This is a genomic window from Verrucomicrobiota bacterium (genome assembly GCA_039192515.1).
Lineage (GTDB): Bacteria > Verrucomicrobiota > Verrucomicrobiia > Methylacidiphilales > JBCCWR01 > JBCCWR01.
Genome location: JBCCXA010000010.1, coordinates 1 through 57,671, shown reverse-complemented (window position 1 = coordinate 57,671; position 57,671 = coordinate 1). Strand labels below are relative to the sequence as shown.

General features: G+C 42.0%; 49 protein-coding genes, 1 tRNA gene and 1 rRNA gene (1 of these 51 running past the window's edge). 21 read left to right on the top strand and 30 right to left on the bottom strand.

Going from position 1 to position 57,671, the window contains the following annotated elements; all coding sequences use genetic code 11:
- Positions 1 to 590, top strand: the 3' portion of a protein-coding gene (locus AAGA18_06215) for a LacI family DNA-binding transcriptional regulator (protein ID MEM9444931.1). Its footprint begins 502 nt before the window's first position; the window shows 590 of its 1,092 coding nt (coding positions 503–1,092); the start codon falls outside the window, past its left edge; it ends in the stop codon at positions 588 to 590.
- A gap of 65 nt (positions 591 to 655) precedes the next feature.
- Here AAGA18_06215 and AAGA18_06210 read toward each other — a convergent pair whose 3' ends face one another.
- Positions 656 to 1,000, bottom strand: a complete 345-nt coding sequence (locus AAGA18_06210; GenBank protein MEM9444930.1) for an RNA-binding protein — start codon at positions 998 to 1,000, stop codon at positions 656 to 658.
- Between the two features lie 384 nt (positions 1,001 to 1,384).
- On the opposite strand from AAGA18_06210, the gene AAGA18_06205 reads away from it, so the two are divergent.
- From AAGA18_06205 to AAGA18_06175, 7 genes are all read left to right on the top strand, one after another.
- Entirely contained in the window at positions 1,385 to 2,521 is a 1,137-nt protein-coding gene (locus AAGA18_06205) for a fatty acid desaturase (protein ID MEM9444929.1), read from the top strand.
- Positions 2,522 to 2,540: 19 nt separating this feature from the next.
- The gene (locus tag AAGA18_06200) at positions 2,541 to 3,047 is read left to right on the top strand and encodes a gluconokinase, GntK/IdnK-type (GenBank protein ID MEM9444928.1); all 507 of its coding nucleotides are present in this window, start codon (positions 2,541 to 2,543) and stop codon (positions 3,045 to 3,047) included.
- Between the two features lie 70 nt (positions 3,048 to 3,117).
- Complete coding sequence (locus AAGA18_06195) at positions 3,118 to 3,741, top strand: TetR/AcrR family transcriptional regulator (protein ID MEM9444927.1); 624 nt, start codon at positions 3,118 to 3,120, stop codon at positions 3,739 to 3,741.
- A 39-nt stretch (positions 3,742 to 3,780) separates the two neighbouring features.
- Positions 3,781 to 3,996, top strand: coding sequence for a hypothetical protein (locus AAGA18_06190; protein MEM9444926.1), 216 nt, complete (start codon positions 3,781 to 3,783; stop codon positions 3,994 to 3,996).
- 79 nt (positions 3,997 to 4,075) lie between these two features.
- The gene (locus AAGA18_06185) at positions 4,076 to 4,867 is read left to right on the top strand and encodes a hypothetical protein (GenBank protein MEM9444925.1); all 792 of its coding nucleotides are present in this window, start codon (positions 4,076 to 4,078) and stop codon (positions 4,865 to 4,867) included.
- Between the two features lie 94 nt (positions 4,868 to 4,961).
- Positions 4,962 to 5,681: a hypothetical protein gene (locus AAGA18_06180; protein ID MEM9444924.1), complete on the top strand. Its 720-nt coding sequence runs from the start codon at positions 4,962 to 4,964 to the stop codon at positions 5,679 to 5,681.
- A 48-nt stretch (positions 5,682 to 5,729) separates the two neighbouring features.
- Positions 5,730 to 6,266: an SET domain-containing protein-lysine N-methyltransferase gene (locus tag AAGA18_06175; protein MEM9444923.1), complete on the top strand. Its 537-nt coding sequence runs from the start codon at positions 5,730 to 5,732 to the stop codon at positions 6,264 to 6,266.
- On the opposite strand, the gene gyrA is transcribed toward AAGA18_06175, so the two are convergent.
- The 8 genes from gyrA to AAGA18_06135 all read right to left on the bottom strand — a co-directional run bounded on the left by gyrA (position 6,263) and on the right by AAGA18_06135 (position 17,813).
- Complete coding sequence (gene gyrA, locus AAGA18_06170) at positions 6,263 to 8,920, bottom strand: DNA gyrase subunit A (GenBank protein ID MEM9444922.1); 2,658 nt, start codon at positions 8,918 to 8,920, stop codon at positions 6,263 to 6,265. The two genes, AAGA18_06175 and gyrA, sit on opposite strands and share 4 nt — an antisense overlap.
- Before the next feature lie 31 nt (positions 8,921 to 8,951).
- Positions 8,952 to 11,567 carry a DNA topoisomerase (ATP-hydrolyzing) subunit B gene (gyrB, locus tag AAGA18_06165; protein MEM9444921.1) on the bottom strand — a complete coding sequence of 872 codons (2,616 nt, stop codon included), beginning with the start codon at positions 11,565 to 11,567 and terminating at the stop codon, positions 8,952 to 8,954.
- Between the two features lie 211 nt (positions 11,568 to 11,778).
- Entirely contained in the window at positions 11,779 to 13,173 is a 1,395-nt protein-coding gene (gene der, locus AAGA18_06160) for a ribosome biogenesis GTPase Der (protein MEM9444920.1), read from the bottom strand.
- A 51-nt stretch (positions 13,174 to 13,224) separates the two neighbouring features.
- Positions 13,225 to 13,794 (bottom strand): CDP-alcohol phosphatidyltransferase family protein, encoded by a 570-nt coding sequence (locus AAGA18_06155; GenBank protein ID MEM9444919.1) that lies wholly within the window; start codon positions 13,792 to 13,794, stop codon positions 13,225 to 13,227.
- A gap of 11 nt (positions 13,795 to 13,805) precedes the next feature.
- Positions 13,806 to 14,174, bottom strand: coding sequence for a hypothetical protein (locus tag AAGA18_06150; GenBank protein MEM9444918.1), 369 nt, complete (start codon positions 14,172 to 14,174; stop codon positions 13,806 to 13,808).
- Between the two features lies 1 nt (position 14,175).
- Positions 14,176 to 15,519, bottom strand: coding sequence for a glutamate--tRNA ligase family protein (locus AAGA18_06145; GenBank protein ID MEM9444917.1), 1,344 nt, complete (start codon positions 15,517 to 15,519; stop codon positions 14,176 to 14,178).
- A 48-nt stretch (positions 15,520 to 15,567) separates the two neighbouring features.
- On the bottom strand, positions 15,568 to 16,266 hold the full coding sequence (locus AAGA18_06140) for a DUF1080 domain-containing protein (protein ID MEM9444916.1): 699 nt from the start codon (positions 16,264 to 16,266) through the stop codon (positions 15,568 to 15,570).
- Positions 16,267 to 16,790: 524 nt separating this feature from the next.
- Positions 16,791 to 17,813, bottom strand: a complete 1,023-nt coding sequence (locus AAGA18_06135; GenBank protein ID MEM9444915.1) for a vWA domain-containing protein — start codon at positions 17,811 to 17,813, stop codon at positions 16,791 to 16,793.
- A gap of 325 nt (positions 17,814 to 18,138) precedes the next feature.
- Between AAGA18_06135 and AAGA18_06130 the strand changes: the two genes are divergently transcribed.
- Positions 18,139 to 18,522, top strand: coding sequence for a response regulator (locus AAGA18_06130; GenBank protein ID MEM9444914.1), 384 nt, complete (start codon positions 18,139 to 18,141; stop codon positions 18,520 to 18,522).
- A gap of 30 nt (positions 18,523 to 18,552) precedes the next feature.
- Here the strand turns inward: AAGA18_06130 and AAGA18_06125 are convergent, their stop codons facing one another.
- Positions 18,553 to 19,590 (bottom strand): DUF21 domain-containing protein, encoded by a 1,038-nt coding sequence (locus AAGA18_06125; protein ID MEM9444913.1) that lies wholly within the window; start codon positions 19,588 to 19,590, stop codon positions 18,553 to 18,555.
- Positions 19,591 to 19,812: 222 nt separating this feature from the next.
- Positions 19,813 to 19,897 (bottom strand) — tRNA-Ser (locus AAGA18_06120).
- A 141-nt stretch (positions 19,898 to 20,038) separates the two neighbouring features.
- On the opposite strand from AAGA18_06120, the gene AAGA18_06115 reads away from it, so the two are divergent.
- The 4 genes from AAGA18_06115 to AAGA18_06100 all read left to right on the top strand — a co-directional run bounded on the left by AAGA18_06115 (position 20,039) and on the right by AAGA18_06100 (position 23,699).
- Positions 20,039 to 20,374 carry a hypothetical protein gene (locus AAGA18_06115; GenBank protein ID MEM9444912.1) on the top strand — a complete coding sequence of 112 codons (336 nt, stop codon included), beginning with the start codon at positions 20,039 to 20,041 and terminating at the stop codon, positions 20,372 to 20,374.
- 768 nt (positions 20,375 to 21,142) lie between these two features.
- Positions 21,143 to 22,111 carry a hypothetical protein gene (locus AAGA18_06110; GenBank protein MEM9444911.1) on the top strand — a complete coding sequence of 323 codons (969 nt, stop codon included), beginning with the start codon at positions 21,143 to 21,145 and terminating at the stop codon, positions 22,109 to 22,111.
- 165 nt (positions 22,112 to 22,276) lie between these two features.
- Positions 22,277 to 23,245, top strand: a complete 969-nt coding sequence (locus AAGA18_06105; GenBank protein ID MEM9444910.1) for an FHA domain-containing protein — start codon at positions 22,277 to 22,279, stop codon at positions 23,243 to 23,245.
- Between the two features lie 67 nt (positions 23,246 to 23,312).
- Positions 23,313 to 23,699 carry a hypothetical protein gene (locus tag AAGA18_06100; GenBank protein MEM9444909.1) on the top strand — a complete coding sequence of 129 codons (387 nt, stop codon included), beginning with the start codon at positions 23,313 to 23,315 and terminating at the stop codon, positions 23,697 to 23,699.
- Positions 23,700 to 23,721: 22 nt separating this feature from the next.
- On the opposite strand, the gene atzF is transcribed toward AAGA18_06100, so the two are convergent.
- From atzF to AAGA18_06045, 11 genes are all read right to left on the bottom strand, one after another.
- Entirely contained in the window at positions 23,722 to 25,524 is a 1,803-nt protein-coding gene (atzF, locus tag AAGA18_06095; protein ID MEM9444908.1) for an allophanate hydrolase, read from the bottom strand.
- 5 nt (positions 25,525 to 25,529) lie between these two features.
- Positions 25,530 to 29,135, bottom strand: a complete 3,606-nt coding sequence (gene uca / locus AAGA18_06090; protein MEM9444907.1) for an urea carboxylase — start codon at positions 29,133 to 29,135, stop codon at positions 25,530 to 25,532.
- Between the two features lie 8 nt (positions 29,136 to 29,143).
- Entirely contained in the window at positions 29,144 to 29,785 is a 642-nt protein-coding gene (locus AAGA18_06085) for an urea amidolyase associated protein UAAP2 (GenBank protein MEM9444906.1), read from the bottom strand.
- Between the two features lie 19 nt (positions 29,786 to 29,804).
- Complete coding sequence (locus tag AAGA18_06080) at positions 29,805 to 30,527, bottom strand: urea amidolyase associated protein UAAP1 (protein ID MEM9444905.1); 723 nt, start codon at positions 30,525 to 30,527, stop codon at positions 29,805 to 29,807.
- Between the two features lie 11 nt (positions 30,528 to 30,538).
- The gene (gene nikR / locus AAGA18_06075) at positions 30,539 to 30,985 is read right to left on the bottom strand and encodes a nickel-responsive transcriptional regulator NikR (protein ID MEM9444904.1); all 447 of its coding nucleotides are present in this window, start codon (positions 30,983 to 30,985) and stop codon (positions 30,539 to 30,541) included.
- A gap of 69 nt (positions 30,986 to 31,054) precedes the next feature.
- Positions 31,055 to 31,963, bottom strand: a complete 909-nt coding sequence (locus tag AAGA18_06070) for an ABC transporter ATP-binding protein (protein MEM9444903.1) — start codon at positions 31,961 to 31,963, stop codon at positions 31,055 to 31,057.
- Positions 31,963 to 33,324: an ABC transporter permease gene (locus tag AAGA18_06065; GenBank protein ID MEM9444902.1), complete on the bottom strand. Its 1,362-nt coding sequence runs from the start codon at positions 33,322 to 33,324 to the stop codon at positions 31,963 to 31,965. The genes AAGA18_06070 and AAGA18_06065 overlap by 1 nt, the downstream gene beginning before the upstream one ends.
- 65 nt (positions 33,325 to 33,389) lie before the next feature.
- Positions 33,390 to 34,448 (bottom strand): ABC transporter substrate-binding protein, encoded by a 1,059-nt coding sequence (locus AAGA18_06060; protein ID MEM9444901.1) that lies wholly within the window; start codon positions 34,446 to 34,448, stop codon positions 33,390 to 33,392.
- Between the two features lie 40 nt (positions 34,449 to 34,488).
- Complete coding sequence (gene glnT / locus AAGA18_06055) at positions 34,489 to 35,847, bottom strand: type III glutamate--ammonia ligase (GenBank protein MEM9444900.1); 1,359 nt, start codon at positions 35,845 to 35,847, stop codon at positions 34,489 to 34,491.
- A 749-nt stretch (positions 35,848 to 36,596) separates the two neighbouring features.
- Positions 36,597 to 37,787 (bottom strand): outer membrane beta-barrel protein, encoded by a 1,191-nt coding sequence (locus AAGA18_06050; protein ID MEM9444899.1) that lies wholly within the window; start codon positions 37,785 to 37,787, stop codon positions 36,597 to 36,599.
- 395 nt (positions 37,788 to 38,182) lie between these two features.
- Positions 38,183 to 38,722: a ribonuclease H-like domain-containing protein gene (locus AAGA18_06045; GenBank protein ID MEM9444898.1), complete on the bottom strand. Its 540-nt coding sequence runs from the start codon at positions 38,720 to 38,722 to the stop codon at positions 38,183 to 38,185.
- A 246-nt stretch (positions 38,723 to 38,968) separates the two neighbouring features.
- On the opposite strand from AAGA18_06045, the gene AAGA18_06040 reads away from it, so the two are divergent.
- A complete protein-coding gene (locus tag AAGA18_06040) occupies positions 38,969 to 40,096 on the top strand; it encodes a carbohydrate kinase family protein (GenBank protein ID MEM9444897.1) in 1,128 nt (375 codons plus the stop codon).
- An 85-nt stretch (positions 40,097 to 40,181) separates the two neighbouring features.
- Here AAGA18_06040 and AAGA18_06035 read toward each other — a convergent pair whose 3' ends face one another.
- On the bottom strand, positions 40,182 to 40,469 hold the full coding sequence (locus tag AAGA18_06035) for a hypothetical protein (GenBank protein MEM9444896.1): 288 nt from the start codon (positions 40,467 to 40,469) through the stop codon (positions 40,182 to 40,184).
- A gap of 168 nt (positions 40,470 to 40,637) precedes the next feature.
- On the opposite strand from AAGA18_06035, the gene AAGA18_06030 reads away from it, so the two are divergent.
- Entirely contained in the window at positions 40,638 to 41,522 is an 885-nt protein-coding gene (locus tag AAGA18_06030) for a serine/threonine-protein kinase (GenBank protein MEM9444895.1), read from the top strand.
- 5 nt (positions 41,523 to 41,527) lie between these two features.
- Here the strand turns inward: AAGA18_06030 and AAGA18_06025 are convergent, their stop codons facing one another.
- Entirely contained in the window at positions 41,528 to 42,310 is a 783-nt protein-coding gene (locus AAGA18_06025) for a helix-turn-helix domain-containing protein (GenBank protein ID MEM9444894.1), read from the bottom strand.
- Positions 42,311 to 42,539: 229 nt separating this feature from the next.
- Here AAGA18_06025 and AAGA18_06020 point away from each other — a divergent pair, with 229 nt between their 5' ends.
- On the top strand, positions 42,540 to 43,973 hold the full coding sequence (locus AAGA18_06020) for an adenylate kinase (protein ID MEM9444893.1): 1,434 nt from the start codon (positions 42,540 to 42,542) through the stop codon (positions 43,971 to 43,973).
- A gap of 83 nt (positions 43,974 to 44,056) precedes the next feature.
- On the top strand, positions 44,057 to 44,647 hold the full coding sequence (locus tag AAGA18_06015) for a peroxiredoxin (protein MEM9444892.1): 591 nt from the start codon (positions 44,057 to 44,059) through the stop codon (positions 44,645 to 44,647).
- 64 nt (positions 44,648 to 44,711) lie between these two features.
- Here the strand turns inward: AAGA18_06015 and AAGA18_06010 are convergent, their stop codons facing one another.
- On the bottom strand, positions 44,712 to 45,317 hold the full coding sequence (locus AAGA18_06010; protein MEM9444891.1) for a nitroreductase family protein: 606 nt from the start codon (positions 45,315 to 45,317) through the stop codon (positions 44,712 to 44,714).
- Positions 45,318 to 45,494: 177 nt separating this feature from the next.
- Between AAGA18_06010 and AAGA18_06005 the strand changes: the two genes are divergently transcribed.
- Both AAGA18_06005 and AAGA18_06000 read left to right on the top strand, forming a co-directional pair.
- Positions 45,495 to 47,480: a glycosyltransferase family 2 protein gene (locus AAGA18_06005; GenBank protein ID MEM9444890.1), complete on the top strand. Its 1,986-nt coding sequence runs from the start codon at positions 45,495 to 45,497 to the stop codon at positions 47,478 to 47,480.
- Positions 47,481 to 47,484: 4 nt separating this feature from the next.
- Positions 47,485 to 48,081 carry a TIGR04282 family arsenosugar biosynthesis glycosyltransferase gene (locus tag AAGA18_06000; protein ID MEM9444889.1) on the top strand — a complete coding sequence of 199 codons (597 nt, stop codon included), beginning with the start codon at positions 47,485 to 47,487 and terminating at the stop codon, positions 48,079 to 48,081.
- A gap of 258 nt (positions 48,082 to 48,339) precedes the next feature.
- Here the strand turns inward: AAGA18_06000 and AAGA18_05995 are convergent, their stop codons facing one another.
- From AAGA18_05995 to dcd, 4 genes are all read right to left on the bottom strand, one after another.
- Entirely contained in the window at positions 48,340 to 49,758 is a 1,419-nt protein-coding gene (locus AAGA18_05995) for an alkaline phosphatase D family protein (protein ID MEM9444888.1), read from the bottom strand.
- A gap of 670 nt (positions 49,759 to 50,428) precedes the next feature.
- The gene (locus tag AAGA18_05990) at positions 50,429 to 50,878 is read right to left on the bottom strand and encodes a phage holin family protein (protein ID MEM9444887.1); all 450 of its coding nucleotides are present in this window, start codon (positions 50,876 to 50,878) and stop codon (positions 50,429 to 50,431) included.
- Between the two features lie 140 nt (positions 50,879 to 51,018).
- Positions 51,019 to 52,131, bottom strand: a complete 1,113-nt coding sequence (gene alr, locus AAGA18_05985) for an alanine racemase (GenBank protein ID MEM9444886.1) — start codon at positions 52,129 to 52,131, stop codon at positions 51,019 to 51,021.
- A 46-nt stretch (positions 52,132 to 52,177) separates the two neighbouring features.
- On the bottom strand, positions 52,178 to 52,759 hold the full coding sequence (dcd, locus tag AAGA18_05980; protein MEM9444885.1) for a dCTP deaminase: 582 nt from the start codon (positions 52,757 to 52,759) through the stop codon (positions 52,178 to 52,180).
- A gap of 78 nt (positions 52,760 to 52,837) precedes the next feature.
- On the opposite strand from dcd, the gene AAGA18_05975 reads away from it, so the two are divergent.
- The gene (locus tag AAGA18_05975; GenBank protein MEM9444884.1) at positions 52,838 to 54,511 is read left to right on the top strand and encodes a Na+/H+ antiporter NhaC family protein; all 1,674 of its coding nucleotides are present in this window, start codon (positions 52,838 to 52,840) and stop codon (positions 54,509 to 54,511) included.
- A gap of 30 nt (positions 54,512 to 54,541) precedes the next feature.
- On the opposite strand, the gene AAGA18_05970 is transcribed toward AAGA18_05975, so the two are convergent.
- Positions 54,542 to 55,483 carry a glucosaminidase domain-containing protein gene (locus tag AAGA18_05970; GenBank protein MEM9444883.1) on the bottom strand — a complete coding sequence of 314 codons (942 nt, stop codon included), beginning with the start codon at positions 55,481 to 55,483 and terminating at the stop codon, positions 54,542 to 54,544.
- A gap of 1,312 nt (positions 55,484 to 56,795) precedes the next feature.
- Here AAGA18_05970 and AAGA18_05965 point away from each other — a divergent pair.
- Positions 56,796 to 57,671 (top strand): 16S ribosomal RNA (locus AAGA18_05965); the annotation flags it as partial.

The following is a 57,671-nucleotide window of genomic DNA, read 5'->3' as shown; positions in this document are numbered from 1 at the left end:
TTTCAAGCGATAGAAGTGGTTTGATGCAAACGGTTTTCGAGCATCTCTATGAGCAAGGGCACAGAAGTTTTGTTACCTTTGGTATAGATGAACGGGTTGCTTATGGGGCTGTCCGCATCAAGGGTATAAGAGCATTCGCCAAGGATAGGCGATTGGAAATTGGTAAGGATATTCATATTTTCGAAACCCGCAAATCAGTTCACCTTGATCAACAATATGGTTATGATCAGGCTAATGAGTTTATGGCACTAAAACCCAGGCCTACCGCTATCGTGACAATGAATGATCAAATCGCACAGGGTGCAATCAAGCACTTATATGATGTAGGTATAAAAATACCGCGGGACGTTTCTATAGTTGGCTTTGATGATCTCAAGGAAGCTCGGTTTTGTATCCCAGCCCTGACTACATGCACACCTAAAGAAGAAGTGTTGATGCAGGCCGTGGTGGAGAGACTTGTTGATCAGATTGAGAAAAAATCATCCAGGCCGCTTTCCAAAAAATTACTTAACGAAAACTCCCGGACATTGATTCAGCCTGAGCTGGTTATTCGTCAATCAACTTCAGCCCCAAGATCTATCCAGTCATGAGTACAGGATATGTCATGACTGGATCATGCAAGTTAGCTAGTGTGAAATAGCTTGAAGGTGGAAAACTAGTAGCGCGGTTTGCGCCCGCCGCCGCCACCACGATGGTGTCCACCACCACCGCCACGGAATTGGCGCCCGCCGCCGCCACCACCACGATTCTCTTGCGGGCGTGCTTCATTAACAACGAGTTTTCGTCCTTGAAAGTCTTGGCCATCAAGTGCTTCGATAGCCGCCTTTGCGGCTGCAGGGTCGTTTAATTGAACGAATGCAAAGCCGCGGAATTTCCCGGTATCGCGATCATGCACCATTTTAATTTCTTCGACTGTGCCATATTGAGAAAAAGCTTCTTCAATATCATTTTCGGTTATGCTGTAAGCCATGTTTCCAACATAGAGTTTACTGTTAGACATTTAGATAGATTCCTTTGGGGTAGAGGTCTTCATATGAAGAAGGTTTAATTGTTATTTAGGCAACTTCTTTGATAATCCGAGGCGGCAAGCTTACCCAAGCTTGCACAATGAATAATGGCACCTAGTCAAATCGATTTAGACCTCTTTTTTATTTTCTGAACCTTATATTAAGACTTTTTATTGATGGTCGACAATAATAAAACGAGTTTGTTTAAAAAGGATTGTCGGGTAGTGAATTGAAAGATTTATCATTTTTAAATGGTAATGTGCTTCTTTTACTCCTATTAAATGTTCTTTGCTAGATATGATTAGGTAAATTTGATCTGTAATAGAAAACAGGTTAAGCTTCCCACTTCACTAAATTATTCGAGGTAAATTAAGTAAATGTTTAAATATATTCCGTTTGATAGGGTCATTTGGCCAACAACTATTTTTTTATTTGGCACTCTCATATTAGCCCTGACTGCTGTGCCGGTGTATGTATACTTTCAAGGTATAGATCTGTTTATGCTGGGCTTATTGCTGTTTTATATTACTGCGACAGCCATGAGCATTACTCTTGGATATCATAGGCTATTTTCACATTTGGCTTTTAAGGCCAAGTTCCCAGTAAAGCTATTTGTAACCTTATTTGGGGCTGCTGCTTGGGAGAACTCAGTAATTGACTGGACTTCTGATCATAGAAGACACCACAAGCACGTAGACCATGATGAGGACCCTTACAATATCAACAACGGCTTTTGGTATGCACACATGGGTTGGATGTTGTTTAAACTACGGCCTAAACCTCCAATGGATAATGTTTATGACCTTCGTAAGGACCCTTTACTTGTTTGGCAACATAAGTATGTGCATGTGATTGCCGTGCTAGTTGGGTTTGTGTTACCTGCAATAATCGCCGGATTGTATTACGGAACATGGATGGGTGCGCTCGGCGGTTTCCTGATAGCTGGAATTTTAAGGACGGTTATCGTGCAGCATTGCACTTTTTTTATTAATTCTGCTTGCCACTATTTCGGTTCACAGCCCTATTCTTCAAAGCATAGTGCAAGAGACAGTTGGATCATGGCACTACTAACCTTTGGTGAAGGCTACCACAATTTTCACCATGAGTTTCAACATGACTACAGAAATGGAGTTAAATCTTGGCAATGGGATCCCACCAAATGGGCTATCTGGCTTTTGGCTAAAGTTGGAATGGCGTCGGGGTTGCGTCGTGTTTCTGACGCTCGAATTTTAATGGCTGAGATCCAAGAAACTAAATTAAAAATTGATCATGGTCTGGAAGTGGCAATGGCTAAAGCGGATTGGGCACATACTGCCTCGGAACAACTAAAAAAATCCGTTGATTATTTATCCAAAGCCTCTGATGAGTTTTCCATTCATTATACTGAGCTTGAGAGAGCTGTTTCTGATAAAGTAAAATTATCTCGTAAGAAGGTGGATGAGTGGCGCCACGATATTCAAAAAGCGCTTGATCACTTAGAGGTGCTTTATTCGTGCCGTCTTTCAGCCGCTTAAGACTACTGCTGCTAAGCTCGTGACCTATCCTATTTTTCTTGTTATGGGGGTTTCAGGTAGTGGCAAAACCACATTTGGAAGAGCTTTAGCGAGTAAGCTCCAAGTTTCGTTCTATGATGCTGATGATTACCATCTTGATACTAGTATAGCCAAGATGTCTCAAGGCATTGCTTTGGGGGATCAAGATCGTCAACCGTGGCTTCACAAACTAAATCTTCTTTTAAGACAAAAGGCGATGCAGGGGTCAGCCGTTCTCGCCTGTTCAGCCCTAAGAGAGAAGCACCGGGGCACTTTATTGGAAGGTTTAATAGGTAAATGTTGGATCATCTTTCTTAAAGGGGACAAAGAATTAGTTCGCGATAGAATAAATACTCGACCTAATCACTTCATGCCGGTGGCACTTCTAGAAAGCCAGTTTAAGGAGCTAGAGGAGCCATGCAATGCACTGGTATTGGATATTACCCAGAATACGGAGCGTTTGCTGACCGAAGTGCTCGCTCAAGTTGCTTCTGATAAGAACAGATAAGATTGCAAATAATACAAGAAGAGCGTTAAAAAAAGTTTGTTTAGACTAATTAGTCAACTATAATATAGGTATGGGTAGAACTAGTGATGCTAAGCTAAGATTGTTAACGGCAGTCATGGATCTGATTTTAGAGCAGAACTATGGGAGCGCTACAGTTGATGCTATTTGCGAGCGGGCAAAGGTGAAAAAAGGTAGCTTCTATTACTTCTTCAAATCAAAAGGCGAACTAGCTGCTGCAGCTTTAGAGCATAACTGGGAATGCAAGCGTGAGGCAATGGATGCCCTATTTTCACCCACAGTGCCACCTTTGGAACGCTTAGAGAATTTTTTTATCAAGACTTATCAAACACAAGTAGAATGCAAGAAAGAAAAGGGCAATGTCCTAGGTTGTCCTATGTTTACTTTAGGCTCTGAAGTTTCTACTCAAGAGCCAGAATTGAGGCAAAAGGTTGAAGAACTCATCAACCGTTATATTTGCTATTTAACTAGCGCAATTCGTGATGCTAAAAGTGAGGGGTTAATTGAGATCGATGATCCTCATGAGCGTGCGAGGAACATATTCGCTTACTTTGAAGGGGCTCTAACCCAGGCAAGGATTCTGAATGACCCTGAGATCCTGAGGGGATTCTCAGAAGATGTTTTCAAACTTGTGGGGGCTTTTAACTCGCTGAAACTAGAGAAATCTACTTCCTAATTTGACTATTTAGTCTAGTATCCTATATTCATCTTTATCATGAAGGAAGAGTATAAAATAGCTTTAGATTTTGATTCTCCTGTAAGACTTTCTGAAAATGGAAATGTCGAATGGGAGCAATCACCCTTTAGGTGGTTAGAAAACATTGAAAATCAGCATAGTGATGACTTCGCAAGTAAAGGAGCAGTTAGAAATTACTCTAGTCAAACATTGCTTAATAGGTTGATTGGTTTTTTGGGCAGTGATCGTTATTGAATCTTCGCGCTATAAAACAAGATCTTTACCTTAAATTTAAAATCCCCTCATAAGCCAGTTTTAGTATAAAAACAAACGCATGAAATATCAAATACATCATCTTATTTTGTTTGGGCTAATTTTCTTTTTAAGCCCAAGTTATATGGCTTGGACCAAAGATCCTAAATCATTGATTGCAGATTCTATTGCAGCCATGGGAGGTAAAAGCGCTTTTTATGCAAAAAAGGATGTTAGTTATACTTATATATATAGAGATAACAAAAGCGGTTTAGAAAATATCTCAGAAGAAAAATATCTATTTGACGGAGAACTGTCCTGGGGCAAATACCATAAATATGAAAAATTCGTAATTCCTGGGAAAGAAGGCGAAGTAATACAAGTTTTTGATGGCATCAATACTTATGTGACGCTTGATGGTAAGCTTATAAATGACCCAAAAGTGGTCAAAATGGCAGAGTTCACACGGAAGACGAACTATTACTGGTTTGCCATGATGTTCAAGCTTCTTGACCCTGGACTTATCTATTTGTACGAAGGTGAGGGAGTTGTTAATGGCATCCAATACGATAAGGTAAAGATTACTTTCGAAGAAGGTGTTGGAGACGCCAAAGATATCTATCTAGTCTACATCAATCGGAAAACAAAATTGATTGATCAGTTTCTATTCACTGTCATGGATTTCGGTAAAAAAGATCCTTTGCTAATGATGGTGGAATATGAAGCAGTTGACGGAATTAAGCTTCCTGCCAGACGCAAATACACTCAGTCCAACTGGAATGCTGAGCCTTACAATGATCTATGGGTGGATGAGATTTCCAAAAATATCACTTTTAACACGGGCCTTACTAGAGAATTCTTTCAAAAGCCCTAAGGTCCGGTCTTATTATGTGTTCTAGATTTTTTTGTCGCTTAACCCAAAAAACTGGTAATTTGTAAAAGCGATTTTATAATCCAAACATCATACAATGAACAGATCAGTAACGTTACATCGAATTGTTGCCTTTGCCTATTTGTTAGGCTCAACGGTTATGGTTCAAGCTCAGGAAAAGAAGAAGGATCTTGAATCATCACTTCCTATACCAGGAGAATTTGCTAGCTGGAAAGTCACTGTATCCGAAGAGGATGGTGAAGGTGAAACAGATGGAGATAGACTCTTTGTAGAAGAAGAAAGTGCTGAACCTAAAACATTAGTCAACCGACCAGTAGTATTCGAGTATTCGATAACTGAACACACAGCAAAGTGCATGATTACCTATACAAAAGGCTATATAGAGGAGAGCTACTTGATTCATGGTATGCGTCTCTACTCACGTAGTGATAATCCAGATAGAATCAGAATGACTCGTGGTAATCGCGGTCATTATAACGTGTGGGAAGGTTATCCAGGTTTTTGGCCTTTTGAGAAAAAGCATTACAAGGGCGTGGTGGAAGCGTTCGAGCAGGAGTGCCATTACTATACCATTGCAGATGATAAAAAGTTTATTAAGGAATCTGATATTGAGCTTTACGAAGGTTGGATTTCAAAAAAAACGGGCCTTCCTGTTGCCTACAGAACGGCAGATGGTCTAGCCCAGTATCAATTTAATAAGTCACCAACTCAGGTAATTCGAATTCCTGAAAAATATATTAAGCATTGGATGACTTGGTTTAGTAAGCCACCTGCTGGATATGAAATACCTGACTAATTTATTTTAGCTTTGCAGTTTGTGCCTCATAGCTAGAGTTTGCCAAGCATGGGCAAAAAGAATAAATATCCAAAGAAGATAGAAGTTCCTTCTTGTATTGAGGTTCGAAAATCCCCTATTCATGGAACAGGGGTGTTTGCAAAAGAAGATATCAAAAAGGGGCAACCCATTATTCAGTATACAGGTCGTAAAATTACCAAGAAAGAGTCATACGAACGAGCCATTGCTCAAATGGAGCGTAGTAAAGGGACTGATGAGGGTGCTGTCTATATATTTGATTTAAATAAGCGTTATGATTTAGATGGGAACGTACCACATAATCCAGGCAAATATATCAATCACACCTGTGAACCGAATTGCAAAGCTTACAATGTAGATGGTGAAATTTGGGTGCATGCTACAAAACGAATTAAAACAGGGCAAGAGCTAGGATATAATTATGGCTATGATATTGAGCACTACCAGGAGCATCCATGCCACTGTGGCACGGAGAATTGTGTAGGCTATATCGTTAAGAAATCCCAGTGGAAAAAGCTTAAAAAATTCGTTGAGAAAGATAATAAAAAATCGAAGCAAAAGGGTTAATCTTTTCCAGTCACCTCGGATGGGTTTATGGTCTCTGAATCTTCCTCTACTTCAGAGTCATCTTCGCGCTCAATAACGCGGGCAATGGCTTGTAAAGAGTCATTGGAGTCGGTAGTGACTAGTTTGACGCCCATTGTGGCGCGGCCTGCTTCGCGGATATCCTTAATAGCTGTTCTGACCATTTGACCTTGGGTCGTAATAAGCATGATTTCATCTGTCTCTTTGACAGTTAGGGCTCCAATGACAAGTCCTGTCTTGTCATTGGTTTTCATAGTGATAATTCCTTTACCACCTCTTCCTTGTTTACGATATTCCTCGAAGGAACTGCGTTTCCCAATACCGTTTTCCGCGGCTACTAGGAGAGTCGCTTCGTCAGAGACAAGCGCTAGAGCTACCACTTTATCTCCTGATGTTAAATTAATACCTCTTACACCCGCCGCGGTTCTTCCCATGGGGCGCACATTATCTTCAGAAAATCTTAAGGAGAGGCCTTTGGCACTTATTAGTACAAGCTCGTTGGTTCCGTTGGTGAGTTTGCAGTCAATGAGCACGTCGTTCTCGTCAATCTTAATGGCATGAATGCCTCCCTTTCGGACGTTTGCAAAAGCGGAAAGCGCGGTTTTTTTGACAGTGCCTTGTTGAGTGGCAAAGAAAACGAATTTGTTGTCATCACGCAGAGTAACATCTTTACCCTCTTCGTCGATTTTTGATTCCAGTCGCATGATCTCGACTACTTTTTCATTCGGCTGTAATTCAAGGACGTTAGCGATATTACGCCCTTTAGAAACTCTAGTGCCTTCAGGGATGCTGTAGACTCGTTCAACATAGACACGCCCGATGTTCGTGAAGAACATAAGATAGTCATGCATGCTTGCTGTGAAGAGGTGTTCAACAAAGTCGATGTTTTCTTCGTCAGCAGAGGAGCTCTGAGTCTTTAGGCCAATGACTCCTTTGCCACCACGTCGTTGAGCACGGTATTCGGTGATATTGGTGCGCTTGATCATACCACCATGAGTGAGTGTAATAATCACTCCTTCATTAACAATCAAGTCCTCAATATTCATTTCCCCTTCATCGGGAATAATTTCGGTAAGTCGAGGGGTTGCATGTTTCTCCTTAATAGCATTGAGCTCATCTTTGATAATCTGTAGGACGCGTTCTTCACGTGCCAGAATATCTTGAAGATCCGCAATACGCTCTAGGAGCTTGGCATACTCGTCTTTGACTTTGCCAATTTCGAGGCCTGTGAGCTGGTAAAGTCGCAGCTCTAGGATAGCATCTACTTGTTGTTCTGAAATTTTGTATTGGCTATTATCGAGGCGTGATTCATTGCGGATGGTGATTCCAAATTGCTCTGCAACTTCGCGACTGTATTCATAGGCCAAGAGTTTATTCTTAGCTTCTTCTCTATTAGATGATTCTCGGATGACACGAATAAATTCATCTAAGTTACCTAGAGCAATCAGGTAGCCTTCTAAGGTTTCGGCGCGCTTTTCCGCTTTTCCTAATTCGAATCTTGTGCGTCTAATAATGACTTCACGACGGTGTTCGATATAGCAGTTGATAATCTCTTTAAGGTTGAGAATTTTCGGGCGCTTCTGGTCGATGGCCAGTATGTTAGCACTAAAGGAACTCTCCAGTGCTGTGAGTTTGTAAAGGTTGTTAATAATTACTTTGGGAACGGCAGATCTCTTTAGTTCAATGACTACGCGAGTATTTTCATCTGATTCATCGCGAATAGCAGAAATGTCTGTAAGAACTTTTTCATTAACTAGCTCTGCAATGCGGCTTACTAAGGTGGCTCGGTTTACATTGTAAGGGATTTCGTCAACAATGATAACCTCTTTACCGCCAGTATGTTCTTCAGTATGAAGTTTAGCACGAACTCGGACAGATCCTCTGCCGGTATGGAAATACTCATTAATACCTCTAACGCCTAGGATGCTTGCCCCTGTAGGAAAATCAGGACCTTTAATATATTGCATCAGCTCAGGGATAGTAATATTTGAATGATCAATCTGAGCACATATTCCATCAATGACCTCGCCTAGATTATGTGGTGGTATATTAGTAGCCATACCTACTGCTATACCGGTTCCTCCATTTACAAGGAGATTAGGAAACGAGGCTGGAAAAACGCTTGGTTCTGTGAGGCGCTCGTCATAATTGGGAACAAAATCCACAGTATCTTTGTCCATGTCGTTCATCAGGGTTCCACCGAGGTGAGATAAACGAGCTTCGGTGTAACGCATGGCTGCAGGGGGGTCACCTTCTATGGAGCCAAAGTTTCCCTGAGGATGGATCAAAGGATCTCGCATAGACCAGTTTTGAGCCATGTTGACGAGTGTTGGATAGATCACAGCCTCACCGTGCGGGTGATAATTTCCTGAAGTGTCGCCTGCGATCTTAGCGCATTTCATGTGCTTCTTTGGCGGGTAGAGGCTTAGCTCATGCATGGCATAGAGAATGCGGCGCTGTGAAGGCTTGAGCCCATCGCGCGCATCAGGCAGAGCGCGAGAAATGATGACGGACATGGAGTAATCAAGAAACGAGTTCTTGATTTCATCAGCAACATTGATGTTCGATATGTTCTGGGCTGATAAGAAAGATTCTTCTGATGGTTTATCTGATGGGGGTTGTTTTTCGTCTGCCATGGTTATTAAAGTGTCGGAAAGTTATAAGGTCTTAAACGTCTAGGTTGCGAACATTCAGGGCGTTGTCTTGGATGAATTGACGCCGAGGTTCTACATCGTCACCCATCAGAGTGGTAAACATTTCTTCCGCTTCAATGGCATCTGTTAAATCTACCTTGAGGAGTTGACGTTTTTCGGGGTTCATGGTGGTGTTAAAAAGTTCCTTGGCATTCATTTCACCAAGTCCTTTAAAGCGTTTGATTTGGATGCCTTTTCTTCCATTAGCAAGGATGCTTTCGAGAATCTCAGAAACGGAATAGAGATGTGTTTCCTTGGCTTCATCTCCCTCGCCATCCACAAGCGCATAAAGAGCTTTATCCTGAGGAGAATAGTGCTCCACATCCATTCCTTTTTGACGCAGTTCTTGTAGCAAATTAGCGATTGCCTTAGATTCTGTAAGTGTGACATGTATAGCTCTGCGATGTGGCATCTTAGGAATTCTTTTGACGGTGCCGGTTTGTGTGGTGATTACTTCTTCGTCACTTTCAGTTTCACCGTTGTTTGGTGATATGTCGTGCGACAGGTCTCCAAGCTGCAGATCAGGGTTGCTTGTGCTGAAAGCGGCTAACTGATCATCACTATGGAGGTAGTGGACAGTTTCTTCGTTTCCAGATCTCACTCTTACAAGATGTTTAGGTAGGATGAGAGCTCCTTCTTCGTTAGGCTTACGAGCTTCGAGATATTCCTCAAAATCTCCGCCATGACGGCTAATGCTGCTAGCATATTTATTTAGTTTCTCTAGTAGAGCAAGGATCTCAATAAGCTGCTCTTGTGAAAAATCTTTACCTTCTTTTAGATCACGGAGTCGTGTGTCTTCGGAACCAAGTTGGATAAGGATGCGGTTCATTTTGGTGTCATCTTGGATATACTCTTGGCGCTTTTTGCGAGTGAGTTGATAGAGAGGAGGTTGGGCGATGTAAACGTAGCCTTCTTTGATCAGTTGAGGCATTTGACGGTAAAAGAAAGTCAGCAAGAGAGTTCGAATGTGTGAGCCATCAACATCGGCATCGGTCATAATAATGATTTTATGGTAGCGTAAGCGTTCCAGATTGAATGCGCCGTCACCCTCTCCGTCACCAATGCCAGTGCCTACAGCAGTTATCATGGTGCGGATTTCTTTGTTTTGTAGGATTTTATCGAGGCGAGCTTTTTCAACATTAATCAGCTTACCGCGAAGAGGTAGGATAGCTTGGAATCTCCTGTCACGCCCCTGCTTAGCGGAACCTCCAGCCGAGTCACCCTCTACGATATAGAGCTCAGTCTTAGAGGGATCTCGGCTTGAGCAGTCGGCTAGCTTGCCTGGAAGACCCCCACCGGAAAGAGCAGTTTTGCGAACGGCTTCACGTGCTTTGCGAGCAGCCTCGCGAGCGCGAGCAGCATTTAAGCCTTTCTCGATGATTTTTTTAGCCATAGCGGGTGTAGCGTCGAAAAACATCATAAGGCCTTCATAAACAGCCGAGGAGACAACACCTTCTACTTCAGGGGAAAGAAGTTTGACTTTAGTCTGAGATTCAAATTTCGGATCACTGTGTTTGATAGAGATCACAGCGGTCAGTCCTTCTCGAACATCATCTCCAGATATAGGAGGGTCTTTCTCTTTGAGAAGATTATTAGTTTTGGCGTGTTGGTTAATCGAGCGAGTGAGGGCTGTTCGGAAACCAATTAAGTGTGTCCCACCATCAGGATTGTGAATGGTGTTAGTGTAGCAGAAAAGTTGGTCGTTGTAAGATTCGTTATACTGTAATACGGCCTCTAAATGGATTTCAAAGCTCTTATCGGACACGTCTATTTGCTGTTCCCTGCGAATGACAATAGGCTTGGGATGAACGGGGGATTTAGTCTCATTAAGATGCAAAACAAATTCTTCGACTCCGTTTACGTAGAGATACTTTTCAGGTTTATTTTCAGGTTCACGCTCATCTAAAAAGACCATTTCTAAACCGCTGTTTAGAAATGCGAGCTCACGAAGTCTTTTGGCGATGATGTCTGCTTTGAAAACAGTGGTATCGGTGAAGATTTCAGGGTCAGGTAGAAAAGTAATGAGTGTTCCAGTTTCTTTGGCTTTACCTATGACCTCTAATTTTTTAACTGTTTTACCTTTCTCAAATTCCATATGATGAATATGACCGTCTCGAGAGACTTCTACTTCGAACCAATCAGAAACAGCATTTACACACTTGGCGCCGACTCCATGAGTTCCACCTGTAAATTTATATCCACCTTGTCCGTATTTACCTCCTGAGTGCAAAGTAGTGAGTACCAGTTCAACACCCGGTAGACCACTGTCAGAGTTAATATCAACGGGGATACCTCGGCCGTAGTCGCGTATAGATATGGAGCCATCTACGCGAACGGTCACTTCTATGCGGTTGCCAAATCCTGCAAGATGTTCATCTATGGAATTGTCTAAAACTTCTGAGACACAGTGATGCAATGCTCGCTCGTCAGTGCCACCTATATACATCCCTGGTTTTTTGCGTACAGCTTCAAGACCTTTCAATTGGCCGAGTTTTGAGGCGTCATAGGTAGTCTCTATTTTGCTGGGTTTATGGGGTATTTCGGAAGGGTTATCTTGCGATATATTTTGTTGGCCGGGGTCTTCAGACATAAGGGTAAAGGTTCCCAAAAAATGGCATTGCTGGCAAATCTTTTTATAAAAGTTTTTGTTTTATAAGTTGTTTATTATGAGTGGGTTATGGAGGTCGAAAATAAAAATAAAAAGTTTCCTTACCAAAGTGACTTTGATAGGACTAAATTCAAGAAAAATTAGGCAATCTGGAGACTTGCTATCGATTGCTTGGGGCAGTAAGGCAGGTGGCCTAATCTTCTTTGCGGCGTCCGCGAACTTCCCATTTGATAGGGCAGCCTACTAATGGATAGGTCTTTCGAATTTGGCCCTCAATGTAGCGCAGGTAGTTATTTGATAGATCTTCGGGATGGTTTACAAAAAGGGCTATACTTGGCGTCGAGTGTTCACCTTTGAGTTGGCTGGCATAGAATATTTTTAAGCTCCGATTTCTTCCTTTATTTCTTGGGGGTGGGTGAGTTTCAGTCAGGCGCTTCACCAGTCGATTTAATTCGCCGGTTGGTAGGTTCAGTAAGCGCTGCTTATTGATATTCAACAAGGCTTTTATCCAGCCATTCATGTTTTTTCTATTTACCGCGCTGACAAAAAACATCGGTGCATAGGGAAGGAAGAAAAGCTCGCCCATTACCGCTTGCTCATAGTCAGCCTTGAACTCCTTTAGGCTTGGGATAGCTTTCCGTTTATCTTTGTCCTTTAAAGCCTCCTCAGCCTCTTGATTGCGTAGTGATTCTACGGCTAAGTCCCATTTATTAATAATGATAAGACATGGTTTATTTGCTTCATGAATGAGGCCAGCAATTTTCTTCTCTTGTTGAGAAACTCCTTCAACCGCGTCAATCACTATCGCACAAATATGGGCACGGTTTATAGAATGTGCAGAACGTCCAGTCATTGCTTGTTCAAGTGGGCTGTGAACTCGGGTTTTTCGTCTCATGCCTGCAGTGTCAACAAAACAAATATTTTGCTCATGGTAAGTAAGGAAGACGTCTACAGAGTCTCGGGTTGTGCCTGCTATAGGTGAAACAATAACCCTATCTTGATTGAGCACAGCATTGATCAATGAAGACTTTCCCACGTTGGGTCGACCTACAAGAGCTATGCGTAGGGTGTCATCTTGTTCCTGTAGGGTTGCTTCAGGCCAGCTACAGGTAAGGCTGCTCATAAGGTTATCCATGCCTCGCCCGTGAGCTGCTGAGATGGAATAGATCTTATCAAAACCCAACGCATGGAATTCGTGTTCTAAGTCTTCTTGCTTTTCTGTGTCAATTTTATTGACGACAAGAAGAACCGACTGCTTAAAGCGCCGTAGCTTATTGGCAATATCTTGGTCAACAGGGTTGAGCCCCTCTCTGCCATCGACTACAAAAAGAATATCTGTTGCAAAGGACAGGGCGGTTTCTACTTCTTTTGAAATAGCGTCTTCAAACCCGCTGGCATCCTCTAAGCCTATACCACCGGTGTCCATCAGTGTAAAAGCTTTGTTGTTCCAGTGAGAGTTAGTGCTCATACGGTCCCTGGTAACGCCTGGTTGATCATACACTAAGGCAATCTTTTTTCCGCAGATGCGGTTAAAGAGTGCTGACTTGCCGACGTTGGGTCGGCCAATAATGGCTACGATAGGCTTCATAGTGAGTCATCCAAGTGAATCTAGGCAAAGACAAAATAATAATTGCAGAGGCTATGCTTGTCCAGAGTCTTGCACAAAGCGTATACCTCTAAGGATGTAAACTACACCAGAGTATAGAATGAGCGCTCCGGTGCAATAGACAAAAGGATCGATAGGTAGCCAGGTAATCTTAAGCAGAATCATAATAATAGTTCCCATCAGAAAAACGGTGGATGTTTTTCCTGACCAGTGAGGACTTACCTTATAGTAGCGAACGACATGATGTAAAATAGCGAAACCAATAGTTACCAGTATGTCACGACTCACAATGATAATAGCGAACCAAAGTGGCAGTTGATAGAGCTCAGGAACGTTTGTAATACTTAATGTAATGATGGCAGAGAGGATTAAAGCCTTGTCTGCCAGCGGGTCTAGCAGAGCACCAAGCTGGCTCTCTTGACGTAGTTTACGAGCGAGAAACCCATCCAGACCGTCACATATCGAAGCAATCACAAAAGACCAAAGGGCTATCAATCGGTAGAGCTCATTTAATCCAGAAGACTGATCGTAATAGATAAGAGCTCCTAAAAAGAGTGGAATTAGAAGAATTCTAAGGAGGGTAATATAGTTTGGAATAGTCATATCCTCCCTGACTAAGTCTGTGAGGCCTTGTCTTGAATGAGAGATGCTAGTGCCAATTGGATATCTTCAGATTCTTCCAATAATTTATTCCTTAAATCCTGACGGTTGGTATCTTTGCCGCAGTCAAGGAGGCTAAGCCATAAATGACTTTGTTTGGCGTCCTTAATACACGTTTTCATGAGAAGAGCACTTTTGTCAGGATGGGGTTCCTCTGAAGCTTCGATATAGTGAGCCGCTAGAGCTCCAGAGGTTGTTATGAGTTGTCGTCCGTCATTTTGATTGGCGGGAGTTTGTGGCAGATCTAGTATTAGACTCCGAGAAGCCTTAGCAAAAGAAAAGGTCTGTTCCAACAACGTGTCTATAGGAACAGTTTTATCCATGTTATTGTTCTCTGTTGGTTTGGGATACTCTTTTGAGCGTTCTTTGCATGCGACTTATTGTGCGTTCTTGTCCCATGATTTCAAGCATGTGGTATAGAGAAGGTCCTCCACTCTGACCAGAAACAGAAAAACGACACAACGGCATGTAAGCCCCGGGAGACTCTTGATGCTTTTCGGTTAGTTGTAAGAGAGCTTCTTCAAGTGCTTCAGCTGAAAAATTTTTGAGCACTGAAAAAGCTTCTAAAAGTGTCTCAAGTCTAGATGTAGCCCCTTCTTTTTTGAGCACTTTCTTTTCAGCTTTTTCGTCATAACTAAACTGCTCATCAACTAAAGTGCGAACTTGTTCGACTAAATCAAAACCAGTTTTGATACGTTCTTGGATAAGTAATAAAATTTGTTGTAAGTAGCCAGGGTCTGTGACCTCTAATTTTGCTTCCTTTATTAACAGATTGGCGCGCTCTAGATAAATTTTTCGATCCATTTTTTTCCAATACTCTCCATTGAGCCAATGTAATTTCTTCATATCGAACCGCGCATTACTTCGATTAATCTGATGGAGATCGAAGCGAGAGATGATTTCATCGCTAGTTAACATTTCAGAATTATCCTTAGGGGACCAGCCTAGAAGGCAAAGATAATTAACAATGGCGTCTGGAATGAATTCATTTCGGAGATATTCTCCGATTGACGAGCCTAGATCTCTTTTACTCATCTTCGATCCATTGGGGTTTAATATGAGAGGGATGTGGGCATAAGCAGGTGGACTAGCTCCTAGTGCTTTAAAGAGAGCAAGGTGTTTGGGGGTGTTTTGCAAGTGATCTTCTCCACGCAGCACATGGGTAATTTGCATCTCAAGATCATCAACTACATTAACTAAGTGAAAGATAGGTGAACCGTCAGGCCTACGGATTGTGATATCGGGCTGCTCGTGTAGATCAAAAGTTCTGGGGCCACAAATTAAGTCTTCAACAGTGATTTTACCTTTTGGTAATTTGAATCGGACAGCTTTTTCTTCCTCATAAGCATGGCCTGACTGAAGAAGTTGTTGGATGTATTTTTGATAGATTTCATTACGCTGGCTTTGGCGGTAGGGACCTAAGGACCCTCTTGGCGCCCCATCCTGCGTTGGTCCTTCGTCCCAATCTAATCCAAGCCATTCTAGGCTTTGAAAAATAACTTGGATGGCTTCAGGCGTGTTACGAGAAGCGTCCGTATCTTCGATGCGAAGCACAAATGAACCTTTATGATGTCTAGCAAAAAGCCAATTGAATAGAGCAGTCCTCGCCCCTCCAACATGTAGGAGCCCTGTCGGTGAAGGCGCAAAACGAGTTCTTACTTTAGACATAAGTCGCAGATTATGGCATGAATCTCTGCAAAAATAGGAACAAATTCACTAGAGTTCGCGGATTTTGATGTTGCGATATAACACTTTATCTCCATGGTCCTGCAGGCCGATGAACCCTTTAGCATTACGAGCGTATTTAGGCCACTTGCTAAACTTCGTGTTTTTGATCTTCTCTTCCCATTCTTCTGAGTAGAGTGTATATTCTACTGTCTTTGTTCCATTGAGGTAGTATTTGACATCATTTCCTTTTACAAGAATACGAGACTGGTTCCATTGTCCGGGTGGTTTAGCTAGTTTGGGGTCTGTATCGTAAAGACCAAATTCAGAACCAGCTTTTTCTTTAACTGGGACATTGCCAAATTTTTCACCAAAATGATCGACTACCTGATACTCAGGAGAGGTCATATAGATCTTTTTAGCATCCTCAGAAGCTCTCCAAAAAATGCCGCTATTACCATCTTTGGTGATTTGCCATTCAACTTTTAACTCGAAATCACTAAAGGTCTTTTTATAAATAAGATCTCCGCCTCCCTTGGCAGTCAAGACAAGCGCCCCATCGATGACTTGCCACAATTCAGAAGCGACCTCTTTTTGATAGGTTCTCCAACCGTCTTTGTCTGTTCCATTAAAGAGTAGCTTCCATCCTTCATTTTTTTCTTTTTCAGATAGGGTGTTAAGGGATTCTCCTGCATAACTGCCAAAAGAAGTAAATATGAATAATGATATGGCTAACGTGAATGATTTCATTGGTATTTTCATAAAGTTTACTTCCAACGGTAGATAATGGCAGCGGTTCATCAAGCGAATTGATTCCAATCTTCTATCTACTGATGTTGGTGAACTTGCCTGTAAGAATAAAGCAGCACCAAGCAAATATTATCTATGCCTATTTCCAAACCTTAAATTTCAGGTCTGGATCTCCTTTAGTGAAAAAAGATTTTTACCGCCTAGGAAGAACAGGGGGCGAGTTAGCAGATTCAAGTTCTCCCAAGATCATAAGATTAGGAAATATCGAGTCTACTTGACTCTCGAGGTTCTTGTTAGAAGGATATTATTATCGGTTTTTCCCTTTCATGGACCTGCAAGTTCGTTGACTATTAGTTTAAGTCTTTACGGATCGCGATCAAATGATAACGAGGCTATTGAGCTAAAGAACCTTACTTAAAATTTACCAGATGATTATTTTGTCTATTATTTTAGGGAAACAGAAAACATTAGAGGAGTTTCAAGTACTCATTGGCAGCTGCTGTACCGGAGAGCCACGCAGGTGTTTAATCTCTGACCATTTTAAAGATACCGTTAGAGGATTTGGCAGCCGCTGTTAAAGATTTTTCACCTCTTTCAGGTAAATTATTTCCAAGGAAAACGATATTGAATGGGAAACCATTCTCAGACCAGTCGGCAACAGAATGGTTGAACTCTGAAAGGTTACTACCATTGTGTCGACCGTCAGTCATAAAAAATACCGCTGATGGATTTGGGCTGACCCTCTTTGCTAAATCCACGGCTTCTGTCCAGTTAGTTCCATATATAGTCTTGGAGTATGAGATCTCTTTGGCCTGGCTTAAAAGCTCAGCTCGGGAAAATTCATCTATAGGAATCCATTTAGGCTTGGGAGATGTCCAATCTTTTCTAACAATTCTTGATCCGCGTTCATTCGTGGCTACGAATGTTTGGTATGGTGTTCCCCAGACCCAACCGCGGCCAGCAAAACATATAATGGATACTTGAGAGCCATTTTCTAAGCTAGAAATTGCTTTTATCATTTCGCTTCTAAGGCGCTCGATTTTTGGCCCCCTCATTGAGGCAGAAAGATCAATGATGAATTGAATATTGACGCCCTCGGCTTGAACCCCAAAAAAACTAACCTTGGAGGACAATCTCCCAGCTCCTCTGCCAACTCCATTTCCTAAGCCAGAACCTTCGCCTAGACCATACCCTATCCCTTTAGCAATACTATCAAAGGCAAAGGCAGTATTTTCTGGAACAAAGACTCTGTGACTTAGATTAATTGAGCTCATCGAAGTGATGACATCAGCAATTGCTGATACATTAGGACTGCCCACCGTCGGGTTATCTACCTCCTGCATTTCTGTTGGCACTTCAAGCGATAGTGTTTCTATCTCTTCAAATAGGAGCTCATCTTCAACGAGTTTATCTTGTGAGAGGGAAACGCCTAGTTCTCCTAACTCAAAATGGTTCTGGATCATAGGTTTTTCGAAAATAACAACCGTTCCAACCATTAAGAATAAGAGAACATGAGCAATCACTGAAACGATTAGTGGGGTGTCCATTAGGCTCTTAAATAAACCGTGTTGGGATGAATTTTGCATGGCGCTGAAAGGAGAAAATAGAGGTTTAAATTAATTGTTTTACTAATTTAATTACAATCGGTCATACACATTTTTTCTTTAATAAGTAATCATCTTAATTTGACGGATGATATGGCTGTGCCAAATCCTGAGCTTCAATAAAATTGGTTGAGCTCTAACTAGTTAAAATTCTAGAAATTAAATGAAATCAAATGCCCATCTATTTCATCTGACCTATTGATAAACGGAATTAATGACTTAAATTTAAAAATTAGCAGAGTGTATTATTCACCGTAAGGAGGTTTATATGAGTAGGAAAAAATTATTAATACTAGACGACGATCAAACTTTGGGAAAGACTATTGCAGTGGTGGCAAATGCTACCGGCTGGGATGCGACATCCGTGGCTTCTGCTCAGGATGTTTTAGAGGTAATTTCGGATAAAGAGTATGATTGCTTCTTAACGGATTACCATATGCCAGGAGAAAATGGTTTAGAAGTTATAGAATGCGTAAGAAACTTACATTGTTCGATTCCTGCAGTAATTATGTCAGGTTCACCTTTACATTTAAATTGTTTTCAGAAAGAAAGTCTTGGAATTATTGATTTTATGCAGAAGCCCTTTGGATATAGGGAATTAAAGTTAGTATTAGCTAAGGTATCGGATATGGGTTTAGTAATGGCCGCTTAGTGTTTATGGTCACCTAATATGAATAGTTCATTAGTTGCCCTTAGGACTAATTGTTTTTCCTTGGACGATACCTCTGAGTAGCCTTCCCAGGATATCTGCCCCGGTAATGATTCTTTTTTCTGTCTTCCCCCAATATAGGATAATATCGTGATCGATAACATCATCCTCGGCATGTGTCTTATGGACGTGAAGTTTGCTTATGATGTCCTCCAATGTTTTGGCTGAGTCTGTAACGACAATAGGCTTATGGCAGTGGAAAAAGGGTCTTCTTTGTTTCTGTGAAATGATATCTCGCATGAGGCCATCGGCATCTAATACAAGTTTAGGGTCATTTTTGTAATCGGTAATGACCACCCAAGGCATGCCACTGGCATTGACTTGCTTTAGGAAAGGGTCATCGAACTCCATGGTTATCTCGGGAAAAAAGACGATTCCCTTTTTCGTGGGTAAGGAAATGATACTTTTAGAATGAAGCACTTCTCCCTCCTTGGAAACCGGGATGTCATCAAGTTTTAAGAAATTCATGGCACCTATGCCTTCGACAGCGCCGATGTCTGTACCTTCTTCTTCTGTGTGCCTCTTCAATATGAAATGGAGGTCTTTTTCTCTAAAGTAAACGGGGCCTTCCTGGCCTAGGAGGCGATCCAAAAATAGCGTGGTCAATTTCACTATTGGGTAGAGAAGGATGGTATAAAAGCTGATAAGTGGCGCTAAAATGTAACCAATCTTGAGTGCGTATCTAGAAAAATATGCTTGGGGCAAAATTTCTCCAATAATAGTAATTGCGATAGTAGAGAAGCAAAAAGCTGCGACACCGGCTAACACAGAGTCACTTAACATAGTCAGTAGACAATTAGCTGAGACATTTCCCCATAAAATGGTAGCCAGCAGTTTGTTTGAGTTGCTGCGGAGGCTTAGGATTTTGCGGGCTTCCTTACTTCCGCTCTGCGCTCGAGCCTCTAGGCTTAGTTTGCTAAGGGAAAAGAGACCAATATTCAGTCCTGAAAAGATAGCGCTTTGCGAGAGGCACAAGAAAATACTGACCCATATGATATGCTCGCTATTCATAAACAGAAAAAATATACTCAGATGAGAGGTTTGAAGATTTTTTAGAATCTATGAATTGCTGTATCCACATCTGATGGTTTCTAGGATATTGTTGAATAAACGCTATTTCGTCAATCATGGCCTAGAGATGAGTACATAGGACGCGATATTACTGACTAATATGATTAACATTCGAGTGTGCCCAATTTTTGGTGAGAGCCAACGTTTTGCTTCTGACAATTTCGGAAGGGGTGGGATTCGAACCCACGGTACCTCGCGGCACGCCGGTTTTCAAGACCGGTGCAATCGTCCACTCTGCCACCCTTCCAGGCACAAAAACGAACGGTGATTAAAGCAATTCTTTCCGCCGCTAGCAAGCTAAGAAAATTATTTGAGATAAGCTTATTTCGGGTGAAATCGAGTCGAATAATATAATAGTACCGTGTTATAGGAAAGAGACACTCGTTATATGCCGAATTTTGAAAATCCTTCAGAAGTAGAATTTTACTACAGGTCGAATAGTTGGGATGAGTTACTCGTGGCGGATGTTTGCAGGGGTTATGAGATGAAGTTCTCGGAAGGAGATAAGGTCTGCTCCATGAATTTTGAAAGAACGAGTGCACCTGAAGAGCTCACAGACCCGGTAACTCTTAATTATTACTCCTTGGATACCGATTTCCGTGCAGTGATCGATTGTGACAATTCGGAGGTACTGATGGATGAAGCAGTAGAGCTTATCATGCTGAGTCCACCAGAACGCGTCAAATGGCTTTGTGAGCATGCCAAAAGAAGAGATTTAAATTAATTCCGTAACTTTAAAGCAGCTCTTAGTCGGTATTTGCCGCTTATTTGCATTAGAGTTGCTAGATGAAACCCGAATGGCGCCGTAGAGTCTTAAAGATCTGTGTAAGATCCCGTCCCTCTAATGAACATAATTCTCTCCTTAGAGCTATCACCTTATTGAGGCTCAGGTTTCACCTCTATCTGGATTGGCGCTCTACATGCTTGATAGCTACGCTCAGACGATACAATGAATAGATCTTGGTCGACTCTCTATTCCTTCTGACTCAAGCTTTTATGCATCTCTTTCAATTTCTATTGCACAGTCTAGGTTTAACAGGAGCATTCATGGCAAGAAGTGATTGCCTGGCCAAAAAAGCGATTGAGATCAATAAAATAGGTAACAAATTTCTTCTCACTTTTCTAAATTAGGTGCTCTGGGAATATAGGCTTCTGTGTACAAAAGGGGGTAAATCAGGCTATTTCTCTAGCTATGAGAAAGAGTTTCCGAGGCTAAGGATTTTTTTGCCTCGTTAAACCCAGAATGATGCCATAGACACTTAAGAATCTGTGCAAGATCTTGTCACGAAGAAACATAGAGTCCCCAAGAGATGTCACCTTTCTGTTACATCTCCGTCGACTCTCTTTTTCCTGTGGCTCAAGCTTTTACGTATCTCGTTCAACTTCTATGACATCATCTAGGTTAGAGCTAAGTGAGCTCTTTTATAAGCCTGATCATAGGAGAGCAATGAGATCTATCAATATTGGCACAGGATGTGCGTAAATTTAGATTATGGAAGGTGTGAAGCCATCTGTACTTACATCTTATTTTAGGTTAGCTGGGCAAACTCGAGATCAAATCCCTACTAGCGAGGCTAAATTATTACCTCATCATTCCCCTTGGGCTGATATTTTAGCCCAGGAGAAGAAATTGGCGCAGGAGTATTTCTTAGCTAGAGGGGTGAGTGATGTTCAAGGCTATGCAGTAACAGATGCTCTCCCAAAGCCAGGGCCTCACTTTGCAAAAACTTTACCAGAGTCTAAGGAGCCGAAATCTCTCAATAAGCCCATGGAGTCTAAGCCGCTAGTTCAATCTGAAACCCAAAGTAGAGCTTATACAACTGCTGATGAGGTAAAAGCTAGTGCCATGCAAGAAAAGTCTTTGAAAGCTCTTCCTGCAAAGCTAGATAGAGAGGTTTCACTTATTGCGAATAAAGTTCAAGATCCCCAGCGGCCAGTTCTTGTTTCTTGGAGTGAAGAGGTGCCGGCCCGAGCTGAAACAACTGCCAAAGAAGCGCAAGCATTACCGGTAATCGAGCAAGCACAGCCTGTAGATGTTAAGAGTTTAAACAATAAGGCTGGCAATTTTCCAGTTGAAGATATTGCCAAGCAAAAGGGTTTTTTGAGGAAAGCTGATGTAGATTTTGATGAAAATAATAAGGTTTGGACAGCGAAATGGTGGAAACCCAAGATGTTCCATTTTGGTATGTTGTTATATCCAGCCCTTAAAGATCAACTAGAGTCAGGTGCCTCTTATTCTTTTGTCTCCAGGGGCGTTGAAAGCACTATTACAAAAGCGCAAGATGAGCTGTTTTTGGAGAGAGGCCAAAATCGTATAAAAATTGGTTCACAAGAGCTCTATGGGTTACTGCGTGGCAAAATTAGTGTTGGCGGTTATGATCTACAGTTAGACAGGCGTGGGAATTTGATTATGCAAGCTGAGGGACCTGAAGCACTTGTCATGGCCAGTATTAAACGTTGACTTTGGTATTACGCCATATTTGTGTTATTTTGCATAGCCTCTGCAAAATACTGCCTTGATAAGCTCTAAACTTTTTTAGATAGAACTTAAAAAGCTCGATCTAATGTCAATTGTAGCTTATATTAACAAAATACGGGAAAGCTGCGAGGGGGAGGATAGGAGACTATGGCTAACTCTAATCTGATAAAAAACCTACAACTTGCTGGGCCTAAAGCGGAGACGGGGTGTCTATACGTAGAGCGTTTAGACGTGCCAGATATCGGTGAAATTTATCTAACCAAAGGCTTGGTGACCCGTGCCTTTACGAGGTCTCTGAGCCATCGAGTAGCCGTGTTAGGAATGCTAGCCTGGGAAAAATCAAAGGTTGAATGGCGTTTGGGAGAAGTGTCTGATAGGGTAAGCTGTCAAGTTACAACTAGAGAGGTGTTGTTTGAGTTTGGGAAGTTAGCAGAAAAATTTCCTGCTAATGCGTTGTTGTTAAGCCATATCCAGCAGATGACAGGGGATGATTTGTCTGATGGAGTAGACAAAAAAAAGCAAACGGTTTTATTGCCTGATTTTAGGCGCTATACCCTATACCTAGAAGCAGAGAATACAGAGCTAAAAGGTTATATTTTTGAGTTAAAAAAAGGGACTGTGATTATTGGTGCTACGCCTGAGTTTGCAGAATTAGTTATTCCCCATCATTCAATTTCACGGAGACATTGCTCTGTATCTGTAACTAAAAATACTATACAGGTATTAGACCTAGGCTCTACCAATGGTATCTATTTTCGCGAGGAAAAGGTTGAGGATGCTTTATTGGTTCCAGGAGATGCTATCTATGTAGGTAGTGTATTGCTTCGTGCAAATGCCACCATTAAGAACAAGAGTCTTTCAGCTTTAACATCAGCTGCACCAGTACCCCAGAACATAGATAAGAGCACGAGAGGCACGGCGCCTTTCCAAGAAGTCCCTAAAATAGTAAAACCGCTTCCTGCGCCAAAGCGAAGCAGTGCACTATCATCCAATACTACTGATGATGATAAGACTAAGACGATAGGGGTGGATGACACTTTGGTTAAGAGAGAAAGTCAACGTCGTTCAATTAGAGGCGTAAATGCCTTCAATTGGCGACTTACGCGAAAAAAGTAATTATTTCCAAAACTTTATTAACGAAGTTCTGTCTTGATCAAAACATTCGCGAAGCTTCACTGTTTTTATGAGGCTTGTGAGTTTTCTTTCTTGCTGTTTTGCGGTGACCTTTTTCATGCAAGCATGTCAGAGTTTGGATAGTAGCCGATCGCTTAAGACAGAGGTTGAAGATTATTCGCTTAGCTATTTGCGCACCACAGAATTGTTGCGTTTGCAGAAAAAATATACCTCACTAACTGAAGATTACAGGACGACTCAGTCTAGTAAAAAAGTAAGCGCTAATCGTAAGCAGCTTGGGACACTTGAAGGTGAGGTAGCTAGGAAGCATATCAAGCGATTGAAGAAGATAGAGAAAGAGTTAGCTACTCGCTACTTGCAGGGAGATAAGGAGGCTCATTTTACAGGCATTGAAACCTATACCAAATCTATGGGAATTATTTATAGCGAGTCTTGAGTTCTTTTCTTTAGGTTCATAATTACTGATTCAAAGAGGACATATAGTTTCTCCAGCTCCCAAACGATGTAATGTCTACAGCTTTTTCAATTGCATAATCTTCGCAAATAAACCCAGAAACCCACGAACCATTTTCAAGCTCTACTTTGCCGATGCCAAGAGGCTCAGGGATATTCGCAACAAAAGATCCAAAATGTTTTAGGGGCATTTCCCAAATTTCAACCTCAATTGCATCACCTTGATTAGATCGAATAAGACCTGGTCGATAGGGAGGGCCACCTTCTAAAGCAAAAAATTGATAGGATGGTGCTGTTTTACAGCATTTGAGAAGCTTCGCCTGACGTTCTGTTAATTGGTGGTTGAGAGGTAAACCAGAGAGATGAGCTCCGCATACGGCTAGGGCAACATGAGTAGGTGGAGCTTTATCATCTGGTACATCCTGGGGGACCGGGTGTTCTGTAGCACCCATGGAACATTTTTGAGCTTGATGGAAAGGCGTTGCAAATCTTATAAGATCAAGATCGGAAAAGCTTGGGGCAACACAAGTAATGCCAAAAGGAAGGTCGGGTAACTGCTCTCGATAGCGGCCAGCAGGTACCGTGATGGCGCTGAAATCAAGCAAGTTCATAAAATTGGTGAATGTCCCTAATAGAGAATTGAGTCGGATTGGATCAGAATCAATTTCCTTTAAAGTGTAGATGGTCTGTGTGGTTGGAGTTAACAGAACATCAATCGATTCCCAAATTTTTTCTGATTCTCGGATGAGGTCTTGCAGTCTGTAAGAAGCTGTAAAGGCCTCTACAGCTGAAGCCTTTTTCCCACAAGTAATAATTTCTCTGGTTGTGGGGAAAAGGCTTTCGGGCTGTTTTTCAATGAATTCCTTTATAGCGGCATAGCGTTCTGCTAACCATGGTCCTTCATACAAGAGCTTAGCTGCTTGAAGCATAGGGGAAATGTCAACTTGTAGGATTTCATAACCTAAGTTTTTTAAAAGGCTAGTATTTTCATTCAATAGTCTATATGTTTCAGGGAACTCTTCACTGAAGATTTGCTTTTTTATGGGTATGCCGATCTTGAGTTGGTTCACAGACCTGTTTTTACGAGCGTGGAATGGCCGAGAATAAGAATCCTTTTGGTTATATATTGAGGAGATATTGAAAACTTTTTTAGCATCGCCAACATGGAGAGCAAAGATAGAGACACAGTCTAGTGTTCGACATGCAGGCACTACACCCTTAGTGCTTAAAACACCTCGAGTAGGCTTTAAGCCAACAAGATTATTGAAGGAGGCTGGAACTCTTCCGGAGCCAGCTGTATCAGTCCCTAAGGAAAAAGATGCCCAACCAAGAGCCACAGCAATTGCTGAACCGGAGCTAGACCCTCCAGAGATATATTGCGGATTGAAACTATTGGGGCAAGATCCATAAGGAGAGCGTGTGCCCACTAGTCCAGTTGCAAATTGATCTAGATTTGTTTTGCCAATAGGAATAGCTCCAGCATGGATGAGTTGCTGAACGACGTACGCAGACTCAGTCGGTATGTAGGCATATTCTGGACATGCTGCGGTAGTAGGAATGTCTACGAGATCAATGTTATCCTTAATGGCGAATGGAATGCCATAGAGTGGAAGAGAATCGATTTTGCTAAAGGGTAGGGATCTAAAATAAGGCTCGAGTTGCTCGAGAGTTAATTTAGTGATCCAGACATTACGCCATTCTTGCCCGTCCATTCGCTTGTGAATCATTTCTACTACTTCACGAGGCGTGATGCACTTTTGTTGGTAAGCTCGACGTAGACTGTCGATATCTAGGCTAAGATCTTTCATGCTAGCTAGTCGGTAAGGATGGTTAAAAGAGTTTGACCTGATGAAACTGGGTTGCCAGCTTGGCAAAGAATTTGGCCAATCTTTCCGCTAGTTTGCGCAAGGATGGAAGTTTCCATTTTCATGGCTTCAATCACAACTAAGACATCTCCCTCATCTATTTCTTGACCTTCAGATACTTCAATTTTCCAAACACTTCCTGATATAACAGATTCAACAGCCTCTTCATTATCTAGTAGATTGATATGTTGAGAGTTTGCTTCCTCAAAGTCATGCTCGCTGCCTTCAAAGGTAGCTTGACCATTCTCTATCCAGCGTTCTCGTTCGTCTTCAAAGGCTTGTTTTTGTTTATTTTTAAATACTCGTATGTCTGCATGATTATCTGATAGGAATTGATTGTAATCACTAAGACTAAATTGAGCATGTTCTATTTTCAGTTCATATTTGCCATGTAAAAAGTCATCACGGATTTTTAAAAGATCATCAGCCTCTACGGGATAAAAACGGATCTGATCAAAAAAGTTGAGGAGCCAGGGCTTGCTGGCTGTAAAATGGTTTGTTTGGTGGTAGTTATTCCACATTTGCACGGTGCGTCCTACAAACTGATAGCCGCCAGGTCCTTCCATACCATAGACACAAAGGTAGGCGCCACCTATGCCCACGGCGTTTTCAGGAGTCCATGTTCTAGCAGGATTATATTTGGTTGTGACCAAGCGGTGTCTTGGATCAATAGGTGTGGCGACGGGAGCTCCCAAATAAACATCGCCCAGTCCCATAACTAGATAACTGGCTTCAAACAAAATACGTTGCACTTCTTGGATAGAATCGAGCCCATTAATTCGGCGAATGAATTCAATATTGCTTGGACACCATGGTGCATCAGCGCGCACGCTTTGATTATATTTTTCAATTGCGAGTTGAGTAGAAGGGTCATTCCAAGATAAGGGTAGATGGATAATTCGTGTGGGCACTACCATGTCTTCGATGGATTTTAATTGTCGCTCGGCTCGAAGAAGGTGTTCCATTAGCTGGTCAAGAGTGATAACGGAATTATCAAAATGAATCTGTAGAGAGCGTATTCCCGGCGTCAGGTCGATAATGCCACTAATTTCATTAGATTGTAGCCAAAGCATGAGAGCATGTGCTCGGAATCTTGAGTTAAGATTCAGTCTAATGGGGCCATATTCAACTAACACATAAGAGTCGCCAGCGCCACGGTAAACGGTTTGATTGATTTCATCTGTGGAAGTCGTTTGATGAAGGATAGCTTGATCCAAGTCAGGGCTAGATGAAATTTTAGACGTAACAGCTTCAGTTCTTTCAAGGTTCTTAATCTCCAGATCTTGTTTTTTCTTGGCAACCAGGGACTGTTCATATTGCAAGCGTATGAAGCGTATGGTATCCCCTGGCTTTAGTTGTCCCATTTTCCAAATTTCTGCTTGGACAACTGTTGCTGGGCAGACAAACCCTCCTAGGCTTGGACCATCCTGTCCTAGAATGATTGGCATATCCCCTGTAAAATCGATGGCTCCAATGGCATAGGCATTATCATGGATATTCGAGGGGTGTAGACCCGCTTCACCTCCATCTTTCCTGGCCCATTGTGGCTTAGGGCCTGTCAAGCGGATACCTGTTCTATCTGAGTTGTAATGAACTTTCCAATCGGTTTTGAAAAATGTTTCTATATCTTTCTCTGTAAAGAAATCAGGTGCTCCATGTGGACCATAGAGAACACCTATTTCCCAGCGCTTGTTATAGGATGGAATAAAATCGCTTGGGATTTCTTTAATTTTCTGAGCACTCGTTTGATTTAGATGTAAGACGTCACCAGTCTGCAGTGACCTCCCGCAATGCCCGCCAAACTTACCTAAGCGAAAAGTTGTTTTACTGCCCAAGTAGTCAGGGATTTTAAGGCCCCCTTGAAAAAGAATATAGGACCTTAGACCATCTTCAACAGTGTTACCTACTTTAAGTACATCTCCGCTTTTAATGTGAATGACTTTCCAGTAATCGACAGGTAGGTTATTGACCTGTGAGTGCATAGGAGCACCCGTTAAGATAATTTGCTTATCACAGTTGAATTTTAATTTAGCACCTGATGCAGTAAGTTCTAAACCTGCAGCGCCAGCATCGTTTCCGAGTGCGGCATTACCCAAGCGAAAAGCTAGATTATCCATGGGTCCTGATGGAGGAACTCCGACGTGCCAAAACCCTAGCCTTCCAGGGTATGAAACGACTAAACTAACAGTTCCCGGGGAAAGAACGTCTATAGTATTACTTTGAGTGGTTAGTGAGTCTAAAAATCTTGTCGTTATCCTTACATCATGGAATTCATCAGTCTCTAGTATCCGTTTGACATAATCCAAATTCGTTTCAATTCCATATAAGTAAGCCTCATCTAAGGATTGGCTTAATTTCTTTAAAGCTTGATCTCTGTCATCACCCCTAACAATTACTTTAGCAATCATGGGGTCATAATAAGGTGGGATGGATGATCCGCTTTCTATGTGGGTTTCGCATCGGGCATTATCTGGAAATGTAACATGTGTAAGAATGCCTGAGCTCGGCTGGAAATTTTTCTGAGGGTTCTCTGCATAAATGCGCGCTTGCATGGCATGACCTTGAGGCTTCAGATTGAAAGCCATTAGATCCCTAAATTCTCCTGAAGCTTGCAGCAGCATCCATTCGACCAAATCAATGCTAAAGACTTCTTCGGTAACGCCATGCTCAACTTGCAAGCGAGTATTTACTTCAAGGAAGTAGAAGGAATTTGTTTCACAGTCGTAGATAAATTCGACCGTCCCTGCATTCTGGTAATTTACCGACTTGCCTAAGGCTATAGCTGTTTGATGTAGTTCTATTCGAATAGGATCATCTAGGTTAGGTGCGGGCGCCTCTTCAATGACTTTTTGGTTTCGTCGCTGGATAGTGCAATCCCTGTCTCCTAGAGCGATCACTGTCCCTTGACCATCTCCAAAGATTTGTACCTCGATATGCCTGGCCCTTTCGATGTATTTCTCAATGAAGATGCCAGCATTTTTAAAATTATGTTCCCCGAGACGCTTAACAGATGTGAATGCTGAGCAAAGCTCTTTTTCGTTATACGCAATCTGCATACCAATGCCACCACCGCCAGCAGTGCTCTTAATCATGATGGGGTAGCCTATTTGTTTTGCTGCGCTTTTGGCTTCATCTATGTCTAATAATAGCTCCGTGCCAGGGCATAGTGGAGCGTTACACTTTTTAGCAAGCTCTCTAGCTGAATGTTTAAGCCCAAAAGCTTCGATTTGCTTCGCTGTTGGGCCAATGAAAGTAATGTTAGCTCGTTCGCAAGCTTTAACAAAATCTGTATTCTCACTAAGAAAACCATATCCAGGGTGAATGGCTTGTGCCCCAGAAGATTTGGCTGCTTCAATGATTTTGTGTATATTAAGATAACTTTCTGTAGGCTGAGCCTCACCGATTAAAATAGCCTCGTCTGCGTTGAGTGTGTGACGTGAATGAGTGTCAGCCTCTGAATAGACTGCAACACTATGCACCCCCATTCTTTTGAGGGTCCTTTGAATACGGTAAGCTATGGCTCCACGATTGGCTATGAGGACTTTTTGAAACATAGCTTTGGCTAAGGATTCCAAATAAGCACACGAACAGGAGTGGGATTATAAGCGTTGCAAGGATTGTTTAGCTGTGGGCAGTTGGAAATAAGACATACCGTATCCAATTCAGCAAGGAGCTCAACATATAGTCCTGGCGCAGAAATGCCATCTTCGAAAGTCAGCTTGCCTTCTGGGGTGACTGGAACATTCATGAAGAAATTGATATTGTTGGTGATATCTTTTTTGCTGAAAGGTTCCGGCCATAAAGCTCCATATCTTGTAAAAGTATCGCGGCATGCATGCATATAGTGTTTCTCTAAAGAATAACGAACAGTATTACTCTCCGTAGAGCATGCGCCGCCGAGAGTATCATGGCGTCCGCAAGTGTCAGCGACGATAGTCAGTAAAGTGTTTCTTTTAGTTGATATTAGTTTCGTTCCAGTGGTGAGATAAATGTTTCCTTGTTCTCTTATGGTATCTACTGCGCTATAGCGGTCTTCATAGTCTTGGGCATTATAAAAAAGCGTGTCTACTGCTTGATTGCCTTCAACATCTTCGATGCGTAGGGTTTGGCCTTGCTTAATTTCATGCATCCAACCGTCTCCAGCTAGAATGGTCTCATCGTAGATGGCTAAGGCAGGCTTAAGTTGGCTTTCTTTTGTAGTCATAGTTTATTTTAATTTAGGGTTACAGAAAATATCGTTCAGTATTGATAAAACCTCTTTCGTTTTCCGGGCACGAGGTTCGGCATGCATCATCTGATTCAATCAGGGGCGAAGTCCAGATAGTTGCTTCGATTTTTTTTGCGTTATATGTTGGGCTAGTATCCAAAGGATGGGGGCATGTATTCAAGATGATAAGTGTGTTCATTTCGGAACGAAGATGGACAATACTACCGGATTTGGAATGATTGGGAACATAACTAAGATTACCATGCAAATCATTGGTGACTTTGCTAAAAAAATTAACACAGGGTATTAGGTCTCTCGGCCCCATGTCATATTTTGCTAATTCTTGAAGAAATCCGTGATAGGCATTTCGGTGAAATTTATTACGGAGTTCTTGAAAAGTCCCAGTGCCATACTTTTTTTCAATAATTTCAGGAGTTGAGTAGCCTGAGATCGTATCATGCCAACCGCACGAGTCTTCTGTAATAGAAGCAAGAATACGGCCCATATCAGAATAAAGGCAATGCCCTTTGGTAAGATAAGCTGTATGTTGGGCCTTAAGCGTGTCTGGCATATTGTAACGCTCACTTAGTATTTCAAAGTTGTAGAGCATCATAGAAATATTTGCACCTCCTTCTATGTCATGTAGTTGAAGTGTTGTTCCTCTTTTTAAGACATGTGACCAGTTTTCTCCTGCTTGAATTTTTAATGAGAATCGGATTTTATCTTCAGGGATTTTCATATGATTAGATGCTAATAAAGTTGTGGGATAATGGTTGCACTAAGTTCTAGCTTGCCTTGTTTAACTCCTTTGCAGGTTATAAATTCATCTGAAATCATTTTAAGTCTTTTTCCAGGGCCTTGCATGAGGAGTACTTGCAAGGAATGATCATTTTCAAGATGTATAAGTTGGATGGAAATAATCTCTTTAAGATATTTGTGCTGAAGTTGGGTAAGGCGGTTTTGAAGATCTCGTTTGCGATGCTCATAAATAACAGTCAAGACTCCTGTCATGACGGTATTGGAGATTTTGGTTTGGTGCTCGCTTACTGCTTTACTTACTAAATCTGTGACAGCTTGAGATCTGTTTGAAAAGCCTTTGCTATGGATCATTCTCTCAAACTGAGTAAAAAGTTTGCGCGGTAAACTTACGGTGAATCTTTGAACACCTCCGGCTAAAGTCAATGAATCAGATTTCATATGTTTCCAGTTTATAGTATGAAGAATTATTTGAAAAGTATGAACAAAAAATTTAAATAAGTGTTAAAATTATTCAACATCATCTCCTTCCAGAGTCATTTTTACCATAGGGATTTCCTCTTCTATATTCCTGGAGTGTATAAGGTGTTCTAGGCGATTTTTAATGGAAAGGAATAGGGGGCTTAAAAATTGCTCCGGTTCCCTAGGTCGAGGGATGCCAACTTCTATAATCTCTTTGATGCGTCCTGGGTGAGAATCTAGAACAATAATGCGGTCAGCCAAGTATATGGCTTCATCCAAATCATGAGTAATAAATAATATTGTTACGTCTACCTCGCGCCAAATACGCAGCAGATGAGCTTGCATTTGGCAACGCGTTTGGGCGTCTAATGCGCCGAATGGCTCATCCATAATCAAGATGCGAGGTTCATTTGCCAAAGCTCTAGCAATAGCAACTCGCTGTTTCATGCCGCCAGATAGTTGGTGTGGATAATGATTAGCAAACTTCGAAAGGCCGACGAGTTCAATCCACTCCATAGCTTCAGGTTCGGCTATTGCGCTATTACCGTATTTAATTTCTAGGCCGAACATCACATTTTTCTTAACTGTTAGCCAAGGAAAGAGTGTGTAACCTTGAAAAACCATGCCTCTTTCTGGGCAGGGCCCTTGAACGATGTTGTCATCTGTGTAGGCAGTGCCAGAAGTTGGGTAATCTAATCCAGCTAGGATACGAATGAGTGTTGACTTGCCACATCCAGATGGTCCAACCACAACAGTAAATTCGCGGCGGTATATTTCAAAATTAATATCCTTCAGTGCTTCAATAGGTCCGCTACTACTTTCAAAGATTCGTCCCAACTCTTTAACCCTGAGTTGTATTGGGCGTTCTTTTAGTTGTTTGAAACGTTCCTTTACCTCACTAGTTTGTTCGCGATAGTCCGGGAGCTTTAATGCTTTGATGTCTTTTGAAAGGCTCATTATACGGATTGGGACTTTGTCTTCTTAAAGATGTTGAAGACATTGAAGATTTTCTTCATACCTTGGCCTTCAGCAGTATCATGCCAAGGGAAAAGGTAGACGCGAAGCCAAGCTAGTATTTGGTCTGTACAAAATCCTGTAATACCAATAGCAATAATAACTGGAAAAACCCGATCGAAATTTCGCCATCTTCCCTGAGTTTCGATAAACTCAGTGAGGCCCGTTTTAACGCCGATGAGTTCAGCGATTACTAGCCATGTCCAGGACCATCCCAATAAAATACGCAGATCGTTATATAAATTCGGCATGATGCCAGGGATAATAACTCTTGTAAGTAAGTGAAAATTCTTAGCTCCAAGTGTCTGGGCAGCTTCAAGCAGGGAACGGTCAAGAAGACGAGTAGTTTTGGAAATAACAAGGACCATTTGGAAGAAAGTCCCCACAAAAACGAGTGCAATTTTGGGTGCATCATGTGCTAGAAATATGGCAACCAGTAGGGTACTAAAAGCTGGTGCGGGCATATAGCGGAAGAAATCGATAAAGGGTTCGACTAGCTTAGAGAAGAAGTCGTAAGTTCCACAAAGAATGCCAAGAGGTATGCCGAGCAGGCAGGAAAATAAAAAGCCTCCGAAAACGATCCTTAAGGAATGCAAGAATCTTTGGTACATCCAAGGCTTATCTCTACCAGGATCCGTGGTGAAGTCATAAAAACCGGCTTGAAGAACCTCGTGAGGTGCAGGGAGGTAAACAGGATTTGAACTCTTGCCAGTGGGGACCAGTTTGAGTAGTTGTGTCTTGGGTAAGGCTTTGTAAGAGTACTCCGTGCTCACTAGACTTAGTGTTTTCCAGTTATGTTGGATAACTAGAAGGTTTTCTGGCGAGATGACGGAATCTTTAGCGTAGAGTTTGCCTGTAGCAAGTTTTCCCCATGTCCTGTAGATGGCTGCATCATCTTCTTTCTCTGCTTCGAGCACCCACCCTTGCTTAATAGCTATATGAGTTAGGTGTCGAAGAGTTTTTAGGTTATCACGCTGAGTAGAAGGAATAGTCTTCGAAGATGATTCCGCTGCCAGAACGTCTTGATTCTCTTTTCGAATGGCAGCCTGAAAGTATGGAAAGTGTTCTTTGCTTACCCGATCACCGGCCGAATAAACAGTTTTTACCCCCTTTTGATCTGCAGAAATAGATAGCTTAATATCAGGATGCCATGCAAATGGGGGGACATAGCTTAGTAATGCCCAAATAAAAAGTGGTATGAGAAATGAGAAGATGGTTAAAAAGGTTTGTCTTTCCTGGCTTAAGTCTTTGCGAATGGTAAACCACTCTTCTTTAAAGGGCTTGCTGGCTACTTCATGGCTCATACAAATATTTAATTTTCAAGCGGCTTAATTAATAGAAAATTAAGCCGCTGAGATGATAAGGATAGTTATTTCAAGCTTTTCGTAAGGCTTGAGTCCAGATACTTAGTGGTGTCTAAAGGTTCTTTGTAGACTTCGAAACGTACGTTGAAATCGTCTACTATCTTAGAGGAGCCATAAATTGAGCCTAGGCCCTCAGCTTCCTGCCACCTGACTAATGCCTCGTCTAAAGTGAGAATGTAAGTTCCTTTTAGGAATGGTTCGTATTCTTCAGGAGGTAGGTTGACTCTGCTGGAAAGAATCTTGAGAGCATCATCAGTATTACTCTCATCTTTTAGGTAATCAACAATACGGTACCAAACTTTAACAACCTTCATCCACTCAGCTTTATGGGCCGCAAGGCTTTCAGGAGAGACATAGAGTAGGTCATAGATAATACCTGGCGCATCTGCTGAGGTGAAAACAGGCTTTGATCCAGCTACGGTCTTAAGGGCTTGACCAGAGTTAGGTTGCCATGCTCCGATAGCATCAACAGCCCCCGATGCTAGCACTTGGGGGGTTTCATTAGTAGGTGTATTAACTATTGTAATATCTGCATCAGATAAGCCTACACTTTCTAGACCTTTTAATAAGAGTAAATGACAAACAAAGCCCTCTTCAACGCCAACCTTTTTGCCTTTCAAATCGGCTATTGATTCGATACCCGGTTTTGCGACGATCATATCATTACCATTAGAAAAGTCATTTATGATAATGCCTACAGAGGGTTTGCCAGTTGCTCCAGTGACTAAAGCATCGCCATTAGTCATACAAACGGCGTCTACATTTCCTGCGACATAGGCGTCCATAGAGGCCACGTAGTCGTACCATTCGAATTTAACGTCGACACCTTCTTCCTCGAACCATTTTTTAGCAATGCCAATTTCCCAAGCTACCCATCCTGGCCAATCACTGTAACCGATTTTTAGTGTTGGTGTTTCAGGAGCTTCTTTTTCTACTACCGATTCTGGAGTCGGAGTAGTTTCTTCTTTAGCCGTAGGAGTTGGTGGCGGTGGCTCTGAGCAGCTAGTGACAAATATGGCCATAGCAGCGAGGATTGAGGGTATCACGAATCTAGTTTTGTCCATGTTGTTTGTTCCTTTCGAGTTTTGATTTGGGTGTCTATAATCAATATAAGCCAGAGTAGAAATCTACTTCCCATTGACTGATGGATTGATGATATGCTTCCCATTCCTGTTGTTTATAGGTGATGAATTCTTTGGTCAGCTCCGATCCTAAAGTTTCTTCTACAAAGGGATCTTCAGAAAACGCTTTTACAGCTTCACTTAAATTTTGGGGCAAGGGTTCAATGCCTTTTTCAGATAACTCCATATCAGAATATTCATAAAGATTTTCATTATGAGGTAAACCAGGGTCTAGACCTTTTTCAATACCTTCTAAGCCTGCAGCCAAGGCAAGTGTTGCCGCAAGGTAAGGATTACAAGAAGAGTCCACATTTCTTGATTCGCAACGTCCGCCATTCATAGGGACTCTAATGGAGTTTGTTCTGTTATTGCTTCCAAATGAGTTTAAAACTGGAGCCCATGAGTAATAAGACATTGCTCCGCGTCTAACCAGCCTCTTATAGCTATTAACCGATGGAGCAAACGCTGCGCAGAGTGCTTGACCATGTTGGATGATACCTGCGATAAAGGAGTAGCCCAATGTTGAAAGTCCAAGTCCTTTGGGATCATCCTTTTTGTCTAAGGCAAAAAGGTTATCTCCGGTGTTTATATCAGCAAGTGACATATTGAAGTGTGCTCCATTGCCAGTCTTGTCGGCAAAGGGTTTTGGCATGAACGTAGCGATAAGTCCAACTTTTTTAGCATAATGTTTGGCTAAGAATCTGAAGAAAATATAGCGATCGGCCATATGAAGTCCGTCAGTATAAGCGAAATCAAATTCAAATTGAGAGTTGCCATCTTCGTGGTCAAATGAATAGACATTCCAGCCTAAGCTGTTAATGGCTGTGACGATCTCGTCTAAGAGTGCATATTGGTCAAAGAAAGCTGGGACGTCATAGCAGGGCTTAGTTAATTGATCGTTGGGATTTGGGTTGATGAGCCTTCCATGGTCATCTTTTTTTACAAAGTAAACCTCGCACTCAATGCCTAGCTTGAACTTAAAACCTAGCGACTCAGCTTTTCTCAATATTCTTCTAAATGCTACCCTAGTGCTGACTTCATATGGTTTTTCATGGAATGTATTATCAGCTGGCATCCAAGCTACTTCCGGTTTCCAAGGTAGCTGAATAATGTGGTCAAGATCTGGTACAGAGGCTATTTCGTCATCATTGGGTGACTGCCCAAGACCATCGAGTGCATAGCCCGTATAAAGTTCGGAGCCCTGAGCAAAGTGCTCAAAGTGATCTATAGGGACTATTTTACCCTTCGGCCAGCCATGAATATCCACGTAAGCACCAAGGCAATATTTGACCCCATTACTTTTTAAGGTCTCATAAATACTTTTTGTGTCTGAGCTGGTCATTGTCTTTCAAGTATGACGAATGAACAAAAAAATCATACTCTTATGCAAATAAGAACGGCTTATGATTGGCTGTTTTACTTACCTTTGTTAAATATTCCATTATCTATCCAAGATGCTGCTTATCTATTTTCACCCATTGCTAATTTGGTGCCCCAAGTTATTTCTTTCATTCTAAATTCTAGAAACACATTGTTTATTAGCAAATACCATGCCACGGGTGTCCAAAAGATTTTGGCACTTTCATGCAGCTCGATAAGCCCTGTCTTTTTAGCTTGGGCCATTTGATCTTATGAGTGAGCTTTCTTCTCAACTAAGGTGATGAGTCTAAAGCATCGGTAGGGACTTAAAGATCTTGGCCCAAGAAGCATAGAATCTCCTAGAGATATTACGTTATGGAGACCTATGTCTCACCTCTTTCTGGATGGGTGATCTGCGCGCTTGGATCTAAGCCTTCGCTTTGTTGTAAAAGCTACGCTGAGACCATGGGATGGATATATCTTAATCGATTCTCTTTTCCTTGTGGCTCAAGCTTTTGGGCATCTCGCTAAGCTTTTATGACATCGTCCGGGTTTAATTCAGTAATGCTCTCATTAACAGGCATGTGGTTTTGTTTCTGCTATTGGAGGGGTGGCTTAGCCTGATTCGAGTTTTGACTCATTTTCATAGCTATTTGGCAAATGGCAAATAAGCAAAAAAAAGAGCCCTACTCAGTAGGGCTCTTGTGAAAACAATTCCGTTAACTTCTTTGGTTAGAAGCTGTATACAGCTTGTGCTGCAACTGTGTGAACAATCCCATCTGTTCCAGGGCCATCGGTTTCCACGCCATTTCCCCAGTCGAGTCGATACTCGGCACGAAGCAGCAAGTTTTCAAGAAGGTCGAATCCAGCTGTTAGAGTGTAGCTGTAAATCTCTTCTGTTACGCCTGCTGTTCCTAGCTTTCTTCCATCAACAGCGTTGAAGTAATCCCAACGACCCGCGAGGCTGAAGATGTCGGTAAACTGGTATTTAGCTTCTAGAGCAGTTCCCCACCAGAAACTTTCGTCCAGTGTTCCACCCAGTTCAGCGTATCCAAAATTGAAGTTAGCTCCTAGCAATAACTTGTCATCAGCAAAGGTTGGCAACCAGTTTCCCCAACTGTCATAAACAAAAGTTTCGCCATTAGCGGTTCCACCAAGTGCCCAATCGTTTGCGCCATTCCATGAATAATAAATAGATTGGTAGAAATTAGCGTTTCCGCCTGGGTTCGTAACATTGACCTTAGCCATCAGACCGTAAGTATCGGTGTCTGTTAGACCAGCTCCATCATCAGTGTTTACTCCGTTGACTATAGCGAAACCGACATCATCAATGGTATCATTGATGGAAGTTGTGAATGCGATACCCGTGTGGTCAGCTGGAATCGCATTCCAGAAAAGGTTACCATAGGTGATGTGTAGGTTAGCAGGACGTTCAAAAACATCGTAGCCTAACCAAGTAACAAACTTACCAACCGAGACATCGACACCATTGAGAACAGGCATGCGAAATTGAACATAAGCTTGCTCTACGGCGAAACTGTCGCCATCAGGAGATCCCGCTGTGTTACCGCCGAATGTAGAACCAGCATCTTCACCGAATACAAGGTCAACGCGGAAACCTGCTTGAAGTTCGTTAGCGTCACTCAGAGGTTTCTCTAGGGCTAGCTTGAATGCATTAAGATTAAAATCACCCTCTGCACTATTGTCATCCGGCGCACGAAGGGCTGATCCACCACTGCTAAAGTTGTAGATATAACCAGCATCGACATAACCACTTAAAATGATTCCTGTCTTAGCTGTTTCTACGTAGTTTACTTCTTCAATTACTTCTTCGAGGTCCTTGGCAGCGGGGGCAGGAGCACCTGCAAAAGTAGGTGATGCAATAGCTGCGGCTGCGAAGAGGCTAGTTACGAATTTATTCATGTTCTTTATATTCTTCCTATTTAATATCTGTATCATTTATGTGAACCCACACTCAGGAATACAGATACTTTGGTTACTGAATAGAGGCGATACCCTGGCATAGCGTATACCAAACTCCCTCACCTCTATATAATTATCAGGTTATGAAGTAAGTTCGGTTGGTCAACACGATTTTTTAGAAAAAAATAAAAAACTTTGAACATATTTTAACCCGCGGTGTCCGCACTTGTTTATAACTCGTGATAATAGTAAGACTGTGGTGATTCGATGAATTCAAATTCTACGGTTTACTACAGTCTTAGCTCGAGCTAGATGTTGGTTAAAATGTAGTAATTTAACCAACCGTTTGTTTTATTTTAGCCACAGGAGAAGTTCAAATTATGGCTGGTTAGAATCTACCAGTTCACAGCTATGGATTCCTTCAGCTTGGTTCGCGAATTTTCATACAGCACTTTTTTATTTATTGCACCAAATTCATGGACCCATTTAGTTGCTTTAACATCGTAGCAGCAGTACTCAGCTATTTCTCGGATCTTACCTTCTTTCCACCATTTCAGGGCTTCGGTGCCAACTGCTGTTTTGTTAACACCGCAACTTGCTTCAAGGACTGAGTCTAATTTGAGACGATGGCCGATCATTTTCTCCAAACTAACCATCATGTCTAGAGTTGGTACCTGAGAAAAGTCGAAGATGGCGTAAGGTCTGAGTACTTCAAAATCGAAGCGAATGACATTGAAGCCAACAACTAAATCTGCTCTTTGTAATTCCTCAATGAGTTCCTGGATTTCTTTTTCCGTGTAAATACGATAGGTTTGTCTTGTAGTGCTGTAGGTAACGCCAATCGACATTTTCATATCTGCAATGTTTCCCCAGCCACCCACTTCTTGCGCACTCTTTTGTGTTTCTAGATCAAAGTAAACGATATTTTTTGACATGATAGTTAAGGCAACGGTTATAGGTGGAGGTTGAAAAGCTGAGAAGACAGAAAATAGGTTTAGTTGTACCATATTGGTTGAATCAAATTCAAGTAAGGTAGATTTCACCGACAAGTTGCATCTCTAGTAGTACAACTTGCTATAATAAGTTTTCTGAGAGAACGTCTTTTCGAGAAAGGATAGTTTTTTAACTTTTCTGACAATGACTCTTGCCAGATGAAATGGCTTTGCTATATTGCCACGCTTATGCCTACCCCAATGTCTACAGATTCTAGATTGGCTCGTCAGACTGCCGAGCGTTTAATAGGTTCAAGAGCACAATTGCTCAAATATAAAGGTCTTGTTGGTTTCGACGGCTTTGTTGATTCCATCTTCGATGTGGTTGATCAGCGCCAGACGATCACAAAATACACGCCGTATGCATCTATGAAGAAATTCGCCAAAAAGATTAATGATGCCGCTGGACAAAGCACGAACTTTGAAATTATTGAGAGCACCGAGAAGATTGGCGGTAATGGGCCTATTATGGCGTTTGCGCTCAGTACCTTAGGTGCCCCTATTGAGTATGTAGGTATGCTCGGTTATCCTGAGATTAATTATGTCTTTAAGGAATTTGCTAAGCGTGCAAAAGTTCACTCGATTGCGGAGCCTGGCTACACTTCTGCTTTGGAATTCCAGGATGGTAAGTTGATGTTTGGTCAGCATGGTACCGTAAGTGAAGTTAGTTGGGATAACATTAAGAAGCGTATGGGCGATGCTAACTTCAAGAAGCTGTGGCTAAACTCTGATTTTGTAGCTATGGTGAACTGGACCATGCTTCCTCACATGTCGGCAATTTGGAAGAAATTGCAGTCTGAGTTCAAGAATGCAAAGAAGGATAAGAAAAAACTGATGTTCTTTGATCTGGCGGATCCTGCCAAGCGAACAGATGCGGATCTCAATGCAGCTCTCAAAATTATTGCGGATTTCCAGGGCAAGCATGATGTGATTCTTGGGCTTAATGAAAGTGAGTCCCTCCAAGTGGCTAAGGTGCTGCGGTTAAAGAATTTTCCCAAGACACCCAAGGGATACACAGGCCTATCCGGTGCGATCAGGGAGAAACTTAATTTGCATACGGTCGTAGTCCATCCAGTTCAGTATGCTTGCGGGGCTGATGCGGACGGAGAAACGTTTGTGGCTGGACCATTTACAGCAAAACCTAAGATTAGCACTGGTGCGGGAGATCACTTCAATGCAGGTTTCCTAATTGGTCGGTTGCTTGGTTTGAGCCTAGGTCATGCACTCCAACTAGCAGTGGCAAACTCTGGCTTTTACGTGCGACATGCAAATAGCCCAAACCGCGAGCAGCTAGTAAGGTTTCTACAGACGCTCTAAGGCTCTGGCTAAGCCGACTTAATACGAAATACTTGCTAATAGTGCAGGGGTGTTTGACCCAGAGATAAAGAGGGTTGTTGAACCGCTAGCGTTTTCTGGCCGTGCAGATAGCACCTATAAGGATGCCAGTTAAGCCAGCGATAGCGATTGATTGGTAGGGCTTCTTTTTTGCATAGCGAATGACTTTTTGGGAATTGCCTTCCGTACAATCGACGACGGTTTTCACTATTTGGCCGAGGGGCGAGGGTTTATAGCGTTTGATAATTTCTTGAGTGACGACTTCGGCATTTGCTGAATGATCGAATTCATCTGCGGATTCTATTCCATCTGTATAACCCTCTGACATGCTAAAAAAATCTACAGGAAATCCCATACTCTACAACCTCTAATCTAATCTCGATTAAGACTAAGAAAATATTAGCTAAATTGTATACTTAGAGACTTTGCTTGAAATAAATAGAGCCTCTCTCATAAATAAAGGTGATCATATGTTAAGTTGCTCTACGAACATTGAGTGCTAAAATGCACTTTGATTAAAGAAATGCGTTCAGTTGTTGAAATTTCTTCCAGGCCTCAAGACACCTTAGTATTGAAGGGCCGATATGAACAATATGATATGATAGGGGCAGGCGGGCTTGCAAATATCTATCATGGATGGGACTGTGTTGATAAAAGGCCTATAGCTATTAAAAGACTGACACCTGAAGCAGTAGCAGCTTATCACAATGAGGAGCTGGGTAAGGGCGAAAGTGAGCTATTAAGTCTTTGTAAACACCCAAATGTGGTTGAGCTTTATGACAGCTATAAAAGTAAATCAATGATTTATTATATTATGGAGCTTATTCATGGGCAAGGCCTAGATAGAATTTTAGATAGAGCTCCTTTAACTCAAGAGGATTTTATTGAAGTAGCTAAGCAGGCTCTAAGCGGCTTAGGGAGTATTCATAAACAAAGCATATTACATTGTGATATTAAACCCGAGAACATCATGTTAGACAGAGATCCTTTGGGTAAAATATCTGTCAAGATTCTAGATTTTGGACTAGCAAGCTTTGAGAATGAAACTAAAACGCTTGCTCAGTTAGGCAAGAAGGAGATTTTAGGAACCCCAGAGTATGTATCTCCAGAATTAATTTCAGGAGAGCGTGCGCAATATTATTCAGATATTTACTCTCTTGGTCATGTTTTCTACCACGCCCTGGCTGGTAGATCGGCATTTGGTCATGAGGAGATCAAGCGGATCATTCAACTACATCTTGAGGGTGCTCCAAAATCCCTAGGAGTGCTTCGACCGGACATAGGAAAACCCATTATTGAAGCCGTGCATGCCATGATCGAGCGTCAACCTCAAAATCGTCCAGGGAATGTTGAAGAGGTTTTGAAAGCATTAGATCAATCGACTTCGAGTGAGGTTGATGACTGCTGATATTTCTAAAAACCCTTTTTGGAAAATGAATCACTAAGTCGTGACGCCGAGTTTTGTGCTGCTTGCGCGAGGTGGTGAATATCCTTATCTGCTAGTGGAGTCCAGGTCTGGGCAATACTCAAAATAGCAGTCAGGCTTTGGTCGTGAGAGAAAATGGGTGCGGTAAATCGGCGGATGCCGAACTCATTGAATTCCTCATCATACGCAACTCGATCATGACGAGTGGCATTGATTGATTCGACTAGCTTACGGCCTGTGACCTTCTTCTTTTTGCCCTGTTGGTAATACCAAAGGTTATCTTGAGGCCAGGCTTCTTCGGGCAGGATAAAACTCAGCACTTGAAGCGAGAGAGCCCCATACTGTAGGAGATCATGTGAATCTCCTACTTTCAAGGTAAGCCTTAGCGCAGGAGCTTCAGGCTCAATGATTTCTTTTAAAATAATTCTTGAATCTTGGTATGCATAAAGTTCGACTGTCAAATCAATGGCCTCTGAAAGCTCCTGGAGTTCTGTTCGGCATAGGTCTCGAAGGAGCGTTTCTTCAGGAGAGCTAGGAATAAGTCGTAACTGAGTAGTGTATAACTTTGTAAAAGAGTCTCTGACTATGGCGCCATAGTTTTCAAGGCTTTGAAGTAAACGGGCGATTGAGGACTTTGGCCAGCCAGTATGTTGAGAGAGGAATTCCAGGCTTGCTGGTCCCTCTTCTTCTAAGATTTGAAGTATATCCAAGCCTCTAGTTAATGCAGGAGCCGGATCGTGAACCTCTTCGGGGTCCTTGATAAATACCATATAAGAATCTTATACTAGATATAAAATTATGCAACTTCTTATAATTTTATGGGTAGGATAAAACCATAAAAATTTGTAGTTTTAATAGCTTCATAGTAGCCTCGGTTTTATCTTAAAGCAAGGGGGCAAGCCATAAGGCAATCATTTTGTAGATTTCTATCGCGTGAATTGTGCGTCACCATGAATGTTTCCTCCGATTGATTCAAAGAAATGAGATAAGGAAAAGATAGTGAAAGTTGCAATCCTAGGTCCACCAGGCGCAGGAAAAAGCACCCAGACAGAGTTGCTGTCAGAGGGTCAAGACATGGTTCATGCTTCGCCGGGAGACTGGTTTCGAGATAACTTAGCAAGGCAAACTGAGCTCGGACAGTTAGCCAAAGGCTACATGGACAATGGGGAGCTTGTTCCTGATGAAGTTGTACAAGCTATGATGTTAGATTGGTACAATCAAATACCTCGGGACAAAGGGATTATTTTTGATGGATTGCCTGGCAATGTCTTTCAAGAGGAGTTTTTAAGTGAGCTATTTATGCAATCTCAAACCAAGCTTGATGCAGTAATTTATTTGGATATTGCGAACGACGATGCCATTGATCGTGTGGTAGGTCGAATGATTTGCTCAGAGTGTTATAGAGTTTTTCATCGTGATTATTATCCACCCAAAAAGAAACAGCATTGTGATAGCTGTCCGGGAGTATTGATTGAGCGTGAACACGATAGCCCAGAAATTATGAGTTTGCGTCTCAAGACTTTCTATAGGCTAATTCCCTCGCTTTTAGAAAGATACGTGAATAAAGAAAAGTTATTAGTCTTGGATGCTGGCGCGGGAATAGATGCCGTGAGAGAAAATGTAAAAGATTCATTGAATCAACATCTAAACGGCGGTCGAGTAACAGCGGATAAATTCGTTATTAAAACAATGATCGCGAAGAGAGCAGGACGCTCAAATCTTCAGGCTAGTTTCGGCAAAGACTCTCGAGCTAAAGATATTGTGTTGATTGGTGGGCCAGGGTCAGGCAAGGGCACCCAGGCTGAACATTTGAGCACACAGCTACGCCTTTTGCACATTTCTACAGGTGCCTTATTTCGAGAGCATTTTTCGAATCAAACTGATCTAGGTAAGATGGCAAAAAGCTATATAGAACGTGGTCAGCTTGCACCAGATGCTATCGTTGAAGAGATGGTCTCTGAGCGTCTTTCAAGAAAGGATGCTGCTAATGGAGTGATCTTAGACGGTTATCCTAGAACTTTGCCACAAGCTCAGTCTCTACTCATTATGATGCAGAATTTAGGTAGGGAACTAAGCGGTGTGCTCATGATAGATGTGTGTGAGGAGGAAATTATTAGAAGACTATCTGGCCGCCTAACATGCTCTGTCTGTCAAAAGACTTATCACAAGAGTTTTAGTCCTCCTCTAAAGGAAGGAGTCTGTGATGAATGTCAGGGAAAGCTTTACCAGCGCTTGGATGACAAGCCAGAGACAATCCTAGCTCGTATCAAGACCTACAACGACCAGACCAAACCGGTTGTAGATTTCTTTCGTAAGCTCCATTTAGTGGAGTCCATAAATGGAAAAGGGAGTGTTCAAGAGATAACGCGAAGGGCATTCGATGCAGTGAAAAACTTAAAAAATGAAGTTACATTAACAATTAAAGCTATTTAAGGAAAAATAGTCCTTTCGACTTGCGTGAGGCTAGATTAGTGGCACCTTGGCTCATATAAGATCAACAAGAAAGGAATGCAAATATGAGTGTCTTAGTAACTAAAGAAGCTCCAGATTTTAACGCGTCAGCTGTCATGCCTGATGGAACCATTAATGATTCCTTCAGGCTTTCTGATTTTAGGGGGAAATATGTGGCCTTATTTTTTTGGCCTTTAGATTTCACATTTGTTTGTCCAACAGAGATCATTGCGCATGACAAGCGCTGTGAGGAGTTCAAAAAGCGTAATGTTGAATTAATTGGCATTTCAATCGATTCAGTATTCACTCACATAGCATGGAGGAACACACCAATCAATGGCGGTGGAATAGGTCCAGTGCAATTTCCAATCGTGGCAGATTTAAAACGAGAAATTATGGCTACCTACGGTGTGGAACATCCTGATGGTGTTTCTTTACGTGCGTCATTTTTGATCGATAAACAAGGTATTGTTCAACATCAGATGATTAATAATCTTCCTCTTGGACGTAATGTAGACGAAATGCTCCGTTTGGTGGATGCTCTGCAATATGTCGAAGAGAATGGTGAAGTATGTCCAGCCAATTGGGAAAAAGGTGATGCCGCCATGAAGCCGACAGCTGATGGTGTTAAGGATTATCTTTCAAACTTAGATTAAAATGAATATCCAAATAAAGAACATCAATAAGGCGAGTCTTAGCTCGCCTTATTAAAATATCGGGTTACTTGAATTTATCATAGATAACAATTTCTGTATCGGGAAGTCGTTCTCCCCTGTCCCAGGCGGGTTTGGTGCTTTTTCCAACCACGACCATGAAACTAATAATAAAGTTACTAGGAAGGTTAACGATTTTTGCAACCTTCTCAAAATCAAACCCAACCATGGGGCAGGAGTCATAACCGAGTTCGCGAGCTGCGAGCATAAGAGTCATACCAGCTAGAGCTGCAGAGCGGTTGGCTTCGTCACGGATTAATTCACTTTTACCATCATAAAATGGTTTTATCATCGGCCCAAGTATGTCTTGGACTTCTTTAGGTGCATGCCCCCAATACTTAGCGGGTTCGGCTTCGTGAGCTGACAAGTCTGCACACATTAAAAACAGAACGCTGGCATCGGTCACTTGAGCCTGGTCCCATGCAACTTCACGAATCTCTTTGCGCGTTTCAGGGTCTCGGATGATTAAAAACCTATAGTTTTGGATATTGAATGAGGAGGGTGCCAATTTGGTTAGGCGCACCAACTCAGCTAAATCCTCCTCAGACATGATATATTCAGGGTCATAGTGCTTTACAGCACGTCGTGTTTCAATTGCTTCTTTTACATTCATAATGATGATCTTGTTTTGAGCAAAGATCTAGTTCTTTGCCAATACTTATTTACAACAGAGTATAGATGTGTCAAATCGAGTGTGCGTTGGCTAAGTTTACTGCCTACATTTGAAGGTCAATGGAACAAATGCGCTTCATAGGCATCTCATGAGTTTAGCCGATAAGAAATCAACCTAATGAGTGGTATAGACTTAAAGCGTGTGCAGGTGATTATTCCCGCCTTGAATGAACGGGAGACGATTGCTGATGTCATTAAGAATTTGCATTCGTTGGGGTTAAGTTACATACGTGTCGTAGATAATGGCAGTATTGATGAAACGGACTGTATCTCTAAGGAGGCTGGTGCAGAGGTTATTCATGAGTCGAAGATGGGCTATGGACAAGCTTGCTGGAGTGGCATGAAGGATTTGCCAGAGCAAATCGAATGGATCTTGTTCTGTGACGGTGATGGTAGTGATGATCTTGGGGCATTAGCAAAGTTCTTTGATGAGGCGCAACAATATGATTTTGTTTTAGGAAATAGACTAGCATCTGATGAGGGGCGCTCCGTAATGACACCGGTTCAACGTTTTGGAAGTTGGTTAGCCGGAAATATTATGTGTTTAGCCTGGGGTAAGAAGTTTCATGATCTTGGGCCGCTAAGATTAATCAAAAGAGAAACTTTAGATGCGCTAAAGATGGAAGATCGTGCCTTCGGATGGACGGTAGAAATGCAAGCCAAGGCGGCTAGTAAAAAGATCCTTACTCAGGAAGTCGATGTTGCCTACTTTCATAGAAAAGGGGGTAAATCAAAAATAGCAGGCACTATTAAAGGTAGTTTTCTTGCGGGATCAATCATTCTAGGAACACTGGGGAAGCTGATCATTCAAGATATTTCTCAGATAATAGGCAGACCATGGCTTCAAGCAATACTAACAATATTGGTGCTTTTCTGCTATGCTTGGGGTAGTGCCGTTATTTTGCCAGTAGGCGATTTTCGTTTTCTTGCAGCAGTGCCTGAATTTCTAAAGGGTGCGGCGATCATGGGTTTAGGCTTTGTTATCAGTTGGGGGTTAAGGCATGTTAAATGGTGGTTGTTTTGGCTTGTTGTTCTTGGGCCGCGCATCGCTTTGTTATGGATGTATCCTGGCGATGATATTTGGAGGTATATTTGGGAAGGGATGATGCAGCATAAGGGTATTAATCCTTATGAATTAGCTCCCTCTGATCCACTCTTAGAGCAGTATCACACGGAATGGTGGGGTAAGATAAATAATCGTGAAACGACAGCTATTTACCCCCCTCTTTCACAACTTATTTTTAAAGGACTAGCTATGATTTCATCGACTGTGTTTTGCTTTAAGCTTGCTGTTGCCATAGCAGATATATGGATATGCGCAGTTCTTGCAAAGCGATTTGGTTTGAGTTCAGCTATGTTTTACGCCTGGAACCCACTGCCCATCACGATGTTTGCCGGAGGAGGGCACTACGATAGTTTATTTGTTATATGTCTGGTCGTTGCTTGGTTGATTTATGAAAATAAAAAAGATTTTTGGAGATGGGAGAAGGCGGTTCTATGGCTTGGAGCCAGTGTAGCAATTAAATGGATTACGCTTCCCGTTTTAGCTTTCGTGGGCTGGCGCAGCTTAATGGAATGCGGCTGGAAAAGATCTGTAAGACTTGCTGTTGTATCTATGATACCATTTCTGCTTTCCTGGACTATTGTTTGTTGGGGGCACGATCCTTTCACTTTGATACCTGTGGATTTTGCCAAGTATGCCAGGAGTGCTGAGTTTATTCCCTATTTCCTTGGATTGCTTTGGAAGGAGTCTATCTGGAAAAATGAATTGTTTATTGCTCCATTATGCTTAGCAGGTGTTTGGATTATGCTTCGAGAAAAGGATTATGGTCGTTTTACCGAGAGCTGGTTTTTTCTTCTTCTGATTTTTTCGCCACTGATTCATGCATGGTATTTTACCTGGATGATTCCTTTTGCAGTTTACTCGAGAAACCTTGGTGTGCGTTTGGTTAGTTTAAGTGTCTTTGTTTACTTCTTTTTGCAGCACCGCCAATCCATTGAGTTACAAGAGTGGTTACTGGAACCATGGGAAAGAGTTTTCCTATGGGCGCCGTTTGTCTTGGGCTTTATTTGGAGTCGTCTCAATTTTAGTAGTAAAATCTAGAGTCATGAGAATAGTGTTAATGCTCAAAGCGCCAAGACCCGGGTTTGTGAAGACCCGGCTGGCACAGGAAGTTGGTGAGATTGAAGCTTTGTTCATCTATAGGCGATTAGTAGAGCATCAGCTCAAGCAGTTGAATAAAAAATTTGAGATAGTTATCTGTTATACACCTTTTGATGCTTATGGAGAGATGAGAGAATGGCTAGGTGATGAGTATCATTATGAGATGCAGGCCGAGGGGGATTTAGGAGATCGGTTGAGATCAATCATGCAAAAATTGTTTAATAAAAATCATTTCCCAGTACTTTTTTTAGGAGGTGATTGTCCTTATATTGATGAAGGGGTTCTTGATTTTGTTGAACAAGAGCTTGTGTATCATGATATAGTTATAGGCCCAGCTAAAGATGGTGGCTATTATTTAATAGGTGTTAGGCATAATCTACCGGAGATTTTTAATCAAATAGAATGGGGAACAAAAAGGGTATTTGATCAAACCATAGGCCTTATTGATGAATCAAATTTAAGTGTAAAGATTCTCGGTATCGCTGAGGATGTTGATGATTTGGCTTCTTGGGAAAGAGCCACTAATTGCTTAAAGTTCTAAGAATGTGCTGATACTGTAGAACGGAGCTACGAGATTTTTAGTGCCTGCCATCACTAATCGAGCTGATTTTCAAAGGAAGTATAGATAAATAATAATAGGAAATGCAGGAGAGAAGAACGAGTTGACTATTACACTTGATAGTGAGTATCCAACCACTACCTATTTGGGCTTAGATAATTAGGATAAAGCATGTTTATTATTCAGAAACTATTCCAGCAAAAATAGTTCAAGTGATCGATAATGAGAGTAAACTTAGCCTTAGAAAATTTCCTCATTCATAACGTCACCATACACATTATGGTGTCGAAAAGTGATACGAGGGCTGTTGTTTTGGCGAGAAACGTTGACAGATAAAAAACCTCCATCCACTCTTAAGAACTTATGTTCCGAGGTTTTGAACTTCTGCTTAAAGCCCCCAGCATGTGTGTTACTATGGGGCCCGCAAGAGAATTCTCGCGCACCCGTTTCCTCATCTACCGAATAATACTGCCAGTGACGGTCTCCATTAATGATAAATAAGTTGTCGTGACTTGCCACAAATCGACGTATTTCGTCTCCTTCATGCTTGAAAGCCTGATTTGAATGATTGTCTTTTTTGGCTTCTCTGTCTGGACCAACAATTGGAGTGGGGCTAATGAGTAGTTTATATGAAGCATCAGACTTGTTGATGGTATCTATTAGCCACTGTTTTTGTGCTTTTCCGTAGAGCGTTTTTTCAGGCCCATCCGGCTCTGTATTTTGTGAGCGATATTCACGAATTTCGACTAGCCAGATTTGCAAATCCTTTCCCCAGCGAATGGTGCGGTACGGTTTATCTCCTACAGGGAACTGCTCGTAATATACTTTCAGCCCTTTTTCCCAGGTGAGTGCGCCAAAGTTAGTGCCTGGAGCTCCATCGTTCTTCGTAATATCATGATCGTCCTTCTGAAAGTAACTTGCGGTTACCTTGTGGAGGTCGCGTGTAAATGGCATGGCATATAGGCGGTTCATTTTATAGCGTGCAAGTGAAACGCTAGGCGCCCAAGGAGCTGGTCTATCATAGTACTCGATGTCTCCAGTGTGCACTAAAAAGTGTGGCTTAATTTGATCCTTAATGGTTTTGTAGATCATGTGTCCCTTTTCAAGATCGTCTCTTCTGGCGTGGTCTCCGCAAGTAACGACAGTCAGTGTGATGTTGGCTTCTTGGTTAGGAATCGGGGCGGTCGTAAAAGATCCCTTTAGGGCAATTGTTGTTGGGTCTCCTGCTGATGCGCGTCCTTCCACTGAAAGCTGATAGCGAGTCCAAGCTTCTAAGCCACTTAGTTTAAAGTGGTAAGTGAAATCGTTATCAGTCTCTACAGCAGTCCACTTTGTTTCCTTCTTAGCCTTTTGGCTGCTTTCTGGCCAGTAGATGACACGAACTTCACCAGTAGCGCCCAGAACGGAATCTTCCATATCTCCAAGTGTTAGGCCTTCTGGCATTTGATTCATTCCGTCAAACTTCACATCTGATTTTTGTTTGTTGCTAATTTTACCAATATTTTTAAATTGATAACCGGTTAGCTTGCGTTCGGGGTATTTCGTCAATCTAGTCCAGATAATAGCTGAATCAGAGTCTACTTCACCGATCTTTATTCCGTTTGCCATGTAGACTGAAGAATCTGCAGCTAGGCTTATGGAATAGGTAAGTGCTATCATGGTATGCAATAACAACTTCATCATTGTCTAGGTTACATGTTATCAGAATGCCTAAAAGTAAAAATAAGTGATAATTAGTTATGAAAACATGAAAAAAGAATTTTATAGAAGTTCCCAATTTTTCGAAATCAAGGATGAGCCAACAGTCGGGCCAAAACTCCTAGAGGCTCTCGAGTCTATCTTATAAGCCGATTGTCTAACATCAGTTGCTAACAGGTTCTTTATTGCAAAGAGGATGACGTTCCTAAACCTGCATTATAAATTAGATTGATAAAAAAATTACGCGTAACTTCCTCCCTAAAAAAATAAAGTCTGTTTGCAATATCATCTTTTAAGCATCTTGTGCCTACCCTATCCGGGTTGATGCCTCGTGCATTTTGATGGCTTCGTCCTCACTTGCTCTTAAGAGCTATGTTTAGATGGGGTAATTGACATATATTCGCCAGCTTTACTTATCTTGTAGCTCAAGTTTTTACCTATCTCATTTAGTTTCTTACACTTAATGACAGGTCACAAGTTTGAGCTACAAGATAATAATGGTGGCATGTAATTAGTTAATATTGTCGGAATGCAGATAGCGGTTACGAAAAGCTTATTGATCTATTGATGAGCGTTACTACGAGTTCTAAGATTGGCCCCTTGCTCGTATGGGGAAGCTAGAATATATCATCTAAATATCAATAACAGGTCCTTTGCCGGGAGGGACATCAGATGGTTGTTCTTTTGGAGCTTGCTTATTGATAACAACTCTTCTTGTTACTCTAGCTTTACGTTTTTGTCTGCTTTTGCTTTTGTCGGGATTGAAAAACATCCCAACTAAGCTTATCAATAGGCTTCCGCCTATCGCAGACCAAAAGCCAGCTACATGAAATTCTGGAACAATCCAAGAAGTAAGCAATAGCAAGAATGCGTTAATGATCAAAATAAAAATCCCAAGAGTTAAGATAATAAAAGGTAAAGAGATGAAGGTGAGAATGGGCTTTATAAATACATTAAGAATTCCCAGCATCAGAGCTGCTACAAGGATTCCCGCCAATGTTCCATCTATCCCAGGGATGATTAACGAGGATATCAGAACAGCTAATGATAGAAATGCCCAACGGATAATAGCTAAATACATCAAGATAATTCTTCCATAAAATAGTGGAGTATGCAAATTTTTCGCATCCAGAGGCTGCAAATAGCTGCACAGTTCTGTCAGAGCTGAAGACAAAAAAGAGGGTCAGAAGTTTAGAAGAGTTACGGGATGCATTTTGATAGTCATGAAAATCGTATTGATCTTGTTCTGTAAATTCTAGGAACGCGGGGGGTGATGTGTGTCCAGATTTCGTAAGGAATAGTTTTAGCCCATGTGGCCATATGGCTCGCCAGAATTTTTTCTTGACGGTCTTGACCGATTAAGGTGACTTCAGTTCCATTGTCAACTTCGGGCGCTTTAGTGACATCTACCATGATTTGGTCCATGGTCACACGACCTAAGATCGGGCATCGCGTGCCGTTGACAAGCACTTGACCTCGATTTGATAAATACCGAAGGTATCCATCTCCATAGCCTACCGAGATAATGGCAATCTTCATTTGGCGTGGTGTTTTATAGGTGGCGCCATAACTAATCGTTTTTCCCTTGGCAAAATTTTTAACTAAAGTGATGCGGCTTTTCCATGATAAGGCGGGTATTAGCTTTTTCTGGAAATTTCCAATGGAGCTTATTCCGTAGAAAGCTAACCCAGGCCGGACGAGGTCTAGATGGCTGTCCGAGCAGTTGAGCAGAGCGGCACTATTTGCAAAGTGCTTCTTTAGGCTTGATTCAGAAAAGGATTGAAATAGAGACCATTGTTTTTTTGTCAGGTCATTGTCTGTATCTGCGCTGGCAAAATGAGAGTAGATACCTTCAAGGGCTAGGTTCGGTGAGGTTTCTATAAAGTGCTTAAGGGGTAGTGCGTCCGCAGGAGAGACGCCAAGCCGACCCATGCCAGTATCTACTTTTAAGTGAATATGTGCTTTGCGCTTAATCCGGACGGCTTCTCTGTTCAATTCTCTGGCTTCAGCTATAGATGATAGCGTTAGAAGAAAGCCTGCCCGAATAGCTCCAGCGTATTCAGTCCTTAAAGCTGCACTGAGTAACAAGATAGGTAATTTACAACCATACTTTCGAACTTCATTTGCTTCAGATAGAGAAGCTACGCCTATCATTTGGCAATCGGCTTTTTTGAGTTTTAGAACCACTTTTTTTAATCCGTGACCATAGGCGTCAGCCTTGACAATAGCCATGATTTCGGGATGGTTCCCAATAACCTCGCGAATGGTTCGCAAGTTGTGCTCAAAAGCACTTAGATCAATTTCACACCATGAGCGGAGAGAGGTAGTGTCCATGATCTAAATTTATTTGGAGGTAGTCAGCCTATTCACTAAGGTGTTTTCAGGCTCTTGGTAAAGTGATCTGGTGTATCTGATTGTGATATTTTCCTTTACGGGTGTTGTAAGAGGTGGCACATGGTTCTCCTTGGAAAAAGATCATTTGAACCACCCCTTCATTAGCATAGATTCGACAATCAGCGGCGGAGGAGTTTGAAAATTCTAAAGTTAAATGCCCCTGCCATCCCGCCTCAGCAGGAGTGAGGTTTGCGATAATACCACATCTGGCATAGGTGCTCTTGCCGACACAGATGCCAGAGACATTTACGGGCATATGGAGAGCTTCAATAGCCACTCCAAGGCCATAAGATCGGCCGGGTAGTATGAAAAATTCACCCGACTTATCCTTAGTTAATTCAGCCTTTTCTAAATTTTCAGCATGAAAATTCTTGGGGTCTACCACAGTTCCAGGCACATGGCGAAAAATCTTAAATTCCTTTGGAGAAAGGCGTAAGTCATATCCGTAACTCGACAGACCATAAGAGAGTCGAGGCAGTCTCCTGGCTCTTCGAATAAGAGAAGATTCAAAAGGTTTGATCATGCCTTTCTTGGCTAAATCTTTAATCTGAATGTCATTGAGAATCATGCAGATTAAAAGCTAAGCTTTTCGTGGCAGAATGTAAATCCTGTCTGTAAAAGGTATTTGATTACGGATAAAATATGAATGAACAATGAGATGTGGCTTGTGACTTGTGCAAAGAACAAAAAAACTAGGGTAAAAATAAATTATTTTGTTATACCGGCAGCAGTATTTTTGTTGGTTATATCACTTGTGCTGGGCCTACTAAATCATTCTTGGTTTTGTCTTTGGCCTCCATTGATGGGACTTATTTTGATTATTTTGACTCGGGACGTGGTTGTAAGTTTGTGGCTGGCAGCGTTTGGGGCGGCTCTAGTTTATTTGCAAGGTAATTGGTTAGCCGCTCCAGGTTTTTTCCTAGATAATCTCTTGCTACCTTCTTTGACTAATGCTTGGAATCTACAAGTTATCATCTTTACCTTACTCATGGGAGGGTTTGTTGCTCTAATTGAATATGGTAGAGGGCTTGAAAATTTCATAAATTCATTTCTAAGGCGGTTTGAAGATAAAAAGCGTGGGGTAGAATTTGGGAGTGTCGGGTTAGGCTTTCTCTGTTTTTTTGATGGGTTGGCTAATGCCATGTTTGTGGGTAGGCTTGTCAAGCCTTTGGCAGATAATTGTCGCATCTCTCCAGCAAAAATGGCCTACATTGTCGACACAACCAGCTCGCCTTTAGCATGTTTGGCCTTTGTATCTACTTGGATAGCATATCAGCTTTCCATGATACGTGCAGGTTACGAGCAAGCTGGGCTTGAGGTGAATGCTTACGAAGTTTTTTTAGCGTCGATACCAAGTAACTTCTACTGTTGGGCTAGTCTTATACTATTATTAGGAGTTGTTACTTTGAGGTTCTGGCCATTTAAAGAAGCATCTTATTCTCTGGGCAATCAGGCCCAAAATTCAAAAACGGTCTCAGCCACCAAAAAACGAGAGAAAGGTCAAGGTAAGTTGAAAACGGGAGGCGTTGTTGGTGTATTCATTCCAGTTGTTTTCCTATGGATCAGTATTTTAGGAGGTCTTTACTACAGTGGTGCTTCAGAAACAGGCTCGCTCCAGCCTGTATCTTTAGCTGAGGCCTTAGGAAAGGCTGAAACTGCGAAAGTATTGGTTCTCTCTGCTTTCTTTGCAACAGCTTTGGCTTGGGTGCTAAATGGCGGCTGGACAGATCCTTTGACGACTTCCTACGCCTTAAAAAGAGGTATGCTCAGCCTGCTGAGGCCGGTTTTTATCTTATTAGGGGCTTGGTGTTTGAGCGAAGGATTAAAGGCGCTTGGTGCTGCCGAGTTGTTAAGTCAATTGATAGGGGCTAAAGTGCCTTTTTGGCTATACCCATCACTTGTTTTTTTGGGGAGTTCTTTAATAGCATTTTTAACGGGCACTTCTTGGGGGACAATGGGCTTAGTCATGCCTTTGGCTTTATCCGTGGTTCTGGGAGCGCCTTTGCAGTATGGAGAAGATTTTAGCGCAACTATAGTGGCTGCTGTTTTCAGTGGAGCTGTCTTTGGGGATCATTGCTCTCCACTCAGTGATACCACCATTGTTTCTGCTATGGCAACCGGATCTGAAACTCTAGAGCATGTAAGAACGCAATTACCATTTGCACTAATAGCTGCCGGATTTTCCCTTTTATTGGGTTTTATTCCATCAGGTTTAGGATTGGGGAGCTGGTGTTTTTGGGGTTGTATAGCAGCTGTTTTAGTTACTGTCTGCGCTAAAACTTATTTCTTCACCCAGAAAGCGAATTCTGAAGCGTCTTAGAGATTTGCTAATAAATAGAGTTATATGAGATCAATTCACCTCAGTCTGAGCCGTCTTGTTGCTGGAAGAATAGAGATGATTGACATTACTCCACGACTGGTGATAAGGAGTACCTTCCCCGTCTTGTAAAATATTTTCTAACTCTTGCAAATTGTGGCGTGACATGATTGTTTTAATTTTTGCGAGGTAATCGCTGTCCGGGCAATAGCCCGCCTTTAGGACCTCTTGAACGAATAGCTCACCTGAAGAAGTATAGTTAAAAGCTTTTTCGTAACGATTTCTCTTGGTTAAGAAATCTGCAAATCCTTGAAAACCGTCAAGTATAGAGTCGTACGAACGGAAGTAGGCTAATGTTGGAACTCCTAAATCTTTAGTCATTTTTTGAATCTTATCTCCCTTCCAGTCATTGAAAGCTTTGATTCCAAAATAATTATTCGCCTCAAGTGCCAGTTGACTTTGCCCATATCGACTTTCCAAGATAGCCATGGCCAGGAAAGCAGATGCTGGAATCTTATTACGGACTTGAATGTGAATAGCCGCCGGCATAGCTAACCTTAGAAATTCGCGTTCCTTGCCCTTAGCAGAACTTAAAACTGACTCAATGATTGATGCCAGTTCAACAACATCCGCAGGGGTCCCTGTATGTAAACTGACCATGCGAGAGATTTCAGTATTAAGGCGTTCTACTTGCTCTTCGTAAGCTTGCTGCTGTGCAGCTAGCTGCGCTTTACTGGCTTCAACTTTTTTTGTTAGCTTAGCTTGTTCAGCCTCATAGCGCTCAGTAATAATAATACCGAGCTTGGTGCTTCCCCATACTACACCTCCCAGTACTAAAACAAGGGCCATAAGCACTAGGTTAGACGCGATCAATGTGCCCCATAAGCCTAGTCTCCTGGGTTGTTCTTTATGGAAGAGCTTGACTGCTAAGGCCGGGGTTAAATCCACTGTCCCACTATGTCTTTTTCTCATCATCCTTTGCCTCCTATACTTTCCCTTAGCCAACCGACTGTCGGAAAAAGTCGTTTAAGATAATTAAAAATGCTAACGCGTCAAGTTAATGTTTGAAAATTAAAACTAATGTTCCAATTTTATTTTAAGTTTGTACCCTCTTTTCCTTCTTAAGGAAATTGATTCTTTTATATCAATCCAAGTTAATATCTCGACTTTTCTTTTATTGAATTAAATGAAATGCGACAACAGAATTCCATTACCTTTTCCTAAGTTAGAATACAATTATCAAAAGAGCAAGTATCGTCGCGCGCCTCAAGTCTTAGACTATCTATTTTATTTATAATATGTAGACAATGAGCGCCATAATCCATAATATTTATAATATTCATATTTAGAATAAATTCAAGATTTATTTTTATCAGATTCCAAAGGATTTTAGTGAGTGATTTCAGAGCTCAAATACAATCGCTGTCGATTGGGCTAGCCAGTGCATAGGCAGGTTTGATGTAGAACCACTATGACTCTAATCGCTTCCATATTACAGATTGAAATCACATGATGGAATAATAGATCTAAACATCTGCACGGATCTTGGCTTCTAAAAAGCGAGCGTTAATTAAATGGGGGCTCCTTTCGGGATCGATGTCCTATGCCTGGATTTTGGCTCTGCGGTACTTTATGGCTTCGTCTTTGTTTGCCCCTTCGAGCAGTCATGGAGACATTTTGACCTCCTCCTCACTTTCTTTTAGGTCGAGTTCATGCACAACTCATTCAACTCCTATTACTTCAAACGCGTCAAAATGAGATAAAGGATTTTCAGTCTTGCACCTTGTAGACAGACCCCTTCAATTCATTGAGTACTAGTTCTTTCTTTAAGACTCATCTAGGTCTCCGTAGCTATGCAGATGGATAAAACAAAAAAGTAAATCAATGTGAGGGCTTATGGATTTAATAAATCTCTTTGGCATGCTTATTGACAAGTGTTGGACTAGGCTTAGAGAAAAAATAAAAAAAATTTAAATTCCTATTGACCAAAGTTCGAATTTCAATATTCTTTACGTCCCCTTCGAGATAAGGGGTTGCTAATGAGCCCTATGAAAAAAGGTTCATCAGGTCAAAAGCCTGGATAAACAAGCAAATGTTCATTGAACTTTTTAACTCACTTAGAGCCATGATGACTAAGTGAGAGACATAAGTACAGCATAAAAGGTTGAATTGTGTGGAACGTATCGATGACTCCTTGTCATTGAGAACGAGTTTTAAAAATCAATTTTACTTTGACCTAACAAGTCAGAGCGTTTCAAGGATAGCCCTTGAGACACAAACTTTACATTTAACGGAGAGTTTGATTCTGGCTCAGAACGAACGCTGGCGGCGTGGATAAGACATGCAAGTCGAACGGGATTTTCAGAAGCTTGCTTTTGAAATGAGAGTGGCAGACGGGTGCGTAACACGTGGGAACCAACCCAAAAGTGGGGGATAGCTCGCTGAAAGGCGAATTAATACCGCATGTGGTCGCAAGACCAAAGAAGGCTTTTGCTTTCGCTTTTGGACGGGCCCGCGCCCTATCAGCTTGTTGGTGAGGTAAGAGCTCACCAAGGCTACGACGGGTAACTGATCTTAGAGGATGATCAGTCACACTGGAACTGAGACACGGTCCAGACACCTACGGGTGGCAGCAGTCGAGAATCATTCACAATGGGGGAAACCCTGATGGTGCGACGCCGCGTGGAGGATGAAGGCCCTCGGGTCGTAAACTCCTGTCACCATAGAACAAGGCTTAGAGGTTAATACCCGCCTAAGTTTGATGGTATATGGAGAGGAAGGAACGGCTAACTCTGTGCCAGCAGCCGCGGTAATACAGAGGTTCCAAGCGTTGTTCGGATTTACTGGGCGTAAAGGGTGCGTAGGAGGCTAGGTAAGTCAGATGTGAAATCTCACTGCTCAACAGTGAAACTGCATCCGATACTATTTGGCTAGAGGGTCGGAGAGGTAAGCGGAATTCTTGGTGTAGCGGTGAAATGCGTAGATATCAAGAGGAACACCAATGGCGAAGGCAGCTTACTAGAAGACACCTGACTCTGAGGCACGAAGGCCAGGGGAGCGAACGGGATTAGATACCCCGGTAGTCCTGGCAGTAAACGTTGTGCATTAGGTGCTGGGGGATTCGACCCCTTCAGTGCCGCACCTAACGGACTAAATGCACCGC

Coding starts and splice junctions, on each gene's coding strand:
- AAGA18_06085 (MEM9444906.1), bottom strand. CDS start 29,785: ATGACTACAAAAGAAAGCCAACTTAAGCCTGCCTTAGCCATCTACGAT.
- AAGA18_06150 (MEM9444918.1), bottom strand. CDS start 14,174: ATGGATAAAACTGTTCCTATAGACACGTTGTTGGAACAGACCTTTTCT.
- der (MEM9444920.1), bottom strand. CDS start 13,173: ATGAAGCCTATCGTAGCCATTATTGGCCGACCCAACGTCGGCAAGTCA.
- AAGA18_06070 (MEM9444903.1), bottom strand. CDS start 31,963: ATGAGCCTTTCAAAAGACATCAAAGCATTAAAGCTCCCGGACTATCGC.
- alr (MEM9444886.1), bottom strand. CDS start 52,131: ATGGACACTACCTCTCTCCGCTCATGGTGTGAAATTGATCTAAGTGCT.
- AAGA18_06180 (MEM9444924.1), top strand. CDS start 4,962: ATGAACAGATCAGTAACGTTACATCGAATTGTTGCCTTTGCCTATTTG.
- AAGA18_06210 (MEM9444930.1), bottom strand. CDS start 1,000: ATGTCTAACAGTAAACTCTATGTTGGAAACATGGCTTACAGCATAACC.
- AAGA18_06060 (MEM9444901.1), bottom strand. CDS start 34,448: ATGGACAAAACTAGATTCGTGATACCCTCAATCCTCGCTGCTATGGCC.
- AAGA18_06050 (MEM9444899.1), bottom strand. CDS start 37,787: ATGAATAAATTCGTAACTAGCCTCTTCGCAGCCGCAGCTATTGCATCA.
- AAGA18_06100 (MEM9444909.1), top strand. CDS start 23,313: ATGAGGCTTGTGAGTTTTCTTTCTTGCTGTTTTGCGGTGACCTTTTTC.
- AAGA18_06135 (MEM9444915.1), bottom strand. CDS start 17,813: ATGGACACCCCACTAATCGTTTCAGTGATTGCTCATGTTCTCTTATTC.
- AAGA18_06065 (MEM9444902.1), bottom strand. CDS start 33,324: ATGAGCCATGAAGTAGCCAGCAAGCCCTTTAAAGAAGAGTGGTTTACC.
- AAGA18_05970 (MEM9444883.1), bottom strand. CDS start 55,483: ATGATGAGAAAAAGACATAGTGGGACAGTGGATTTAACCCCGGCCTTA.
- AAGA18_06025 (MEM9444894.1), bottom strand. CDS start 42,310: ATGGTATTTATCAAGGACCCCGAAGAGGTTCACGATCCGGCTCCTGCA.
- AAGA18_05995 (MEM9444888.1), bottom strand. CDS start 49,758: ATGATAGCACTTACCTATTCCATAAGCCTAGCTGCAGATTCTTCAGTC.
- AAGA18_05975 (MEM9444884.1), top strand. CDS start 52,838: ATGAACAATGAGATGTGGCTTGTGACTTGTGCAAAGAACAAAAAAACT.
- gyrA (MEM9444922.1), bottom strand. CDS start 8,920: ATGGCAGACGAAAAACAACCCCCATCAGATAAACCATCAGAAGAATCT.
- AAGA18_06125 (MEM9444913.1), bottom strand. CDS start 19,590: ATGAATAGCGAGCATATCATATGGGTCAGTATTTTCTTGTGCCTCTCG.
- AAGA18_06155 (MEM9444919.1), bottom strand. CDS start 13,794: ATGACTATTCCAAACTATATTACCCTCCTTAGAATTCTTCTAATTCCA.
- AAGA18_06190 (MEM9444926.1), top strand. CDS start 3,781: ATGAAGGAAGAGTATAAAATAGCTTTAGATTTTGATTCTCCTGTAAGA.
- AAGA18_06015 (MEM9444892.1), top strand. CDS start 44,057: ATGAGTGTCTTAGTAACTAAAGAAGCTCCAGATTTTAACGCGTCAGCT.
- AAGA18_06115 (MEM9444912.1), top strand. CDS start 20,039: ATGCCGAATTTTGAAAATCCTTCAGAAGTAGAATTTTACTACAGGTCG.
- AAGA18_06175 (MEM9444923.1), top strand. CDS start 5,730: ATGGGCAAAAAGAATAAATATCCAAAGAAGATAGAAGTTCCTTCTTGT.
- AAGA18_05990 (MEM9444887.1), bottom strand. CDS start 50,878: ATGTATTTAGCTATTATCCGTTGGGCATTTCTATCATTAGCTGTTCTG.
- AAGA18_06045 (MEM9444898.1), bottom strand. CDS start 38,722: ATGTCAAAAAATATCGTTTACTTTGATCTAGAAACACAAAAGAGTGCG.
- AAGA18_06080 (MEM9444905.1), bottom strand. CDS start 30,527: ATGAAAATCCCTGAAGATAAAATCCGATTCTCATTAAAAATTCAAGCA.
- AAGA18_06205 (MEM9444929.1), top strand. CDS start 1,385: ATGTTTAAATATATTCCGTTTGATAGGGTCATTTGGCCAACAACTATT.
- AAGA18_06110 (MEM9444911.1), top strand. CDS start 21,143: ATGGAAGGTGTGAAGCCATCTGTACTTACATCTTATTTTAGGTTAGCT.
- atzF (MEM9444908.1), bottom strand. CDS start 25,524: ATGAAAGATCTTAGCCTAGATATCGACAGTCTACGTCGAGCTTACCAA.
- AAGA18_06185 (MEM9444925.1), top strand. CDS start 4,076: ATGAAATATCAAATACATCATCTTATTTTGTTTGGGCTAATTTTCTTT.
- AAGA18_06000 (MEM9444889.1), top strand. CDS start 47,485: ATGAGAATAGTGTTAATGCTCAAAGCGCCAAGACCCGGGTTTGTGAAG.
- AAGA18_06105 (MEM9444910.1), top strand. CDS start 22,277: ATGGCTAACTCTAATCTGATAAAAAACCTACAACTTGCTGGGCCTAAA.
- AAGA18_06140 (MEM9444916.1), bottom strand. CDS start 16,266: ATGAAATCATTCACGTTAGCCATATCATTATTCATATTTACTTCTTTT.
- AAGA18_06130 (MEM9444914.1), top strand. CDS start 18,139: ATGAGTAGGAAAAAATTATTAATACTAGACGACGATCAAACTTTGGGA.
- glnT (MEM9444900.1), bottom strand. CDS start 35,847: ATGACCAGCTCAGACACAAAAAGTATTTATGAGACCTTAAAAAGTAAT.
- gyrB (MEM9444921.1), bottom strand. CDS start 11,567: ATGTCTGAAGACCCCGGCCAACAAAATATATCGCAAGATAACCCTTCC.
- AAGA18_06030 (MEM9444895.1), top strand. CDS start 40,638: ATGCGTTCAGTTGTTGAAATTTCTTCCAGGCCTCAAGACACCTTAGTA.
- AAGA18_06040 (MEM9444897.1), top strand. CDS start 38,969: ATGCCTACCCCAATGTCTACAGATTCTAGATTGGCTCGTCAGACTGCC.
- AAGA18_06195 (MEM9444927.1), top strand. CDS start 3,118: ATGGGTAGAACTAGTGATGCTAAGCTAAGATTGTTAACGGCAGTCATG.
- AAGA18_06145 (MEM9444917.1), bottom strand. CDS start 15,519: ATGTCTAAAGTAAGAACTCGTTTTGCGCCTTCACCGACAGGGCTCCTA.
- AAGA18_06035 (MEM9444896.1), bottom strand. CDS start 40,469: ATGGGATTTCCTGTAGATTTTTTTAGCATGTCAGAGGGTTATACAGAT.
- nikR (MEM9444904.1), bottom strand. CDS start 30,985: ATGAAATCTGATTCATTGACTTTAGCCGGAGGTGTTCAAAGATTCACC.
- AAGA18_06005 (MEM9444890.1), top strand. CDS start 45,495: ATGAGTGGTATAGACTTAAAGCGTGTGCAGGTGATTATTCCCGCCTTG.
- uca (MEM9444907.1), bottom strand. CDS start 29,135: ATGTTTCAAAAAGTCCTCATAGCCAATCGTGGAGCCATAGCTTACCGT.
- dcd (MEM9444885.1), bottom strand. CDS start 52,759: ATGATTCTCAATGACATTCAGATTAAAGATTTAGCCAAGAAAGGCATG.
- AAGA18_06010 (MEM9444891.1), bottom strand. CDS start 45,317: ATGAATGTAAAAGAAGCAATTGAAACACGACGTGCTGTAAAGCACTAT.